This is a genomic window from Lysinibacillus fusiformis (assembly GCF_003049525.1).
GTDB classification, from domain to species: domain Bacteria; phylum Bacillota; class Bacilli; order Bacillales_A; family Planococcaceae; genus Lysinibacillus; species Lysinibacillus fusiformis.
The window spans coordinates 229806-287476 of the sequence record NZ_PYWL01000004.1 but is presented as its reverse complement, the minus strand read 5'-3'; the positions used below and the strand labels follow the sequence as shown (position 1 = coordinate 287476).

The 57671-nt window shown below is 36.6% G+C and carries 51 protein-coding genes (2 of these 51 cut by a window edge); 16 read left to right on the top strand and 35 right to left on the bottom strand.

Annotated features, from left to right (window positions below; genetic code table 11):
* Nucleotides 1-519, bottom strand: the 5' portion of a protein-coding gene (locus C9J29_RS12630) for a TetR/AcrR family transcriptional regulator (RefSeq protein WP_090001475.1). The gene continues 57 nt to the left of window position 1, outside the view; only the first 519 of its 576 coding nucleotides appear in the window; it begins with the start codon at nucleotides 517-519; its stop codon lies off the left edge, out of view.
* 94 nt (nucleotides 520-613) lie between these two features.
* Nucleotides 614-1624 (bottom strand): fumarylacetoacetate hydrolase family protein, encoded by a 1011-nt coding sequence (locus tag C9J29_RS12625; protein ID WP_107922265.1) that lies wholly within the window; start codon nucleotides 1622-1624, stop codon nucleotides 614-616.
* Between the two features lie 165 nt (nucleotides 1625-1789).
* On the opposite strand from C9J29_RS12625, the gene C9J29_RS12620 reads away from it, so the two are divergent.
* Nucleotides 1790-2812: an MBL fold metallo-hydrolase gene (locus C9J29_RS12620; RefSeq protein WP_090001479.1), complete on the top strand. Its 1023-nt coding sequence runs from the start codon at nucleotides 1790-1792 to the stop codon at nucleotides 2810-2812.
* A gap of 199 nt (nucleotides 2813-3011) precedes the next feature.
* Here the strand turns inward: C9J29_RS12620 and C9J29_RS12615 are convergent, their stop codons facing one another.
* Complete coding sequence (locus C9J29_RS12615; protein WP_008177533.1) at nucleotides 3012-3296, bottom strand: hypothetical protein; 285 nt, start codon at nucleotides 3294-3296, stop codon at nucleotides 3012-3014.
* Between the two features lie 1164 nt (nucleotides 3297-4460).
* On the opposite strand from C9J29_RS12615, the gene C9J29_RS12610 reads away from it, so the two are divergent.
* The gene (locus tag C9J29_RS12610) at nucleotides 4461-4607 is read left to right on the top strand and encodes a YrzI family small protein (RefSeq protein WP_008177535.1); all 147 of its coding nucleotides are present in this window, start codon (nucleotides 4461-4463) and stop codon (nucleotides 4605-4607) included.
* A gap of 701 nt (nucleotides 4608-5308) precedes the next feature.
* Here C9J29_RS12610 and C9J29_RS12605 read toward each other — a convergent pair.
* From C9J29_RS12605 to allC, 8 genes are all read right to left on the bottom strand, one after another.
* Nucleotides 5309-6085, bottom strand: coding sequence for a GNAT family N-acetyltransferase (locus C9J29_RS12605; RefSeq protein ID WP_008177538.1), 777 nt, complete (start codon nucleotides 6083-6085; stop codon nucleotides 5309-5311).
* A 479-nt stretch (nucleotides 6086-6564) separates the two neighbouring features.
* Complete coding sequence (gene arcC / locus C9J29_RS12600) at nucleotides 6565-7497, bottom strand: carbamate kinase (RefSeq protein WP_090001481.1); 933 nt, start codon at nucleotides 7495-7497, stop codon at nucleotides 6565-6567.
* Between the two features lie 5 nt (nucleotides 7498-7502).
* Nucleotides 7503-8273 carry an oxamate carbamoyltransferase subunit AllH family protein gene (locus tag C9J29_RS12595; protein WP_008177542.1) on the bottom strand — a complete coding sequence of 257 codons (771 nt, stop codon included), beginning with the start codon at nucleotides 8271-8273 and terminating at the stop codon, nucleotides 7503-7505.
* Nucleotides 8270-9535 carry a YlbE family protein gene (locus C9J29_RS12590; RefSeq protein ID WP_090001485.1) on the bottom strand — a complete coding sequence of 422 codons (1266 nt, stop codon included), beginning with the start codon at nucleotides 9533-9535 and terminating at the stop codon, nucleotides 8270-8272. Before C9J29_RS12590 ends, C9J29_RS12595 begins: the two co-directional genes overlap by 4 nt.
* Nucleotides 9535-11289 (bottom strand): acyl-CoA synthetase FdrA, encoded by a 1755-nt coding sequence (locus tag C9J29_RS12585; RefSeq protein ID WP_008177546.1) that lies wholly within the window; start codon nucleotides 11287-11289, stop codon nucleotides 9535-9537. The genes C9J29_RS12590 and C9J29_RS12585 overlap by 1 nt, the downstream gene beginning before the upstream one ends.
* Before the next feature lie 17 nt (nucleotides 11290-11306).
* Complete coding sequence (allD, locus tag C9J29_RS12580) at nucleotides 11307-12356, bottom strand: ureidoglycolate dehydrogenase (RefSeq protein ID WP_008177548.1); 1050 nt, start codon at nucleotides 12354-12356, stop codon at nucleotides 11307-11309.
* A gap of 132 nt (nucleotides 12357-12488) precedes the next feature.
* Nucleotides 12489-13277, bottom strand: coding sequence for a (S)-ureidoglycine aminohydrolase (gene allE / locus C9J29_RS12575; RefSeq protein WP_107922264.1), 789 nt, complete (start codon nucleotides 13275-13277; stop codon nucleotides 12489-12491).
* A gap of 43 nt (nucleotides 13278-13320) precedes the next feature.
* Nucleotides 13321-14550, bottom strand: a complete 1230-nt coding sequence (gene allC, locus C9J29_RS12570; RefSeq protein WP_090001487.1) for an allantoate deiminase — start codon at nucleotides 14548-14550, stop codon at nucleotides 13321-13323.
* A 799-nt stretch (nucleotides 14551-15349) separates the two neighbouring features.
* On the opposite strand from allC, the gene C9J29_RS12565 reads away from it, so the two are divergent.
* Nucleotides 15350-16963 carry a PucR family transcriptional regulator gene (locus C9J29_RS12565; protein ID WP_107922263.1) on the top strand — a complete coding sequence of 538 codons (1614 nt, stop codon included), beginning with the start codon at nucleotides 15350-15352 and terminating at the stop codon, nucleotides 16961-16963.
* Nucleotides 16964-17194: 231 nt separating this feature from the next.
* Here C9J29_RS12565 and C9J29_RS12560 read toward each other — a convergent pair whose 3' ends face one another.
* From C9J29_RS12560 to C9J29_RS24345, 4 genes are all read right to left on the bottom strand, one after another.
* Nucleotides 17195-18448, bottom strand: a complete 1254-nt coding sequence (locus C9J29_RS12560; RefSeq protein ID WP_107922262.1) for an MFS transporter — start codon at nucleotides 18446-18448, stop codon at nucleotides 17195-17197.
* 461 nt (nucleotides 18449-18909) lie between these two features.
* Nucleotides 18910-19293 carry a cupin domain-containing protein gene (locus tag C9J29_RS12555; RefSeq protein ID WP_107922261.1) on the bottom strand — a complete coding sequence of 128 codons (384 nt, stop codon included), beginning with the start codon at nucleotides 19291-19293 and terminating at the stop codon, nucleotides 18910-18912.
* A gap of 65 nt (nucleotides 19294-19358) precedes the next feature.
* Nucleotides 19359-20318 (bottom strand): 2-hydroxyacid dehydrogenase, encoded by a 960-nt coding sequence (locus tag C9J29_RS12550; RefSeq protein ID WP_107922260.1) that lies wholly within the window; start codon nucleotides 20316-20318, stop codon nucleotides 19359-19361.
* Between the two features lie 474 nt (nucleotides 20319-20792).
* A complete protein-coding gene (locus tag C9J29_RS24345; RefSeq protein WP_170110034.1) occupies nucleotides 20793-20939 on the bottom strand; it encodes a hypothetical protein in 147 nt (48 codons plus the stop codon).
* 331 nt (nucleotides 20940-21270) lie between these two features.
* Here C9J29_RS24345 and C9J29_RS12545 point away from each other — a divergent pair, with 331 nt between their 5' ends.
* Entirely contained in the window at nucleotides 21271-22179 is a 909-nt protein-coding gene (locus tag C9J29_RS12545; protein WP_090001490.1) for a C40 family peptidase, read from the top strand.
* Between the two features lie 87 nt (nucleotides 22180-22266).
* Here C9J29_RS12545 and C9J29_RS12540 read toward each other — a convergent pair whose 3' ends face one another.
* Nucleotides 22267-23697, bottom strand: coding sequence for a DHA2 family efflux MFS transporter permease subunit (locus C9J29_RS12540; protein WP_090001492.1), 1431 nt, complete (start codon nucleotides 23695-23697; stop codon nucleotides 22267-22269).
* A 168-nt stretch (nucleotides 23698-23865) separates the two neighbouring features.
* On the opposite strand from C9J29_RS12540, the gene C9J29_RS12535 reads away from it, so the two are divergent.
* Nucleotides 23866-24408 (top strand): TetR/AcrR family transcriptional regulator, encoded by a 543-nt coding sequence (locus C9J29_RS12535; RefSeq protein WP_089986525.1) that lies wholly within the window; start codon nucleotides 23866-23868, stop codon nucleotides 24406-24408.
* Between the two features lie 138 nt (nucleotides 24409-24546).
* Here the strand turns inward: C9J29_RS12535 and C9J29_RS12530 are convergent, their stop codons facing one another.
* From C9J29_RS12530 to pdxR, 8 genes are all read right to left on the bottom strand, one after another.
* A complete protein-coding gene (locus tag C9J29_RS12530) occupies nucleotides 24547-25086 on the bottom strand; it encodes a GNAT family N-acetyltransferase (protein WP_107922259.1) in 540 nt (179 codons plus the stop codon).
* Between the two features lie 347 nt (nucleotides 25087-25433).
* On the bottom strand, nucleotides 25434-26963 hold the full coding sequence (locus C9J29_RS12525) for a DHA2 family efflux MFS transporter permease subunit (RefSeq protein WP_089986527.1): 1530 nt from the start codon (nucleotides 26961-26963) through the stop codon (nucleotides 25434-25436).
* A gap of 351 nt (nucleotides 26964-27314) precedes the next feature.
* Nucleotides 27315-28811 (bottom strand): ATP-binding cassette domain-containing protein, encoded by a 1497-nt coding sequence (locus C9J29_RS12520; RefSeq protein WP_107922258.1) that lies wholly within the window; start codon nucleotides 28809-28811, stop codon nucleotides 27315-27317.
* A gap of 439 nt (nucleotides 28812-29250) precedes the next feature.
* Entirely contained in the window at nucleotides 29251-30030 is a 780-nt protein-coding gene (locus tag C9J29_RS12515) for an AraC family transcriptional regulator (RefSeq protein WP_107922257.1), read from the bottom strand.
* Between the two features lie 11 nt (nucleotides 30031-30041).
* Complete coding sequence (locus C9J29_RS12510) at nucleotides 30042-30620, bottom strand: LysE family translocator (protein ID WP_089986528.1); 579 nt, start codon at nucleotides 30618-30620, stop codon at nucleotides 30042-30044.
* Nucleotides 30621-30699: 79 nt separating this feature from the next.
* Nucleotides 30700-31668, bottom strand: a complete 969-nt coding sequence (locus C9J29_RS12505) for an MBL fold metallo-hydrolase (protein WP_089986529.1) — start codon at nucleotides 31666-31668, stop codon at nucleotides 30700-30702.
* A gap of 18 nt (nucleotides 31669-31686) precedes the next feature.
* Nucleotides 31687-32064 carry a hotdog family protein gene (locus C9J29_RS12500; RefSeq protein ID WP_043990349.1) on the bottom strand — a complete coding sequence of 126 codons (378 nt, stop codon included), beginning with the start codon at nucleotides 32062-32064 and terminating at the stop codon, nucleotides 31687-31689.
* Nucleotides 32065-32714: 650 nt separating this feature from the next.
* Nucleotides 32715-34160: a MocR-like pyridoxine biosynthesis transcription factor PdxR gene (gene pdxR / locus C9J29_RS12495; RefSeq protein WP_008177587.1), complete on the bottom strand. Its 1446-nt coding sequence runs from the start codon at nucleotides 34158-34160 to the stop codon at nucleotides 32715-32717.
* A gap of 350 nt (nucleotides 34161-34510) precedes the next feature.
* Between pdxR and qoxA the strand changes: the two genes are divergently transcribed.
* From qoxA to qoxD, 4 genes are all read left to right on the top strand, one after another.
* Nucleotides 34511-35389 carry a cytochrome aa3 quinol oxidase subunit II gene (qoxA, locus tag C9J29_RS12490; protein WP_008177588.1) on the top strand — a complete coding sequence of 293 codons (879 nt, stop codon included), beginning with the start codon at nucleotides 34511-34513 and terminating at the stop codon, nucleotides 35387-35389.
* 68 nt (nucleotides 35390-35457) lie between these two features.
* On the top strand, nucleotides 35458-37407 hold the full coding sequence (qoxB, locus tag C9J29_RS12485; protein WP_008177590.1) for a cytochrome aa3 quinol oxidase subunit I: 1950 nt from the start codon (nucleotides 35458-35460) through the stop codon (nucleotides 37405-37407).
* On the top strand, nucleotides 37404-38000 hold the full coding sequence (gene qoxC / locus C9J29_RS12480) for a cytochrome aa3 quinol oxidase subunit III (RefSeq protein WP_008177591.1): 597 nt from the start codon (nucleotides 37404-37406) through the stop codon (nucleotides 37998-38000). The genes qoxB and qoxC overlap by 4 nt, the downstream gene beginning before the upstream one ends.
* 1 nt (nucleotide 38001) lies before the next feature.
* Complete coding sequence (gene qoxD, locus C9J29_RS12475; protein WP_008177593.1) at nucleotides 38002-38286, top strand: cytochrome aa3 quinol oxidase subunit IV; 285 nt, start codon at nucleotides 38002-38004, stop codon at nucleotides 38284-38286.
* 88 nt (nucleotides 38287-38374) lie between these two features.
* Here qoxD and C9J29_RS12470 read toward each other — a convergent pair whose 3' ends face one another.
* Complete coding sequence (locus C9J29_RS12470) at nucleotides 38375-38914, bottom strand: helix-turn-helix domain-containing protein (protein WP_008177595.1); 540 nt, start codon at nucleotides 38912-38914, stop codon at nucleotides 38375-38377.
* Between the two features lie 194 nt (nucleotides 38915-39108).
* Here C9J29_RS12470 and C9J29_RS12465 point away from each other — a divergent pair, with 194 nt between their 5' ends.
* Complete coding sequence (locus tag C9J29_RS12465; protein ID WP_237068831.1) at nucleotides 39109-40272, top strand: MFS transporter; 1164 nt, start codon at nucleotides 39109-39111, stop codon at nucleotides 40270-40272.
* A 164-nt stretch (nucleotides 40273-40436) separates the two neighbouring features.
* A complete protein-coding gene (locus C9J29_RS12460; RefSeq protein ID WP_107922256.1) occupies nucleotides 40437-41291 on the top strand; it encodes a PhzF family phenazine biosynthesis protein in 855 nt (284 codons plus the stop codon).
* A 148-nt stretch (nucleotides 41292-41439) separates the two neighbouring features.
* Here C9J29_RS12460 and C9J29_RS12455 read toward each other — a convergent pair whose 3' ends face one another.
* From C9J29_RS12455 to C9J29_RS12440, 4 genes are all read right to left on the bottom strand, one after another.
* Nucleotides 41440-42774 carry a sensor histidine kinase gene (locus C9J29_RS12455; protein WP_089986531.1) on the bottom strand — a complete coding sequence of 445 codons (1335 nt, stop codon included), beginning with the start codon at nucleotides 42772-42774 and terminating at the stop codon, nucleotides 41440-41442.
* Nucleotides 42771-43409: a response regulator transcription factor gene (locus C9J29_RS12450; RefSeq protein WP_008177603.1), complete on the bottom strand. Its 639-nt coding sequence runs from the start codon at nucleotides 43407-43409 to the stop codon at nucleotides 42771-42773. Before C9J29_RS12450 ends, C9J29_RS12455 begins: the two co-directional genes overlap by 4 nt.
* Nucleotides 43410-43420: 11 nt before the next feature.
* Nucleotides 43421-43963 carry a glycoside hydrolase family 73 protein gene (locus C9J29_RS12445; RefSeq protein WP_107922255.1) on the bottom strand — a complete coding sequence of 181 codons (543 nt, stop codon included), beginning with the start codon at nucleotides 43961-43963 and terminating at the stop codon, nucleotides 43421-43423.
* 146 nt (nucleotides 43964-44109) lie between these two features.
* A complete protein-coding gene (locus C9J29_RS12440) occupies nucleotides 44110-44991 on the bottom strand; it encodes a GNAT family N-acetyltransferase (protein ID WP_107922254.1) in 882 nt (293 codons plus the stop codon).
* Between the two features lie 463 nt (nucleotides 44992-45454).
* Here C9J29_RS12440 and C9J29_RS12435 point away from each other — a divergent pair, with 463 nt between their 5' ends.
* From C9J29_RS12435 to C9J29_RS12425, 3 genes are read left to right on the top strand one after another with little or no spacing between them, the layout of a single operon-like run.
* Complete coding sequence (locus C9J29_RS12435; protein ID WP_107922253.1) at nucleotides 45455-46981, top strand: spore germination protein; 1527 nt, start codon at nucleotides 45455-45457, stop codon at nucleotides 46979-46981.
* A 16-nt stretch (nucleotides 46982-46997) separates the two neighbouring features.
* Nucleotides 46998-48119, top strand: a complete 1122-nt coding sequence (locus C9J29_RS12430) for a GerAB/ArcD/ProY family transporter (protein WP_008177611.1) — start codon at nucleotides 46998-47000, stop codon at nucleotides 48117-48119.
* Complete coding sequence (locus C9J29_RS12425; RefSeq protein WP_043990350.1) at nucleotides 48106-49230, top strand: Ger(x)C family spore germination protein; 1125 nt, start codon at nucleotides 48106-48108, stop codon at nucleotides 49228-49230. The genes C9J29_RS12430 and C9J29_RS12425 overlap by 14 nt, the downstream gene beginning before the upstream one ends.
* 1 nt (nucleotide 49231) lies before the next feature.
* Here C9J29_RS12425 and C9J29_RS12420 read toward each other — a convergent pair whose 3' ends face one another.
* From C9J29_RS12420 to C9J29_RS12400, 5 genes are all read right to left on the bottom strand, one after another.
* A complete protein-coding gene (locus C9J29_RS12420) occupies nucleotides 49232-50185 on the bottom strand; it encodes a nucleoside hydrolase (RefSeq protein ID WP_107922252.1) in 954 nt (317 codons plus the stop codon).
* Between the two features lie 146 nt (nucleotides 50186-50331).
* The gene (locus C9J29_RS12415; RefSeq protein WP_107922251.1) at nucleotides 50332-53502 is read right to left on the bottom strand and encodes an ATP-binding cassette domain-containing protein; all 3171 of its coding nucleotides are present in this window, start codon (nucleotides 53500-53502) and stop codon (nucleotides 50332-50334) included.
* Nucleotides 53503-53635: 133 nt separating this feature from the next.
* Nucleotides 53636-54046 carry an SRPBCC family protein gene (locus C9J29_RS12410; protein WP_008177618.1) on the bottom strand — a complete coding sequence of 137 codons (411 nt, stop codon included), beginning with the start codon at nucleotides 54044-54046 and terminating at the stop codon, nucleotides 53636-53638.
* The gene (locus C9J29_RS12405; protein WP_036125832.1) at nucleotides 54043-54369 is read right to left on the bottom strand and encodes an ArsR/SmtB family transcription factor; all 327 of its coding nucleotides are present in this window, start codon (nucleotides 54367-54369) and stop codon (nucleotides 54043-54045) included. The genes C9J29_RS12410 and C9J29_RS12405 overlap by 4 nt, the downstream gene beginning before the upstream one ends.
* 226 nt (nucleotides 54370-54595) lie before the next feature.
* The gene (locus C9J29_RS12400) at nucleotides 54596-55282 is read right to left on the bottom strand and encodes a Dph6-related ATP pyrophosphatase (RefSeq protein ID WP_089986537.1); all 687 of its coding nucleotides are present in this window, start codon (nucleotides 55280-55282) and stop codon (nucleotides 54596-54598) included.
* A gap of 213 nt (nucleotides 55283-55495) precedes the next feature.
* On the opposite strand from C9J29_RS12400, the gene C9J29_RS12395 reads away from it, so the two are divergent.
* Nucleotides 55496-55993, top strand: a complete 498-nt coding sequence (locus C9J29_RS12395; RefSeq protein ID WP_107922250.1) for an NUDIX hydrolase — start codon at nucleotides 55496-55498, stop codon at nucleotides 55991-55993.
* 4 nt (nucleotides 55994-55997) lie between these two features.
* A complete protein-coding gene (locus tag C9J29_RS12390; RefSeq protein WP_115648600.1) occupies nucleotides 55998-56654 on the top strand; it encodes an HAD family hydrolase in 657 nt (218 codons plus the stop codon).
* A gap of 47 nt (nucleotides 56655-56701) precedes the next feature.
* On the opposite strand, the gene proS is transcribed toward C9J29_RS12390, so the two are convergent.
* A protein-coding gene (proS, locus tag C9J29_RS12385; protein ID WP_043990353.1) for a proline--tRNA ligase crosses the window boundary here: on the bottom strand, nucleotides 56702-57671 show its 3' portion. The gene runs 467 nt beyond the window's last position; the window shows 970 of its 1437 coding nt (coding positions 468-1437); its start codon lies beyond the right edge, outside the window; it ends in the stop codon at nucleotides 56702-56704.

Below are 57671 nucleotides of genomic sequence, written 5' to 3'. Positions count from 1 at the left end.
GGTGACGAATTGAGACTGATATTGCTGGTGAATCAGCTCGCTCATCTGAAAGCCGTAGCACGTCGAGAGAAAAGACATGGCGGCAAGGCGCGCATCCTGACTCGGTATGACTTTTTTCCTCTGTAGTCGTTCGAAATATTCAACCAGCAAAGAGTGCAGCTTCACCGGCGGCTCAGCCAGCACTCTGTCTAATTCAGGAAATATTCCTTTTTCGCGTATGCCAATCAAAATAATATCCGTATTTTTATGGAAAAACAAGCGGTACTGCTGGCTTACATTCAGCAGATCAACTTCCGGATTATCGGTCGCTTCCTCCATTAGAAGCTTCTCAAATTGCGGGATATCCGAATGCCTTTCAATGATGGCTTCCAGTATGCCTTGCTTGCTTCCAAAATTTCGGAAAATTGTAGATTCATTGACTGTAGCTTCCGCTGCAATGGCTTTAGTGCTTACTCCCCGATAGCCATTCTTTTTTATGAGCCGTGTCGCGGCTTCGATAATTCTGTCTGAAGTATGCATTGTATTACTCCTTTTGCATATGTTAAATCTTATTATACAACAAGTTATTCATACACAATAGGTTCGGGGGTTCATCATCTTCGTAAACGTTTATTTAAGGTAAATCACTTCTTCTTTCCCAGCGACTTGCTTCCGTAATCTTGACATTATCAGGCACCAATTGCGTGAGCGTTCCTAATTTATCGAACGTAATCCGGATTCGGTCAGAGGGCAACAGCCATTGCTCGGTCTCGATTGCGCAGCAATCCGGTATCGTCCCCATTCCTATAATCGTGCCCGGGAGCGGCGTGAAAACTTTGAGAACCTCCTCCATCACCTTCGCAGGGTGCGCGGAATACTCGGATGTGCTTCCCTTCCAGTGCAGTCTCTCTCCGATTCGTACATCCACATCCAGTGCCAGCGGGTTATCGATTTCATCCGGTGTAACCAGAAATGGTCCTATTCCTTTGCTGTTATCAAAATCTTTGCACCGCGTTGGTCCGGTCAACGCCTGAAAATCTGGCCACTGCACATCGCGAGCAGTACTGTCGTTAAAAATTACATAACCAGCAATACAGTTCCCCTTCCCTGTAACAAAGGCCAGCTCCGGTTCGATATCCAGATAAGAAGAATACGAAGGCCAATGGATTGTAGCCCCATCTCCAATCAATGCATTATGGTTACATTTGTAATAACTGAAGGTTACTTTATTCGGTTCTTGCTGGAATTTTTCCGCAATTTTTTGTATAAACTCTTCTCTTTCCGCTCCTGTGTATTCTCTTTGCAGCAGATTTACGCCAGCGTTTTTCAGATGTCTTGGCGTCAGCCCGAAATCAATAAGCGCAGCCGGGTTCAAAATAGGTGGCAGCAATTTTACCGCTGCAATTGGACAGATTTCATTTTCATTGAATTGATGCGACTGTCTAACAGCGTATTGCATCAGCTCCTTAGCGGCAGTATGGCTTGCCGGCAAATGTTGTAGATAGCTGTCCATACTTTGTAGACTGTCAACGAATGTCCCCTGCTTTTTCATGATTGCGGCAAAAGACACGACAAATTCCTCGTTAATGACAAGCCCAAAAAAATATTCCTTCGAAGTTTCAGTGTGATAGGTTACCAGTTTCATCTTTGTAGCGCCTCCATCCATGTAGTGTGATGTTGTTCAGTTATTAGCATATTACATTGAGTAAATGCACGCAAGTGCTCGCTTGCTTTTTATTTTCCATTCTCTATAATAAAGATATAGTCAGTGTGACTACCAAAAAAAACATAGATGCAAAGGAGAATTGTTATGCAGTATAGAAGTATTATCCAAAAACCTCGGGTTAAATTTTTTGAAGTCGCAGATGGAGTCTTTGCCGGTATTTCGCCGTATCGTGGCATCAGTTGGGCCAATGCTGGGTTTATCAACAAAGGTGAAGGCTTGGTGTATGACACGTTCTTTGATCTGTTCCATGCGCAAGAAATGCGAGATGCTTTTAAGGAAGTAAGCAATGGCGGCTCTCCCGCCTATGTAGTGAACTCGCACTATAACAGCGACCATACCTGGGGGAACAAAGTGTTTGAAGAAGCCTGCATTATTATGCACAAGGAAGCGGCCAGGGAGCGTCTTACTGAAAATATTGGCTGGATGGATAACGTCATCAAAAGAGGGAAGAATTCTCCGGAATCGACTCAGGGAGAGCAGTTCTTTGCAGCGGAATTTGAAGGATTCGACTTAGAAGGCGTAGAATGGGTGCATCCGAATATTGAGATAAAGGACGATATCAACATACGGCTTGGCGATACGGAAGTTATGATTTACAATGTAGCTCCGGCCCACTCTGACAGTGATTTGCTGTTATGGATGCCAAAAGAAAAAGTGCTGTTCGCCGGCGATGTCGTGTTTAACGGTTGTACGGCATACAGTGAAGAAGGAACCCTCAACTGGATTAAAGTACTTGATCGCATTATTGATGACATTAAACCTGAAATTGTTGTTCCAGGGCATGGCGCCATATGCGGCCTAGACTTCGTGAAGGAACAGAGAGACTACCTCTTGAACTTGATAAGCGAATTCAACAAGCATTACAATGACGAGATTGATTCCTTGTCCCTGACTAAGGAAATCGACATTTCCCGCTTCCTTCATTGGATTCAGCCAGAACGTTTATATGTTACGGTGGATATTCTCTTAAAAAGTAAACGCGGGTTGCCATCTCTTCCCAATTGGAACGAGGTTCCTACAAAACTGGAAGACATGAAAGCTTTTTTATCCGAGAAATATGGCGATCGTATCAAGCCATGGGATCCTATGAGCGTGTGGCAAGAATAGAGTATGCATCCTCCTAAATACGTATGAATATCCATCAGAATAATTTGTGGCTTTAGTAGAAAACTTAATTAGAAAATCTCATAAATCCCATATTCCATGATAAATTAAAAGACTCTCTTCTGAAAATTAGTTCACCAAAAGAGAGTCTTATTAAGCAATATCTAAGTTGTTCAACAATTGCGCCCGTTGTTGAACAACTTTATCTACTAGATGTCCAAATTCTATACATATCTTTACCGTCTACCTCAATCTTATCTCTATGCATTGTAACATTTACATTTGTGTATCCCGCCCATTGTGGTATTAGTTTCGTTAAACAATCAATTACCTTTACATCAGGAGTTGCATAACCAATATTTTCTTTTCTCAAAAAACCGTTGGAGAAATCTTGATATAATGAGTCCGTCCATTCATAAACTTCAAACTGAGAGTCAAAAATCCGTTCATCTTCTTGATATTGTCCGTTAACCCAGTATACTTCCATAATAATGCTCCTCCTAATGAATGTAGCGTTCAATAACAGTAATAAAGACACTTACCTAGTATTCCGTTTTTATTGTATTTGCTAGAATATTTACAATAATTTTTTATATTGTTATATATGCTTCGTATAATAAAGAACAAAAGTATCACACAAAGAATAAGGACTATTGTGAGACTTGTTTGGTTAGGTTCACCATATATAAGCTCTGCAAGTGTGAAACGAATTTCTAACCATTATGAAGTTTGCGGTCCACATTTTTCGGCCAATTCTTCCTGAATAAATTTTTTCAATTTCCGAATTTCCTTAATGTTGCTACCAACTAACTGAAATATAAGGAAAAATACTCCTTGGCAATTTTTTAACCTTTGTCAAAATATAGTCATAACCACTTAAACTGTTCCCACTTTATGAATAAATTTAATAAATATTGGATAAATCTACATTAACGATAATGAGCATTATTTAAACGAATAACCGCCTTTTTTACGATAAATTATAGGAAGCATTCGATTATGTAGTGAATTTGTTTGATTGGCAAGATTTATATTGCATATACTGTTTAGGGTAACTCCAATTCCACTAGTATTGCCGCTTCTTCCATCATCTGATAAATTGAGCTGTGATTAAACGAACTTGTTCGTAGTCCATTGACATTAAAAATGTTGGTGCGTGTCCATACTTTTAGCTCCGACGATACATATCACTTAGTCTTCTTATTAATGTATGGGATACCCTATTCAATGTGAATTGCTAATGCTTTTTCATTTTGGAGCCATCCCCCAGTAGAATTTGATTTGGATTTCCCCTTATACCTGTCACATCAAAAACGGCTCTCGCTTCAATAATCAGGAAATCTTAGTAAAAGATGTTTACAAACACCTTAAATATAGCTATACTTACAAAGTAAACATAAAATTCTTAAGGAGGTCGAATGAAATGATCCGTATCGTTAAATTGATGTCATTATTAGCCACAACTAAAGTAAAAATGAAAATCACACATTCGACCAGTTCGGAATGGATCGCTTAAGTTTTTTGTAATTTAGCATACCCATACCGCAGGGAGAAGTGTGCCCCTGCGGTATTTTTGTGCCTTTTTTCACCGTAGGGGGAGTCTCTCTACGGTTTTTTCATTTTTCATGGTAATTTAAGGAGGTGATCATAAATGATATTAAACTTTTTTGCTCTCACGATAACTATTACAAAACGTGAGAACTCTCTTGAGAAAGCACTTCATAACGAAAATGCGAAAAAAATCTTTGAAGAGAACCGAAGAAAAGTAGAAAATTATATTCGTCTTCGTCAATATTAATTTTCTTCATTAAAAAACATGAAAGGTGGGAATTGAAATGATTTATATGATCAAAAGACGTCATGCAGTTTTATGGCTGGAGAAAGACACAACCACCAGATGAAGTAATATAAAAAGACAATATTATTTAATTTTATAATTTCCGTGAAACTAACCCGTTCTAATCTAGGACGGGTTGCTTCATGAGGTATTTTGCACTTTTTAAGCGATATGTTACACATAGAACTTGATGTAGTTTTAAAAAAATACTAAACTTAATTCCATTAGTCTGCCCTATCGGCTCCATGTTGTTTATTACTATTTCATTTGTAATAAACAAATTTTCCACATAGTAATTGCTATGCTATTAAAAGATTTATTCGAAAAAATCGAACACTTTTTATTCAATAACGAAGTCAATCGTCATAACTATCAGCTATCTTTATCTGAATAAAACGTCACTGCTGCTACCGTAGTCATATGGATTGACCAGAATTCTTCTGCAATGGTTTTATTGGATTAATTGTTAAACTTCCTTCAATAGGTTTTTTGCTAACACTTTGGATAAGGGTGTTCAGTGATTCTCTCCTTGAACACTGATAGCATTTATTCCCTTTCTGCGCACATAAACTCCATCGACTACAATTTCAACCAGGATTAGGATTACCTGACGAACTTATCCTACGAGCTTCTATTCGCTAGTTTTTTAATATGAGGCCCTACTACTTGGTAGAAGGTGACTGGCAGCCATAAGAGTATGCAAGACATAGAAAACCGCACTTTTCTAGGATAGGTCTACTCATCGGACTGGCGTCAACCGTAAGGATAGGATGCCCATTTTCATATGCCTTTTTTGCTCGAATTGCTAAAAGCGCTGTATAGTAACCTTTTCCTCGGGACAACGGTAGCGTTGAACCTCCCCATAAGCTAGCAAAGGAGGAGTTTTTCTCTAAGTACATCCAAGCAGCACTTACAAGCTGACCATCTTCATAAATTCCATAAAGGTATAGGGATTCAGGATCATTCTGTTTATCTCTCCAAAGTCTTTCTCCCAGCTCAGCATGCGGTACATTCCAGATGGCATCTTCTAGAACAATAATGTCTTGAATGCCTTGTTCATCCGTTATTTCCTTTAAGTCGAAGTGTTGATCATTGTTAAGCAAGGGGTGCTGATTATCTAACTTCATGACCATTAGTGCTTCAGGATCATCTATTGTGAATCCTTCTTGTTTAAGAATATCTTTCAAACTATCAGGCTTGTCGTAGCTATATACTTTCCACTCAAAATCCTGCTCAAAGTTACTAAAATAGTTTAACTCGTTCTTAATAATTTCTCTTACATTGCCTTCGTTTACATTAGATGAGACAATGAACCCATTTTCACCAAACTGTGAAATGTGGCGCACGACATGCCCCGTTTCCTCTCTTATGTAACCTTTTACTTGAGCTTCTTGTCGAAGTTCTTTGTGGAATAGTGATATTAATTCATTTTTATCCATGGGCAACCCTCCAGTATTTATTAATTTTTTTCTATTGAATCATCTTATTCCATTAATTAATCTATTGATTAGTACCAATTATTTCAGAAATAGACGTTCAACTTAATCTTTTTTATCCGTAAAAAAGACAACTTTTCCTTGTTCTACGCTCATCCCTTAAAATAGATTCACCCCGTTAAATATGTTAGCGATTTTCATAATATTCTGCCTCCTTCTTATGATAATTATATAAATTTTATCAGATTTTTCCCAAATATACACTAATAACTAATAAATCACTGTTTTCATACACTATAAAATCCCCCTCAAAAAAAGAAAAAGCGCAATTCTTGCTACAGAATCGAGCCCGTTTGCTTAATGAAGGTTTTGTAAAAAAATAGTAAGAAAGTCAAAAAGTTTGCAACGTCTATAGTCCGTGATTACTCACGTCATGACTTTGCAAACTTAATGGATGATGGTCCTTGAACCATACTTTAAACTTATTTTGTTATTCGTGTACCTGCTTTTCCATTTAATGCAGCTACTGCTTGATCGATTGAACAAATGATTGACTCTTTCCCTAATTTTGCAAACTCTATAGCTGCTTGCATTTTAGGTAACATACTACCTGCCGGGAATTGTCCTTCTGCAACATACCGTTCAGCTTCAGCTACGGTAATGTGGCTTAGCTTTTGCTCATTTTCTTTACCGAAATTAATATAGACATTTGGTACATCTGTTAGCATCATGAAAACTTCCGCATTCACTTGTTGTGCTAGCTTTAATCCTGACCGATCTTTGTCAATGACTGCTTCAATACCATGTAATTGACCACTGTCTTCACGATATACTGGTATACCACCACCACCAGAAGAAATAACAATCGTTTCATCAATTAAACGTTTAATTTCATCTATTCCGTGAATCACTTTTGGTTCTGGTGAAGGGACAACGCGTCTATATCCCCGCCCTGCATCCTCTGCCATAGTAAAGCCTTGTTCTTCTAAACGATGTGCTTCTTCTTCTGAGAAAAATACACCGATTGGTTTAGTCGGATTTTTAAAAGCTTGATCATCCCTGTCCACTTCAACCATCGTTAGCAATGTAACCACATTTGTAGTAATGCCACGTTCTTTCATATGGTTTTTTAAAGCTGTTTCCATCATATAACCTATGAAACCTTGTGATTCTGCGTTACAAACATAAATTGGTAGTGGTTCGACTACATTTTTTGCAGCTTCATTTTGGGCAATGATATTCCCCACTTGCGGACCATTACCATGTGTAATGACGATATTATGACCCGCTTCTCGAATTTCTACCATATGGCCTGTTGCCGACACTACATTTTTGAATTGATTATCATAAGTTGCTTCTTGTTTCGGCTGTAAAATGGCATTACCACCTAAAGCAATAACTACACTTTTTCCCATTTCTTTCACTCCTTAGTTAATGACAAGTAGATGCCATATAACGTATCCATTCCAGAAGATGATCCTACTTCTATAAGCCTGTTCATGCTTTCTAAAGATGGATCATGTTGCAATGCTGTAATCTTCGAACTAAATACACCGTCTATAGCACAGGTTAAGAAACGCTTACTGACAATGGTTGTTAAAGGTTCCTTGATAAGTGCTTTTAGTGTTTCTAGATGCTTATGTTCGATAAAATTTTTAATAAAATGTCCGTACAATATGCCGACTAGTATATCATCACCTGTTGGCGTTAAACCATGTCCACGCCCAATAAAATAACGGAATGTCTTGTCAAGATTTTGCGTTGGATCTTGTAAACGATTAATCAAGGATAATACACGTGCTCGTTCAAAATCTGATGATTCATAGGATGTAAAGGAAATGTATTGAAAATTTTCTTTCAATTTATTTATATTTGCATGTTCAAAATCCATATCTAACGGTATTATTTTTACATTAAACACCATTTGGAAGCGATTATGAAAAAGACGATTATTGCGAAACATTAATGTATCGCCTACCTTAATATTGGTCTTTACAGTTTGTCGCGTTTGAGGATCAAGTAAGATCCCAAACGGAAATGTCCCATTTTCATCTGTACCAACAAATATCAATTCGCCATCTTGATCAACCATATTTAAACCTTTTTCAAACATACTGTGCACGGTAAAGGTTTTTTCATCATTCAATAATTGAAGTGCGATTGAACCAACCGCACTTGCTTGTAAAATCATCCTTTAAATCCTAGCTTTTGAGCATATGCTGTGATAGCTTTCTCAAAACATTCGATTGGCGGATGTACTGTACCGGCACCAATTTGTCCGTACCCCGCAATTTTATGGGCAATACCAGTGTTGATAACTGGTGTGATCCCTGTTTCAACAACTTTCCGTGCATCGATACCTAAACATGCGCCTTTAAAGTCCCAAGTTGGGATGACAAAGTTCGGGTTTTCGCTAATACAGATTTCTGTCATTTGATTACTTGTTTCAAGTGCATCATTAAATCCACCCGAACCAACAAAGCGTGTTACTGCAGGTGCTGCAATCATCGCCATACCTCCGACACCGATTGTTTCTGTAATCGCTGAATCACCGATATCTGTGTTAGCATCTTCTGCTGAGTAACCAGTGAAATATAATCCTTGCGGGGTATTCACAGGACCAGTAAACCATTCGTCTCCCATACCAGCAATACGGATACCAAAGTTTTCACCGTTTCGGCACATTGCGGTAACGACTGTACCGTGTTCGATTGTACGTGCAGCATCCATCATCGCTTTGCCAGTTGCCATAGCAATATTTAAGAAAAATTGGTCTGTGTCAGCTAAGAATTGGATTACTTCTGTACGTTGATCTTTTTCAACGTCATCTAATGAAGAAATGATTGGAGATAGTTCTTTTAAAAATGCAAGTGAAGCTGCAATATTACGCTGGTGGAACTCATCACCCATTGCAATAGCTTTAGCAATCAATACGTTGACGTTCAAGCCTCCATCAAGTGTTTTTAGGGCTTTACTTAATACGGGACCTAATACATCTTTCATCCAGTGTAAACGATTGATGACTTGCTCATTATAAGCGCCGAAGCGTAATACGGCACCAATCCCTTCGTTCATTTGACAATACGCTTCGTTACCACTCTCCTTGTTAATAACAACAAGGACTGGCATGTTAGGTGAAGTAATACCACCCATTGGTCCAACTGCATTTACATGGTGACATGGAATGAATTTGATTTGATTGTTTTCAAGTAATTCTCGTGCATTCTTTTCGTCTTCTGCCCATCCTTCAAAAAGGATTGCGCCAACACAGGAACCTTGCATAGGATCTGTCATGTTTTCATATTTAATTGGAGGTCCAGCATGTAATAACACGTACTCTTCTAATTCAGGAATCACAGATTTAGCAGGTACAACATCCGTTAAAAATGGTGCCGCTGCTATGATCTTCTGGATAACGGCTTCGTTCGCTTCATTTATTGTTTTGTATCCCATTAGATTGTACCTCCTTCATAATAGTTTAAGAATTGAAGTACTTTCATTAACTTCTCATCGCCACCAGCAATTGGGCGCCAGTTAAATTGAACACACTCTGAGCCACTGTTTTGAACAGCTTCCGTAAAGCTTTTTAGTCCAATATTGATAACGCTTGGTTTCATATTGATAAAGGACATAATTTTCTCATCCACTACTAAGCTTTCTTCTGTATAGTTAAATTTTTGTACATCAGTAATTGGTTGTTCCACTTTACCGCCTACAAGTTGGATAGCTGTGCGGACCATTTGATCGTTTGTCTTACAAATAATTGCACCACTCTCTTTTAAAATGGCAATTTGTTTATCGTACCCTTGAATGTCCTGTGCTGTACCTACAACCGTTGCAAGCACTGCAAGTTGACGACCTTGTTGACGTGCACTATCCAAAATACGTTTGATTGTTGGTGCTAGTTCACTAGCCATATCTTCATGACCACCGTTACCGATCACGTTATCAATCATAATGACTGCAGTTTCAGGGTCGTTCATAGATTTTTCAAGCATTTCGATACGTTTTTCAGGGTCAATCATTGGATGTGGTTTACCTTTTGTATAAACATCATCACCTAAATCAATGATTTCATGAGTGTTTGTTTTTAAAACATAGCTTTCGCTTTTCTCTTCAGTCATTGTATCTTTAAAAGCATCTCTCACTAGCATAGCCGCCTCAGATGCCAAAGTACCGCCCGAATAATAACCTTTAATACCAACTTGTGATTCTTTTAATACAACGTTTACATCGGCTGTTGTTGGTTCAAAATTCGGTTTGTCACCATTTGATAATTGGACAGCTACAACTGCTGCTTCTTCAAGTGTGTAAGCATGATAGATATTCTCTTCTTGATACGAAGGTTTGTCACCTAAAAATAGCGTAACAACTGGTTTATCAATATTTCTTAATAAATTTAATACTTTGCGTTGTACTTCCTCTGCAGGTGGTTTGGAGATCACTGTAATTACTTTTACTTTCGGATCTTGATTTAACGCTTTGATGCTATCTAACATCGTGATGGCACCAACTTCCGTCGATAAATCACGTCCACCTGTACCAAGAGCGTTTGTAACACCTTTACCAAAACGGTCAATAATTGTTGTTACTTCTTGGATCCCTGTACCTGATGCCCCAACAATACCGATATCACCTTCGTTTACGTTATTGGTAAAAGCAAGAGGGACGCCGTGAATAAGTGCCGTACCGCAGTCTGGACCCATCACTAATAAACCTTTTTCATGCGCTTTTTGTTTCAGTTTCACTTCGTCTTCTTTTGAAACATTGTCACTAAACATGAATACATGTAAACCTTCGTTCAATGCGTTTTCCGCTTCCATTGCAGCATATTGACCAGGAATTGAAATTAATGCTAAATTTGGATTGTTCGCAAGCTCCATTGCACGTTTCCAGTTATGAGCTTCTTGACCTTTAGACGTATTTTGTGAATCTGAATCACCTTTTAAAGCGATCTCTACTTCTTCTTTCACTTCGTCTACTTTTTCTTCTTGATCTGTATCTACAACGATGACGATATCATTTGGCTTTGCTTTTTCTAATTCATCCGTGCCTAAGCCAGAAGATTTAAAAATGTCTTTGTTCGCTGGTGTTCCCATCATGATCGAAACTTTGTTTACACCATCAATTGCAGACAACTTGTTGGATAAAAGCATTAACACGATGGAGTCTTTATAAGTGTTTTCTTTTATAATTGTGTATAACATGATGATCCTCCAATTTATTATTCTGCAAATCTATTTTTTCCATGATAACGATCGTAATGAACGTCGTCTGACACAAGATAGTTGTAAATGTCGTCTACGATTTCAATACCTTCCTTATCATATTCTTTACTTCTTAATACACCGCGTTCACCTGGATAATAAATTTCTCCATAGCCCTCTGCCGCTGGCTGTGTTTTTAATTCATTGAGCATTGTTGTAATTTGTAGCTTGAAAGCATTCAAATCTGTGAAATAAGCAGGGTTAATGACGATATGAATTTGACCTAAATCGCGTCCTTTAGTTAAGTCTTGATACATAGAAGACACATGTATACCATGTGGGACTCCTAGAAGACTACCTGATAAAATATCTACCATCATCATCAAGCCGTATCCTTTTGGACCTGCAATTGGCACGAGTGCATGAACATCTCTTGCATTCGTCGTAGGTGCACCAGTAGCATCCACAGCCCATGTATCTGGGATCGATGCATTTTTACTTCTTGCATCTAAGATTTTGCCCCATGCTTGGACAGTAGTCGCCATATCAAATGTAATGATGCGGTCATCAGCAGACGGTGCACTATAAGCAATTGGGTTTGTCCCAAAATAAGGTTCAGTTCCGCCAAACGGTACGACCATTGGATCTGATTGACACATACTTAGAGCAACCATATCTTGCTCTGCTGCCATTTCAACAAAGTAACCTAATGCACCACTATGTGAGATATTTTTCATACCAACAACGGCAACACCTGATTTTTTAGCCATTTCAATCGCTTTTTCCATCGCTTGTTTTGCTATTTGGTGACCTGGACCATTATCCCCATTAAAGACCGCAGATGCTGGTCCTGTTTGTTCAAATGTATAGTTTGGATTGGTTGTAATACCGCCTTTTGCAATCCGTTCAGAATAGTATTCAACACGTACAGCCCCATGTGAGTGAATACCTCTATAATCAGCGTATGTTAATACGTCTGCAACATCATGTGCCGCTCCTTCATTTAATCCCGCTTTCATAAACTTTTGTTTCATTAGATTAAAAAGTTCTTCTTTAGATACACGCATCTTGTTTACTCCTCATTTAATTAATATTTTGTTTCAGATTCTAAATAATCTAGAATTTTTTTAAGAAATTCTTTTGTAACTAAGATGCCTAATTTATCTTTGGATAGCTATCGGAGATAATATACTCCCTTTTTATAAATCAATATCTCTGTTTGCATCTTTAGAATAAATGTATGAGAATGGTTCATCTAAACCAATTGCATAGGTTGCTTGCGGTACATAAGCGCCCATAAAAATATAATCACCTTTATCAACCGGCATCCATTCATTGTCTAAGTTGTACATGCCTCGCCCACTTAAAACATAAGCGCCGTGTTCTTGAACGTGTGTTTCAATGTAACCATGTGAAGCACCTGGTTTGAATGAAAGAATATGAATGTTCATGTCATATCCAATTTCTTTTGGTAATAAGTCTTGAATTAATACTTCTTTCATACCTTCATATGCCTCTTGTTCGATGTCGTTCACATTACCTGTAACGACTTCTGGTGTATATCCTTTAAGAGGTTGATAACGTTTTTTATATAAGAATAAGCGGCTATCCTCACCGTTATTATTATTTTCAAAAGTTAACTGTAAGTGTGGAGGCACATATAAATACCCACCTTCTGTTAATTCGTATCGCTTACCATCTGCAAACGCATTGATTTTGCCATAAACGACGTATACAAAAGATTGAATACCATCACCAGCGAAACCAGTTTTGTTTCCACCTTGGTTTTTTACAGTTACTAAGTAATCTACAAATCTTGCACCTAAACGCGGGGATCCTAAGATTGTTACGTCACAATCTTTGAAACCAGGTACAACATTATTAACTAGACCATCCGGTGTAATTACCGCATAATTGTCTTTTTTAATGACTGAACGTGTTTCTAATAAACTTTCTCTGTATCCTTGAACTTGATTTATGTAACCCATAAGTATCTGGCTCCTTTTTCATTATTTTTATTCTTTATAATTTTTATTCTTTATATGCTAGTTCATAAAGTACATCACTTAATACTTCAATACCTTTAACAAGGTCTTCTATCTTAGTCTCTTCACTAATGTTGTGACTAATTCCACCAATAGAAGGTACAAACAACATCGCCGTTGGTACATATTGAGCAAAGATTTGTGAGTCATGTCCTGCACCAGATGGCATCACTTTATATTGATTCCCTACATTGCTCTTTGCTGCTTGTTCTATGATTTGAACGATTTTTTTGTCCATCAATGTTGGTGCCTCATCCATCCATAAATGAATGTCGTAAGTCATGCTATTTGCTTCAGCGACTAATCTAATTTTGTCTTCGATTTCTGCTGCAAAATCATTTAATATTTGCTGATCAATATGACGACAGTCTACTGAGAATGTAATTTCACCAGGAACTACATTTACTGTGTTTGGTACAAGTGTGATATGACCGAACGTTAATACAAGTGGTTCCCCTATTTCTCTAGCACGTTTTGTTAAATCTGAGACAATTTCACTATAGGCAACAACTGTATCGCGACGTAATGACATTGGCGTAGTACCAGCGTGGTTTGCTTCCCCTTTTAAGTTGATCGTGAAGCGTTTTTGACCAACAATGCCATTAACAACACCGATTGTTTTGTTTTCTGTCTCTAACACTTTACCTTGTTCAATATGAATTTCAACAAATGCTTTGATGTCATTACGAACGTCAGTAGTTTTACGATAATCGAAGCCTGATTTACGCATCGCGTCTTCGAACTTAATGCCCTCAGCATCTGCAATTGTGTCAACATCCGATTTTTTAGCTAAGTTAAAGAAGTTTTTGCTACCCCAGAATGTGTAAGGGAACCGACTACCTTCTTCTTCTGCAAGGGATAATACTTCTAATGAGCGTAGTGGTTGGCCATGTTTAGCTTTTAAATATTTCACAGCCGCTAGTGCTGCTAAGATACCGAATTGGCCATCTAGATGACCACCTTCCACTACTGTGTCGATATGTGATCCTGTTAAAATGGTTTCTTCCGGATATTTACTGCCAACAAGACGCCCAGTTAAGTTCCCGATATCGTCAAAGCTTGCTTCTAACCCTTCTTCTTTGAATGCTTTTTCCAGTTCTCGAACTGCATCATTCCATTCTTGAGAATATAAAAGTCGTGTAATTCCACCTTGTTCTAAGCCACCAAAACCTGTGAATTTCTTATCTAACGATTCAAAAGTTGATTGAATATCCATACCTCTTTCACTCCTTCCTTCTTCACATTTATTATAGGTCCTACCCCATAACCATTCATTGACACAATAAACAATAATGGATGGTCTTTTTATGCACTTTAGACAAACAAATTTTGATAAGGAGCAACTAGCTCGATGTAAAAAAGAACGTAGCTATCGATTATGGAAAGGGTTTAAGGAGGCTTGTGAGTAAAGTAAATGATCAATTCTATCTTACTAAAAAACAAAAACCACATAGTAAATCTATGTAAACAATTAGATTTTCCATGTGGTATACCTTATTAAAATGATTAAAAGATAAACAATAGCCCGAGTGTCATGATACAAGTAGGTGAAAAATATTTGACTCATTCCCGATTTGATTAACGGCTGCTGCTGCATCAATCCCTTTTAATTTAAAGATTATTAAACTAAGTAGAAATAGGAGTACAGGAAGAAAGGCTATGATGCCACTCACTATTTTGGTTCCAAGTGGTTTGTATGGTTGATCTCACATTGTTGTCACTTCTTTCTAACATAGCTATTCCTAACAGAGTTTAGTTGTGCAAAGGTGAACTTCTTTGTTCAAGTTACTTTAGCATGCTATCCTTGCTGTAATCCGATTTTCAAAAACAAAGCATCACGGAGAATTCTGACCTAGTTCAAGCATAGGATTCTCTTTTACTATTTCGAAATAAAGAATTATACGTATAATAACATTCAAAAATAGTATACAATCAGAGTGATCGGTTATCCTTGTAGCATTTTACATAAATTCATATTTTGGATTTTTCTAACAAATATAAAGGAGATGATTCTTATGACAACATTAAAAGAAATCATGTCTGTCCAACAATTTTCTGATTTAACATTATTAAATGATGAGGGAAATTTAGAAAGAGAAGTAGAAATGGTCGATATTACAGAAACGCCTGATATTAAAAATTTCACAGCCCCTCATTCATTTATCGTCACTACGGGTATGTGTTATCAACACGACCAATCCGGATTAAAGGATCTCATTCGAGAATTAAATGATATACAAGTTGCTGGCATAGGCGTTAAATTATCGCGCTTTTTAGAAAAAATTGATGATGAAGTAATAGAATATGCAAACAAGTTAAAATTCCCCATTATTAGAATCCCGGATAGTTGGAATCTCGGATCCATTACGCATCATATATCATCCTATATCTTGGATGAAGAAACTGAAAAGTTATATTTTGCATTAGATATCCAACAAGAATTAAATAAAATGCTTATGAGAGGTTTGAGCTTGGATATGATGATTGAACGAATGAGCAGACTCCTTAGAGTCCCTGTGATGCTCTTAAATCCTTTTCATCAAATTAAATCGATGAGCCATCACTTCCAAGAACACTCAGAACAAATTCAGAAAAATCTTAGTTATTTTAAAAGATGTGTGAATTCCAAGCAAATTTCACCTAATAATAAAGCGTCTTTCCAAGAAGAACATATTATATTTGAAGTTCCAGCATTTAAATATTTTCCGTATTATTTGATGGTTTCAAATGTTAATACACTCACTTATCCATTTAGTTTGCTTGCCATAGAACAAGCTGTAAATACACTCAGTCTTGCCATTTATAAAAATAGTAAAATCAAAGAAGCGGAACAACAAGATGTAAACCGATTTTTCGAAACATTGATGTCTGAACATCCTGATAATCTTATTTCAGTCAAACAGCACCCTGAGTTTTTAAAAAAGCACCTTATTCAACCATCCAATTTCTATCAAGTGATCGTTTGTGCGATTGATCAAGAAAGGGATGTGGAAAATAATATCTATTTGAATGAGCGCTATCAAATGACTTTTGAATGGCTAACACATAAATTTACTGACATTGATCCTGCTATCAGTGTGTATAGGTCTCCAGGTAATCATCGATTTACGATTCTATTACAAACTAAACATCAATATTATTTAGATTACTGCAAATATATCCAAAAAGAGTATCAAAAAATTTTTAATAGCACAATGTCATTCGGTATTGGTAATGAAGTTACTGAATTCTCACAGTTACCACTCTCTTATTTTGAAGCGAATGAAGCTTTTGATCATAAGTCTGAAAATAGTAAAGTTGAATTTATAGAACTCTATAAATCTAAAAGTGTAGAAGAATTGTTACAACTCATTCCAGCCAATAAATTAAAACCGTTTATCACGTATACACTAGGTTCATTAGCCTATCCGAAAACGACCAAAGAAAAAGAATTAAAACATACATTGAAAATCTATTTGGCGAATCATTGTGATCTGACAAAGACGTCTGAAGATATATTTATTCATCGGAATACGGTAAAATATCGTATTAAAAAATGTGAAGAGATTTTAGGTCAGTCTATCGAATCGCCTGATATTTCATTGGATCTACGATTAGCATTATTTGCTTCAGAAAAAGTAAATTTTTAAAATCAATAATCCCGCCAAAAAGCTGTGATGGATGCTTTTTAGCGGGATTTCTTTTTGCCTATTTTACCGGAACACTTGCTTCCCCACCTCAATTATGAGTATGCAAATATAGTAGCTCCTACTCACAGAATTAGCTTCTTCACGGGAAGACCTCTCTGCCTTTGGGCAGTAAAAACAAAACTACCTATCAGCGGGAGATGTATTAATCCTCCACTGATAGGTAGTTTTACTTTATTCATTAGTTAGGGGTTTGATTGCTTTCTTCTCTTTCAACATCACGACAAGGAAGAATAAAATCGCTGCTGCTGCAAGTAGTATTGCTGCAATATAGAATGCTAATACTTTCGAACCTGTGAGATCACCAATATAACCTGTAAGAGTTGGCGCAATAACTGATGAAGTCATTCCAAAGAAGTTAAAGATACCTAGTGCTTTGGCCATGCTGTTGGAAGGTACTGAATCCGTTACATATGTGATTAAAACTGGATCAATGGCAAGTTTACCTAATAAACCGTATAAAACTAATGCTGCATAAAGGACAGAAGGGTTAGGTGCAAATACAGTTAAACTAATGGTTACGGCTGCACCAATTAACAAGAAGATAATTAATTTCTGACGCATATGTGCATTTTTGTCAATATACTTAGAAAATATCAATGCACCAGGTACTGCTGTGACTGCAACTAGAGCAGCTACATATCCTACTGAACCTTGTTCAAATCCTTTTTCTGCGACTAGGAATGATGGTAACCATGTCACAATCATGTAATAACCATAACATGTTGCAAAATAGACGAAATAAATAATTAATTTTTTTACAGAGAATAATTCTACGCCTTGAGATACAGTGTCTTGTGTTGTTTTCTCATCTTCAGATGTTTCATTTGTTGCTGTTTTTTTGTCTTGTTTAACAAATAACGCAAACACAATTGTTACAGCTACTATTAAGACTGCTATAATATAAAGCATGTAATTCCATTGGATTTCAAGGCCAGCTACTAATACAGATGAGCCTACTAGACCAATAACCATCCCTAATGCCGAACCACTGTTGATGATCGCATTGGAAAAGCTTTTCTTATCTTTTGGCATATATTTAGCTGATAAAGAGAAAGCCGCACCATAGTATGAACCAGTCGAAAGACCTGCCATTAAGGCACCTACATAAACTTGATTGATTGTCGTGCTTGATCCAATGACGAATGCTGCTAATGCAAAAACGATAAATGCAGGGATTAATACTCGTTTTTGTCCAAATTTATCAACGAGTATTCCTGATGGAATTTGCATACCAGTATAGGCAAAGAAATAAATAGAAGCAATAAGTCCTACTTGAGTATCGCTAATATTACCAAGCGATTCTTGAATTTGTGGATATATTGGTGTAAGTATTGTACGATATATCCAAATAGCTACCCAACCTAAACACAGTGCAAAAATGATTTTTTTGTAATAATTCGGGTCATTCTTAACTGTTTGTCCCATAATATGACACTCCCATTTTTCTTTTTTTGTACTTATGTAGTGCTTAATTTAATTTTAGGTTATGATTCCGTAAATAACATTGTTCACTTTCGACAAAAACAGAACTAGCATTGCACATATCAGACAAAAGCCTATGTTTGAACTGTTTATAAAAGCATGACTTATGACATTCTCATTTGCCGATCCATGCTCAGTGCTTTTGTACCTTTGCAAACTCTCCTCATAATAAGGAAGACTCGAATAAACAAAAATAAGCCCGACTACCCTATAGGTAATCGGACCAATCGCCATCTACGTGGAAACACCTTTGCTCAAATCCTATTTTGTAAAATAAAATTTTACTCAGGTGTGACAATCCTTTGTGATCGCACGAAAGATTCCTCCGTAGTAGATAATGCATCTACAAGGAGGAATCTTTTTTTACTATGAAAATTAGTTAATCAACAGACGTGATAGTTAACTTAATGATGTTTATGCGCTATAAAGCCGATCGGTGTCGGACCTGCAAACCCTAACATGACGAAATCTCTACTAGAATTATTAGTCATTCCGTGCTTTTCACCCGCACGTGAAACTACAACATCCCCAGCTTTAATTTGAACCATTTTACCGCATTCTGGATAATAATCTGCTGTCCCTTCAATAACAACCCAAATATCATCAGCTTTCTCGTGTGAGTGAAGTGGCAAAGTTTGTCCTGGTCGCATACACCATATAGCTCCAACAGTATTAGGTGTTTCATAAAAAATATGTTTTGTCGCTTCTTCTTCTCTAAACTTTTGAATATCAGGCCAATGGAAAATACGATTTTTTAAATCTTCTCTTGCTAATTGTTTTAATGTCATTGTATTTTCTCCTTGTTTCGAATTTCAAACTATACCCACGTTATTTAGCGTTTATCAGAAAATGATTATCTGCGAATAATATTTTGAGGTTTTCCTTCTAAGAATGCCATTGTGTTATCAAATGCAATTTTAGCCCGTAATTCCATTGCCTCATTCGTTAGGAAGCCTACATGAGGTGTTAAAATCGCATTTTTGGCTTGTAATAGTTTATAGTCCCCAGGAATAGGCGGTTCCATATCAAATACGTCTATACCCGCTCCTGCAATTCGCCCTTCATTTAATGCATCTGCTAATGCATCATTATCAACAATTGGGCCTCGTGCACAGTTGATTAAAATAGCTGATTCCTTCATTAATTCTAATTTTTCTTTAGAGATTAATCCTTTTGTGCTCGAAAGTAGTGGTATATGTAATGACACAATATCAGATTGTGCTAATAACTCATCTAATTCCATGTATTCGATACCCAAAACTTCAGCATCCGGATTTCTTCTAGATTGGTCTGAAGCTACTATTTTTGCGCCAAATGCTTTAAACAAACGCGCAGTCATCATACCAATTTTACCTGTACCAATCAGACCAACTGTTTTTCCTTTAATTTCACTACCTTGGAATGCTCCTGGGAAATTATCGGCATGGATATCTTTATTACCCTGAGTGATATGACGATACACATCTAACACTAAACCAATTGTTAATTCAGCAACTGCTTGATTCGCATATCCAGCTGCATTACATATCATAACATCTTGGTTTCTCGCTTGTCCGATACCTACATGATCTACACCTGTAAAGGCTACATTTATTAATTTTAAATTGGCATTTTGATCAATTACTTCTGTAGGATAAGGATTATTAGCAATCATAATTACATCTGCACCTTCACTACGTCTTGCTAATTCTGCACGATCCGTTGTTTTCTCGTTGTAATAAACAAATTCATGACCAGCCTGTTTGATCGGCTCCGCTAATTTTTCAATGATCGAATCTGAGACATTTAATGGTTCTAATAATTTGACTAACATTTCAATCAATTCCTTCCTATTGTTTTTGAATACGTCTGTTGATTAACTAGTTTCCATAGATTTATAGAAGAGAGATACATTTCTTCAAACTGTTATTTCACAGTAAGAAGAGGAAAATTTTTTTTGAACATTTTGCACAAAAAAAGCAGATACTTTCGTTTTCAATCACTTCCTTTTTTATTTTTTATTATGTTAATTGCTTAATTTCATTGTAGGATAGGAGCCTTTAAATAACATTGTTCACTTTAAACAAAAACAGAATCGACATTACATGTTTTTGACTAAAGCTACTATTTAAAATAACTAGAAATACGCTTTATCTAAATGAGGATTACTTTCCCTTTCTGCTCTCTGCACAAAAAAATCAGCCCTGGTAATCCTAAGATGATCGGACTGATTCGATCTATATATGGATGCTAAAGTTGCGATGAAATCAATATAACTCTCTTTAACTTTGCCTTTCAAATGAATAAGTTAATATGTAGCCTTGATCAAACCTATTAAGTTTGAATAGTTATTATCTATTGCAAATTCTTCACCTAAGATGGCACATTTGCCGCTGGGCAATAATCTTACTAAGAATACTTTTGTTGATAGCCTTAAGCAAGCTAAATTGACCATAATTCCATGCCCTCCTATTTTTATAACGATGATTCATTATTACATCTCAACTTTTTATATTATTCTAGCAAGAGATATTAATTATCGAATGCATCCACATTTAGCATAAATATAATTAATAGCTCTTATATCCCTTAATATCCAATTAATTCATATATTTTTAGTAAAATTGACCATAATTATTGCAGATACATTACACAATTAAAAATAACATGTCAGAATCATAGGAAAGTGTTAATCAGTAATATTATTGAAAAATAACTCCTAACCGTTTCGTGATATTCTTACTTTAGTTCAAAAGCGATGGCTTTTTGAAAGGGGTAAGGATTAATTGAAGAAAAAAATATTACTACCGATTTTTGCATCTTTTATGTTCTTTACAGGAATAGGTATTCACGATGCGCAAGCAGCTACATATACAGATATAACAAATACAGCAAAAGCATATATTGGGGCTCCTTATAAATATGGAGGTACAGATATTAAGACAGGTGTTGATTGTTCTGCCTATACACAATTAGTATTTTCTAAGTTAGGTATTTCATTAGAACGGACATCAAATGCTCAATATCAACAAGGTACTTCTATTGCTAAAGACAATTTAAAGACTGGCGATCTCGTATTTTTTAATACTTCGGGAAGCGGTGTTTCACACGTTGGCATTTACATAGGTGACAGCAATTTTATTTCGGCTACTACAAGTTCAGGGGTTAAAATTGATAAAATCAATGACCCCTATTATTGGGGATCTCGTTACGTGGGGGCAAAACGTGTTGCGAGCTTCTCTGATTATGGAGAGGTAAAAGATGCTGAAATAGACTTTACTATTTATTCATCACGTGGAGAAGTCGCTCTTAAATTAGCTAAGAAGCTACAATTAGATACTAGTCATACAAATTCAAGTTTTCCTGATGTAAAGCCAGGTTCTAAATATGCAGGTGCTGCTGAAGCCCTTAAAAAAATCGGTGTATTTACTGGTGATGAAAACGGGAAATTCAATCCAGGTTCACCTATTACACGCGGTCAATTATCAAAAGTGTTAGTAGAAGCATTCAACTTAAAACAACAGGGCGCAACAGAAAACTTTGTAGATGTTCCAGGATCACATTGGGCTAACAGCTATGTATCCATTCTTGCATCCAATAAAATTACGGTAGGTAAAGGTGATAATTTATTTGGTGTGAACGATAATGTGACAATCGAACATTTAGATGCATTTATCCAACGATTAACTCAATAACATGAAATGGCGTTTCACATAGATGAAACGCCATTTTTTTAAATTTCAAGCTCCCCTTCCCCCGCTCGACTCCATCGCAAAGCCTTCTTAACCGTTTTGTTGCATCATTTTTTTAGAGGGAACAAATAGCGTTAAAATAAATGCGATAATCGCTAAGATGGTCATGAAATAATAGGCATCACTGGAGCCTAAGATGGAAGCTAGTGTACGAACCATTTCAGCCGTAGCATTGGGTGTTTCTACAAGCAAGCTTTTCGCATGACTTGTCGTTTGTGCTGTAAAAATGGTAATGACCACAGCAGCTCCTATCGCACCCGAAATTTGACGCAACGTATTATTAACTGCGGTACCATGTGTGACAAGTGTTTTCGGCAAGGCATTTAAACCTGCTGTGTTCAAAGGCATCGTAATAAAACTCAAACCTATACGTAGGAAAATGGTACGGATCATTAAAAAAGTAAAAGATGTAGTTTCTGATAAATCTGTAACAATCCACATAGAAGGTATGATGAAAATTAAACCAATGATAAACAACGGCTTCGCTCCATAACGGTCATATATTTTTCCTGTAACAGGAGACATAAAGGCATTTACAAGTGCACCAGGTAATAATAATAAACCTGCGTCTAATGCCGTAAATCCTCTCCCATTTTGTAAATAGATTGGTAATAAAATCATATCCGCATACATCATCATTGTGACAATCATATTGATGATGGACGTTAACGTAAATACTTTATTTTGAAATACGGATAAATTTAGAAGCGGATCATTAGATTTTATTTGTCTTAAACAAAATGTCGCAATTGTTACGATCCCTACAGAGATCGTACTGATGACCACCTTATCATCCCAGCCATGGCTACCTGCATTACTAAATCCATATAAAATTAAACCAAAACCAATAGTTGATAATATAACACTCACTACGTCTAATTTTGTTTTGGCTGTTTCTGAGACATTTATCAAGTATTTTACGGCTAATAAAATGGTGATGATCACCAATGGAATAAGGCCGATAAATAACCAGCGCCATGAATAATAATCAATAATAAAGCCTGCTAATGTGGGGGCAATTGCTGGAGCAAAAATCATCGCAAGCCCTATTAACCCCATCATACTGCCTCTTTTTTCAGGTGGGAAAATAAACATGACGATACTCATTAGCAGTGGCATAATAATTCCTGCGCCAACTGCTTGAACCATACGCCCTATTAACAACATAGCGAAGTTCGGTGCCAATGCACAAAAAATCGAACCAATTAATAAAAATAGCATGGAGCTAATAAATAATTGGCGTGTAGAAAAACGTTTCATTAAGTATGCCGTAATGGGAACTAATACTCCGTTCACTAACATAAAGCCAGTAGATAACCACTGTACAGTTGTAGCTGAAACTGAAAATACTTCCATCAAATTACTCAACGCTACATTCAACAATGTTTGATTCAGTGTCGATAAAAAACAGCCTATAATTAAGACGGTTAACAACACTTTTTTATTGATGAATTCCGACATGCTAAAATTCCTCTTTCTACTTGTTTTATTAACACACTGTCAATAAAATAGATAATAACATTTTTATTTTTTGATGCCTATTTACAATTTTTCAAGAAGTGTTAATTAAACAACATATTTATAAAAACTATTAATAAAATAGAATTTAATAGATAAAGGAGAATAACATTGACGTCACAGAAGAAGCAAGATCCCCGAGCTATTCGGTCTAAACGAGTGTTTAAAGAAGCTGTAGTAGAAATTTTAATTGAAGATCCAGACATTACAAAACTAACCGTACAAAAAATAGCCCAGCGTGCTGAGCTAAATCGTGCTACCTTTTATTTGCATTTTATAGATATCAATGATTTATTAAAGCAAGTTGTGTACGATATTTTTGACGACCTGTCGTTGAAAATTTCTCCTACCTTACAAATCGACAATTTAAATAATCAAGAAAAATTAATGACCTTTTTAGATTATTTTTATAAGCATCGAAAAATTTTAGCTGTTCTTTTTGAACATCCTGGCTTCAAAAGAAAATTCCATAGAATGTTAAAAGACATGATTGTGATTAAGCGCGAAAGGGAATGTTTGGATCCGACAGAAGTAACACTATCTATGGATATACTCGCCTCGTCGGTACTAGGCATCATTATGTGGTGGCTCAAAGATGGCATTCATTTTAGTTCAGAGTATATCGCCAATCAAATGATTGCGTTATATCGATAATTTTTTTAAAACGATGTTTAAATTAAAAAAACGTTTGATCAATTAAATTGAACTCCAGTGATTACAAATAAAAGTCTTGTTACATCTGCTTAAGTAACAAGACTTTTAAAGTTGTTTTATTTTAGTAAGGGACTTAGCTTAATAAAGATAGCCTAATAAGTCTATTTTGCCATCTTCCCATTTTATATTACCTATTTCTTTAATCATAAGCTCATTAATTTTTTCATGCCCTATTCCATATGTTGATTGATTTTTATGGTCTATTTTTAACCATGTACACTCATTATTGACAGACTTGAATCCTGCATTTACGTATAATTTTTTGTTATCTGCAAACAAGAGTAAAAAATCAACTGACTTTCCTTTACAAAATTCATCTATCTTCGAGAGTAGCAATGAACCTATTCCCTGCGAACGCTGATTTTTTGATACACATAAGTCGATAATGCCAAGAACTCTAATAGGTTTCCCATTTAAATTCATTATTCTATAATCCAAGCCAACCTGACCAACAAGTTCATTTTTGTCATCCGTTGCTATGAATCTAAATTGAGGTAATTGCTTAAAGTAAATCCTTTCTTTTGGATAATCTTCAGTAAAGCATTCTGTTAATAAATATTGTAATTTGGCTCTTAATGAACCATTTATTTCGTAGTCATATATGGTTTCAATCTTCAAATTAATTTCTCCTTAGTTTATTGAGCTTTATGGCAAAAAACCTTCTATTCAATTACTTTTTAAAGTTTTAATTAGAAAACATCACTATCCATCCATGCTCCCCACTAACCTTGGTAGTTAGATTTTTTGTAATTAAGCTTAGAATTCTTTTTTCATCTATCGTAAACTTAGAAGCACCTGTCAAAAAATGAGTGACGAATCAATCAAATTGTATGGTAATCAATTTCCAATGTCAATTTAATTATTATAACTATCATTATATTCCATCAGTTCAGTCAATTAGATTTTTAATCGTCTTAAAACTAAAAAACAGGTGTTGCTAACATAAGCAACACCCGTTTCCCTACTTATTTCACTTCTACTTGTTTTTCAGCATCCTCATTAGGCATCATATGTTCTTGATTTGGTTTAACTCTTTTAATAAAGAATGCAAGAATGAGTGCGATCACCGCAATCAATGTTGAAATAAAGAAGGTGTAATTGATACCATGGAGCATGGCTTCATTCATGATTTGTTGTTTTAGTTCAGCGGCCCCCTGTGTAGATGTCTGTGCATTGGCACTCATATTATTCATGGCACTAGCCGCTATTTCTTCTGCTTTGGCAGTTGTTTTATTGTTCATAACTGTAATCAATACAGCTGATCCAATGGCACCTGAGACTTGCTGAAGAGTATTATTCATTGCTGTTCCGTGTGGATTATTATGCGCTGGTAGCTGATTCAGACCATTTGTCATAACGGGCATCATAACCATCGACATTCCAAACATACGTAATGTATATAGAAGAACAAGTGTCGAATAAGCCGTATCCATACTTATTTTACTAAAGTAATAAGAAGTGACAATCGTGATAATTAATCCAAATACGGCTAAGCTTCTTGCGCCATATTTATCAAAGAGCTTCCCGGTAATTGGCGACATGATCCCCATCACAATTGCACCTGGTAGCATTAATAAACCTGAATCCATTGGTGAAATACCACGAATCGTTTGTACATATATAGGCATTAAAATCATTGCGGAGAACATAGCCACAGCAATGACGATGGAAATTGCCGATGATAAGGCAAACATAGGATATTTGAAAATACGAAACTCAAGCATTGGTTCATCCATACGAAATTGACGAAGGACAAAGGTAATTAAAGCAATCGTTCCGATAATGATTGTTCCATAGACAAGTACATTGTCCCAACCCTTTTCCCCTGCCGAACTAAAGCCGTAAAGCAGTCCGCCGAATCCGATACTCGATAGAATGAGTGATATCACATCAAGCTTAATGGCACGTTGTGGTGTCACATCCTTCAATTTAAAGGCTGCAAAGATTAATGTCAAAATAGCAATTGGTAAAACAATATCAAATAACATTCTCCAGCTATAATGTTCAATGATCCAGCCGGAAAGCGTAGGTCCAATTGCTGGAGCAGTAATCATCACGAGACCAAACATCCCCATCGCTGCGCCTCGTTTTTCAACTGGGAATGCAGTAAGCATAACATTCATTAGTAAAGGCATCATTATGGCTGAGCCTGCAGCTTGAATCATACGTGCCGCTAATAATACACCGAATGCTGGTGCAATACTTGCTAGGAATGTACCTAGTGTAAATAAGGCCATTGCGGTAATAAATAGCTTTTTATCCGTAAAACGTTGAATAAAGAACGCGCTTGCCGGTATTAAAATACCGTTAATCAACATATAGCCTGTGGAAAGCCATTGTACGGCAGTAGCATTTACATCAAATTCCGTCATAATGGCTGGGAGAGCAATGTTTAATAATGTTTCATTTAAAATTGCGACAAATGCCCCAATAAATAAAATGGCAATCATGCCGTATGGCGCTTTTGTCTGGGCAGAAATGGTATTCTCCGACATGTAGTATCAATCCTACTTTCTTTTATCTTTTTCATTTTCTTGAGAATTTCGATTGTCTTTTTAGGTATGGACTTCTTCGTCAATGAGCTGAGTAGTTTTTTCCTCCCATCTGTTGTAGTGCCTTTGCTGATTTCATAGCAACCACCCCTTTAAAAACTAAGTAATAAAACTGTTGACGAAAGAATAGAGTATATTGTATAATTAGAATAGGGAAAGTACGTGGTAAGTTAATTATACAACGTCTATCTCTATAAATTTACCATAAGCTATTGTTGATTTCAATGTGTTCTACATATATTTTTTGAAAAAAAGTCGATTCTTTGCTTACAGAGAATCGACTTTTTTTATTGCTTATTTCTTGATTAAGCCAACGTTCGTTAATTCGTAAATGGTTGATACAACTTCCTTTAAGTATCGGCGGTCATGAGAAACACTAATAATGGCGCCACCATATTGGGCTAATGCATGACACAGTACTGGCGTTGTCAAAGGACTAAAGTTTCTCGTTGGTTCATCCAAAATTAATAGTTCACAACCGTCCATAATCATCTTTAACAAAAGCAGCTTAGCCTTCTGACCACCGCTTAACTGGCCAATCTTTTGCTGCATTTCATCGCTCGTAAATTTCATGCTCCCTAAATGAGTAAAAGCTTTCGTCATCGCTTCCTTATCACCTGTTTTTTCTAAAAAACGAATAGGTGTTTGATTTGGGTCCAATAAATCCTCGTAATTTTGCGGCATATATCCTATTGTTAATGAAGAACGGTCCTTCAACGTGTCCAATATCTTTTTTAGCAAGGTTGATTTCCCTACCCCATTTTCGCCAATAATCGCAACCTTTTCTGGTCCAATGATCGATAAGTTTATATTTTGGGAAAGCTGTTTGTTTGCTATTTCAAGCGTTTCCAATGATAGCTCTAGAATTTTTTTATGGCGATGTATATGGATAGAGGAATCGAATCGGAATTCGCTTGCCTCCTCTACAGTTGGAATCTCGAAAAAATTCTCTGTAGCTCTGTCCATTCGTTGCTTTTGATTTTTTAATGATTTTACTTTCTTCTGTAATCTCGGGTCCGAGCGAGCTACATTTTGATGCTGATGCTCTGCCTTATTCCAAACATCATGCCACCTTTCCATTTGTTTTTTATAATCGGCTGCTTGCTTCCTCGCTACCTGCTCTTGTTTGAGTAGCTCGTTTTCCCGATGTGCCAGGTATGTTTCATAGGGCTCTCTTGAAAATGTATATTTGGGTATTTGCTTGCGATTGGTAAGCTCCATATGAATAATAGCATTCGCCGTATTTTTAATAAATGTTTCATCATGCGATACAAATATGATAGGAATCGTAGTTTGCTGCATATACGCTTCTAACCAATCTATTGTGCCTATATCTAAATCGTTTGTCGGTTCATCCAGTAACAGAACATCAGGATTCATGGAGAGTAATTTTAAAAAACGATATTTAAATCGTTCCCCTCCTGAGAAATCACTAATCGATTGATCTGAAACTAAGGATTGGATATTAAAATCATCCATGGCCATTAACAGATCCTTATTCCAACTATTATCTAAAAATAATTCAGTGATCGTTAACATTTCTTCCTGTGCCGATAGCTCCTGTGAAAGATAACCTAATAAGTAGCCGTCATTTTGAATTTTCCCTTCAAACGTACAATAATCAGTCATTAATTTTTCGTTATAAATACATTTTAATAATGTACTTTTGCCATTCCCCTCCTCACCTATAATGACAATTTTGTCGCCTTTTTGAATACTTAGCTGGAATTGATCGATCAACGTCCGATTGTCTTTAATCGTTCTAATGGTTAGATTTTGAATTTCAATCATGTGAATGCTCCCTTCATTAATTCTTCCGTAATCATTCCATTTAGTTGTTCATATGCATCACCCCGACATTTGAATAAAAATAAAAAAGATGCCTCTGTTTATAAACAGAAGCATCTTGCTCAATGAAAATAGTTTCCCTATGTATCAACGTATATGGGTGTCCAGTTTTTTTATCTGTGACAACCGTTTGATCGTTTATGTTGATTCAACAAATGTTCAAAAACTCGTCCCCGTACATAACATTTTTTGAATGAGCATAAACAGTCATAGAGTAGCAATTTCTAAATATGATAGGTGGAGAATGGCTTCTTGTTTATTTATATTGAAATGATGTTTTCGAATAAATAAACAATGGCTCATCTTTTCACCCTCCGATCAATTTAAGGAACTATACTTTAACATAAAATTCTATTTATTATCAATTCCATTCATTTTACTCTCAGTTTTTAACAATAGATAAATATTCAAATGCTGTAATACCAAAAATACTTTTAAAATGTTTATTTAGATGGGGTAAATCAACAAATCCACATTGTGCAACTCCCGCATAAATATCACCTGTTTGTTCAATAATGGATTTAGCTCGTTCGACTTTACAGTTTAAGAAATATTGATAAGGCGTAATCCCAGTGTGCTTTTTAAAAAGACGAATGAATTGGAATGTTGTCAATTGTAGCTCCTGACAAATATCTTCGATTTTGAGTATATTTTCTACATGTGAATGGATGATCTCTTTCGCTTTTTTAATCATAATACTATCCATTTTCATGGTTAAACTAAAATCTTGCTCCACTAAGCCATCTGATAAATGTAAAAACAACTCATGACATAATGCTGAATTTTCTTCTGTTAAAATTGCTTGTGACAGTTTTAGTATATGGTTCTTTATACTATTGTTATAGATAATAGGTTTGTCAAAGCTAATGATTTCTCTTTTTTGAATAGCCTCTAAAAATAAAGATGGCTCTACGTAAAGCATTACATATTCGAGTCCTTCACGATTATAAGCCATTCCGTCATGTACTTGTTCAGGATTAAAAAGCATAACGCCATTTTGGTGTGAAAGCTGTAAACATCCATCTAGATGATAATGCTGGATACCTTTTAATGTTACCCCGAATGCATATTCCTGATGAGCATGCTTTTTATACTTAAAATCAGTAAAGCTTGCCTTCAATGCTGTAATTCCATCCATTTTTTTATAAGTAAATTGCTGCATTCCTTTCACCTCTATTCAATCCAAATCATGATGGCTGCGTATATTAAACAACAAGCCATGAAAGCATTGACGACTTTTTTATGTTGTTGTAAAAATTGTTTAAAGATAGCTCCAAACAATACCCATAATAAGAAAGCTATTAATACGATGAGGGTAATGGCGAATACACTTACGAATATCGCGAAAAATGATTCATAGTATGGTAGCACAAAGCTTGGAATAACTGTCATTGTAAATAATACGACTTTAGGGTTTAAAAATTGCATGAAAAACCCTGATTTGAAGTTTCCTACTTTATTAGTAGCATCACTCGAAATATCCATTTTAACTATTTGATAAGCTAGATAAAGCATATAAGCTGTTCCTAGTATTTGCATAATTAGCAATACTTTTGGGACCAAAGTTGAAAACAATGAATTTAGAAAAGCTGATAATGCTAATAAAATAAAAAACGCAATTGCAGAACCATAAGAAAAATGTAAGCCCTTTTTAATACCGTAATTTTGTGTCGTTGATAAAATAACCACATTTGTCGGTCCTGGTGTAGCCGTAATAATAAAACAGTACAATAAAAAAGATGTAATATCCATGAAGCAAACTTCCTTTCAAGTTTATCTCTTTGAATTATTACATCTATTATTAAAATCATTATAGTACAAAATTGCACATTTACTTTGTCCAATTCCTTGGTTTCCAATCCTCTTCTATCCATTTTTGATTGGGTGCTTCATATGGTGCTGTTGCGATTAATATGTCTTGATGCCATACTGCGGCTTTTGATCGAATCATTTCATCTAGCAATGGTTGTACAAATTCCTCAGGTTTTAAACGGAAAGAGTGAACAGCGAAATCGTAAAACCAACTGCAGCTTAGTAGATAAGGAGTAATTTCTCTACTCTTTAAACCGTTTTTTATCATCAGCGTAAATGAAAAAATTCGCTTACAGGCATGCCAAGCCATTTTTTCAGGAGACTCTATCCATTTTTCAAGTCTTTCTCTTGCTTTGTCTATCATTATGGATGGCTCATCGATAGCCGGGCCATGACCAGGATATGCTTTTTTGATAGAAAGTGTAGCGAGTCGATCTAAACTTTCTATGGAACGTCTTATACTGTTTGTCCCTTCTCTAAATATATTCAGCCATCCCACATCATTATAATGAAATAAATCTCCACAAATTAAAATTTCTTGTTTTGGTTCGTATAATGCAATATGACCCAATGTATGTCCTGGTGTATGTAAAACTTGGAAAGCACTTTGCCCCGTCATTATTTGCTGTTCATCTACTAGTAATTGCTGAACGGTATATTGTTCCACGGGTTGATCTAAAAAATGTGCACCACAGGACTCTAAATCACATTGATTCACCATTTCACCTTCCCAAAGATGTGCAGCAACGGGTATTTCATACTGTTGTTGAAAATAATGATTTCCTCCAACATGATCACTATGATAATGGGTATTAATAATGCCGTTTAATTGTGCTGGTAAAATCCCTGCAGATGTTAAAAGCTGCTCAGTTCGCACAATATCGCTGCCAAATCCAGTATCTACTAAAAAAGATTGATCATCTCTAATAATCATACTATTCGCACTTGGAAATGGACGTTCGAAAAAAAGAATCTCAGTACTTTTCATATACACCTCCACTTTGATTTATAAAATAATACCTGAAAAACTCCCCTTTAATACCTCTTTGTCCAATTGATTTATGCATGTAAATATTGCTGTAATGGCTGTTCGATTTTTTTCATCTCGTTCAAATTGCTCGATTATGACGTCACAACAAATCGTATCCTCGCTAAAAACGGGACGTAAAAATTCGAAATTCATGTTACGAGCTAGCACATTATAGTCTCCCCCGACTTTTGTAGGAAGTGTGGCTGTTAGTAGCCCTTGCACTACAATCCGCCCCTGTTCGTCGGGTGTAATATGATGAACCCCTTCATCTTTAGAAACCTTCGTAAATAATTCTACATCTTCCTTTGTAAATGTCCGTTCAAATGTTATTTTTTCACCTATTTGTAATACCATCATCATCCCCCTTAGCTAAGTAATCAAAAAACTATTATAATCAGAATATTAAAACTTATTAATAGATTACTCAACTATTTTCCCTAGCTTTTCTATAAAAGTAGCCACCTAGCGCGCTGATGGTAGTGCGGAGCTAGGTGGCTAATTAATGTTTTTAACTAGATTTGATTGGAGTATATAAGGAGTGCCTATATCCCTTATATATTCTCGTGGGCAATAAAATATAATAAGTAGTGACTGCCTTGATTTTTTTCATCGGCAGCTAAAGCTAAAAATGAGACTGTTCGAACAGGTAAAGCTTTAAAACAACATTAACGATAGGTGTTGTGAATGTTATAACCTCTTTATTAAAAGTGGGCTTCTAGCATTTTTTGGTAAAAACCTCTGTGAAGCATGGACCTTCTAGCATTAGTGACCTACCTCGTCCCTAATGTCCTCGGCATTACTATCAAGGTTTCCCTATCACCTTCCCTATTTACAGATTTCATTACTTGTGCGAATAATTGTGAATCGATCCACACGTCCATGATTGTCGATAGCTTTGATGGATGTTGGTTATCCATGTTTCTATCATAAATACTTTCCCTACTTTTTTAACCATCCACATTAGTGTTAATTTAACCATCCACTTGTCTATAATTGACAAAAACTCATCTTTTTCCATTTAGGCAATGCAGTGCTTGTGCAAACCTTTTGATTCCTTCATCTATGGACCGTGTATCTTCCCTGGCGTACGTAAAACGGACAAATCCCTTTTGAGAACCCATTGTAGAGCCAGGCACATAGATGACTCCACGTTTAATGGATTCTTCTAATAATTGTGTTTCATTATAATCTTCCATTAGTACTTGGCACCATATATGAATGCCGCCCAGTGGTGTGAAAAATGTCACCTGATCCTTTAAGTACGTATGGAGACTTTGGATAATTGTATCACGGCGTCTTTCCAATTCCTTCACTAAATGTTTTATATGCAAGTTAAAATTGGAGGACTCTAAAAAGTCATTCGCTATCCATTGCGTGAAGCTGGAGTGGCCAAAGTCAATTTGTTGCTTGGCGTCGGATAGTCTTTCAATAACCGATGTAGGACCAATAATCCAGCCAATTCGTAAACCCGAAGCTACAATTTTTGACAAGGAGCTAATGTATAATACATTTCCGTTTTTATCTAATGATTTTAATGTTGGTCTTTTCTCACCTGAAAAGGCTGTTAAGCTATAAGGATCATCTTCTACTACTGGAATGCCTAGCTTGGACGATATTTCTAGAATAGCCTCTCTTTTCTTTATAGCTAATGAAGAGCCTGTTGGATTATGAAAATCTGGGTTTAAAAATATCATTTTAATTCGATGCTTTTTATATAGTGCTTGCAAATCTTCTGGATTAATGCCATCCTTATGAACAGGAAGATAATGGATTTTTAAACCAGCCGATTTAAAAATAGGTAAATTGAAGTTATACGAAGGATCTTCAATCGCAACAGCATCTCCAGGCTTTAACAGACATTGGACAATCAAATGTAACGCCTGTTGAGCTCCAGAAGTAATGAGGATGGAAGATGGCTTTGTATCAATTCCTCTGCTAGTTTTAATATGATTTGTAAGAGTCGTTCGTAGAATCTCACTTCCTTGTGGGTGATCATATCCAAGACTACCAATGAAAGAACGTGTTGCTGTAATCTCTCTTAATGCGCTTTTAGGAAAAAGATCCTCCGATAATTCTCCGGTCGCTAAATTGATGAGTTTGTGTTCCACTGCCTCCTTTCTTATTTTTTGCGTAACTGGTAGATTCGGTAAAAAGGAGCCTGCCTCAATGTAACGATTCCAGCTCGGAATTCGCTTTCTTGTGATTCCCCAAATATCTTTGCTAATGGTTGTACCGCTTCCTCTATTGCGTTCTATGAGTCCCATTGCTTCTAATTCATCATAGGCACTAACAACTGTACTTCTATTGACCTGTAAAGTATTCGCTAAATATCGCTCTGATGGTAATGGTTTATCGGGTGGAAATGTTCCGTCTGCAATCCCTTTTTCAATATATTCTGCGAGTTGTTTATAGATAGCTTTTTTTGCATGTCGATCTGGTTTCCAATTCATCTAATCTCACCTCTATATGGCCTCTTTTATCTAGCTTTGTCTGAAAAGCTAAAAAGTCAATCGTAATATAATGTTAACGATAAATAACCATCCACTTCCTTATTACTTTCGCCATCCACTTTTAATTTTAGTCCATAGAAATCTATGAAAACCCTTACTTGACGCTTATCCCTCTCGATATTATTATACTAAAATTACTTTCTTAGTTTTAGAACGTTCTGTGTTATCTTGCAAAACGCCTTGTCTTTCAAAGTATGTACCACTATGATAAAAATCAATTGTGAATCAAAATCCATACAAACCTATAATAACCGATAGCCACTCAAAGAATCAGTTAAAGGGGTTTGTTTATGAAAAAAAGTTGGCTCAGATTAATTGGTCTTTTCACTATTGTCACTATGTTAACCGGTTGTGACCCGCTTTTAGTATTAGATCCAAAAGGTCCTCAAGCTCAAGTACAAGCCAAAGATATTATGCTATCGATAGGGATTATGTCCTTTATCGTACTAGTCGTTTTTGTGATTTTAGCTTATATGTTAATGAAATTTCGTGCTTCCAAGCAAAGTCCCGACTATAAGCCTCCCCATATTAAAGGGAGCACAATGGTTGAAGTAATTTGTGTAGGTATCCCTGTGTTAATTGTTGCGTACATGTCTATTATTTCAGTTCAAAGTAACTACAAGGTGGAATCGACACCTGAAAAATACAAAGATGAAAAGCCATTGGTCATTTATGCTTCAACATCTAACTGGAAATGGCATTTTAGTTATCCAGAAGAAGATATTGAAACCGTAAATTATGTGTATATTCCTGCAGAGCGCCCAATCGAATTCAAGCTTTATTCGTATGGACCGATTACTAGCTTCTGGATTCCTCAGCTTGGGGGTCAAAAATATGCGATGGCCGATATGGTGAATACCTTGCATTTGGCTGCGGATATGCCCGGAGAGTTTATGGGAAGAAATGCGAACTTTAATGGTAAAGGGTTCGCGGAAAATACGTTTAACGTTACAGCGGTGACTCATGATGAATTTGATGCATGGGTGAAGGAAGTAAAGGAAACAGCAGATTTATTAACAGAGGAAAAATTTAATACGTTATTAGAACCAGGTCATGTGGGACAGTCCACATTCAATGGAACGCATTTAACGTTTCTACCGGCACCCGAGGGTGAACATGGCGGACATCAGCATGGCTCTTCACACATAAAAGATCATGCCTCTCAATAAATCAATCATGAATTTCTCAAACGAAACTAGTTTACGATAAGGTTTATGTCGAAAGGAGACATAGTCAGATGGATTACTTTGAACGTTTTGCTATACCCCATCCAAGCCCAGCTATTTATGCATCTATGGTCGCTATTGGTCTAACGGTTATAGCGATTATTGTAGCATTAACTTATTTTAAAAAGTGGGGTTATCTTTGGCGGGAATGGTTAACAACAGTGGATCATAAACGCATTGGTATTATGTATTTAATTTCAGCCATTCTTATGCTATTCCGTGGTGGTGCGGATGCTATTATGATGCGAGCACAAATGGCAGTACCGGATAATAAATTACTAGATGCCCAGCATTATAATGAAATATTTACGACACATGGAACAGTCATGATTATTTTTATGGCGATGCCATTTATTATGGCCTTTATGAACTATATTGTGCCGCTTCAAATAGGCGCAAGAGACGTGGCCTTTCCACGTTTGAATGCGTTAAGCTTTTGGCTATTTTTCATGGGAGCTATGCTCTTAAATATTTCCTTTGTTATTGGCGGTTCACCTGATGCTGGCTGGACGAATTATTTCCCTCTTGCTAGTAATGAATTTAGTCAATCTGTAGGGGTCAACTATTACTTGTTTGCTCTACAAATTTCAGGGTTAGGTACATTAATTACTGGTATTAATATGATTGTTACCATTCTCAAAATGCGAGCTCCGGGAATGACATTAATGAAAATGCCTATGTTTACGTGGTCTTCATTAGTCGCAAACGTTATTATCGTTTTTGCCTTTCCGGTATTAACGGTTGCACTTGTTATGGGAACATTCGACCGCCTATTTGCTACGAACTTCTTCACAACATCTAATGGTGGTATGGATATGCTATGGGCCAATTTCTTCTGGGTTTGGGGACATCCTGAGGTTTATATCCTCATTTTACCTGCCTTTGGGCTGTACAGTGAGATCATTTCTACCTTCTCTGGACGCAATCTCTACGGCTATAAATCGATGGTCGGCTCCATGGTGATTATTTCCTTCCTATCGTTTTTAGTATGGACCCATCATTTCTTTACAATGGGGCAAGGCGCTTTAACAAATAGTATTTTTTCAATAACAACGATGGCTATTGCTGTGCCGACTGGGGTGAAGATATTTAACTGGTTATTCACCTTGTGGAAAGGAAAAATTGTCTTTACAACACCGATGCTTTATTCCATGTTGTTTATCCCTACTTTTACAATAGGTGGCGTAACAGGGGTAATGCTAGGTATGTCAGCAGCTGACTACCAATACCATAATACAATGTTTTTAGTAGCTCACTTCCATATGGTAATTATTCCTGGTGTTGTATTTGCCATGCTAGCAGGATTACATTACTATTGGCCAAAAATGTTTGGCTTTATGTTAAATGAAAAAATCGGCAAAGTGACGGCTTGGATTATTGCGATTAGCACCCTACTTGCCTTTATGCCGATGTTCTTCTCTGGCTTAGATGGACAAGCACGCCGTATGTATACTTACTCAGCATCCACAGGTTTTGGTATGTGGAATATGGTCTCCTTTGTCGGCGCTATTGGTCTTACGATTGGCTTTATGTTAATTGTCTACAACGTTTATTACAGCATTCGTTATGCACCAAGAAACATTGGCTCAGATCCATGGGACGCACGTACACTAGAATGGGCTACACCAAGTCCTGTGCCGTACTATAATTTTGCAAAAGTACCCCATGTCATTTCAACTGAAGCTTTATGGGATGCAAAATATCGTCAGCATGATTTGTTCCCAGAAAAATACGAAAACATTCATATGCCAAATAACAGCGGTATACCATTTATTTTAGGCTGTATATTCTTTGCTTGGGGCTTCTCATTTGTATTTGGTATGTGGATTCCAACGATTGTTACAACTATCGGCATTTTTATTTGTATGGCTCACCGTTCATTGGAAAAAGACCCTGGACATTATATACCTGTCGAAAAAGTGAAAGAAACGGAATCAAAATTGCGAGGTAGTCAATCATGAAAATCGATCAATCACTTCCTTTAGAATATAGTACACAGCAAAATCAATTGAATATACTAGGCTTTTGGGTATTTATCGGCGCTGAAATCATGCTTTTTGGAACGCTGTTCGCAGCTTATTTTGTGCTAGTGGATCGCACGGGTACAGGTCCTACTGGCGCAGACATTTTTGAAATAACACCTGTTTTATTTGAAACATTTATTCTTCTAACAAGTAGCTTTACCATTGGTCTGGGCATACATGCTATGCGCAAAGGCTATATGAAAGCGATGATTACATTCTATATTTTGACGCTACTACTAGGTGTAGCATTTATTGGGTTTGAAGTTTATGAGTTTATTCATTATGTGCATGTTGGTGCAGGCTTACAAACTAGCGCCTTTACAGCTACCCTATTGACAACATTAGGAACGCATGGTGCCCATGTCACATTTGGTGTGTTCTGGGGCATATTTATTGTCTACCAACTAATAACGCGTGGATTAACGCCTGAAACAGCCAATAAATCTTTCATCTTCTCCTTATACTGGCACTTTTTAGATGTGGTTTGGATTTTTATCTTCAGTTTCATTTACTTGAAAGGAATGGTGTGATATGAGTGATTTATTCCCACTAAAACAGGTGATGGGATTTGCCTTGTCGATTATCCTTACCATCATTGCAGCATGTGTCTACTTTTTTCAAATCTCAATGCCTATTACAATGACGATACTTTTAGTCACAGCATTTATTCAGGCAGGCTTGCAGTTAGTTGTCTTTATGCACGCTGGTGAAACCAATGATAAACCAGCCATCTATACAAATATTTATTATGGGCTAGTCATTGCGCTCGTTACCATTTTCGGAACATTATTATGTATGATTTGGGGGTATATTTAAATAGAGAAAAATCGTCCTTTACTTGTATAAAGTAAGGACGATTTTTTGTGGAAGTACACTTATAGAGTATGACTTTCTTTATCCATACTTATGGGGTTGTATACGTTAATGACAGCATTAAATGTACTTTTTCATCTGAGTGGTTGATATACGTGTGAAGTTCTTCACCCTTGAATTTAATGACATCCCATTGGTTTAACTGATGGGTCTTCTCTCCGACCTTTAGCTCCAATTGCCCATTCAACACCAGCACAATTTCCTCGGAGCCTTCTAAGTGACACTCACTGTATTCACTATTAGGTTCAAGTCGACCTCTATACAACTCAGTTCCATTTGTTTTGAATAAAGGTTCGACAAACCAGTCGTTATTATGGCCAGCAAATTGATATTCTGAGCCAAAACGATGGACCTCTACATTTTCTTCAAAGGATAATAAAGAAACTAATGGAATATGAAGCCCTCTACATATTTTCCAAAGGATATTAACCGTTGGATTGGTTTCCCCTCGTTCAATTTTCCCTAATGTTAGTTTACTGACATTACTAATACTTGCAAGCTCTTCGAGACTCATCCTTTTGTTTTTTCGAATCTCTCTTAAGTTCATACCTACCTGACTAGATAAATCCATATTCTCCTCCAGCAATAGTTTGCACCCCTTTCATTGACTTTGTATAAATAGTATATTATAGTATACAAGTCGATTAATTATAGTTTATTTTAAAAACTAAAAGTTAACTATAGTATATCAAATAATAACTAAAAGAGGTGTTTTCAGTGATGGCGAAATCAAAAAACTTTCCGATAATTTGGAGCGTTTTTTCTTTGTTTATACTGTCTATGAATCTACGAGCTTCAATAACATCTATCTCGCCAGTATTGAAAAATATACAAATGGATTTGCAGATGACGAGTGTTGTTGTCAGTTTATTAACGGCACTTCCCGTATTTTGTATGGGGATTTTTGCACCATTGGCAGGCAAGCTAAGTGAAAAATGGGGTATCGAATGGACGATTGGGTTATCCGTTTTATTAATTGGTGTATCAACAGCTTTACGGTTAGTGGCAACTTTTCCTTTATTTTTATTAGTAACCGCTATTCTTAGTGGGATAGGTATTGCCATAACAGGTCCACTGATTTCAGGCTATATCAAAAAGGAATTTCCTAAATATTCTTCTACAATGATCGGTGTATATTCCGCGGGTATGGGAATTGGAGCGTCTTTAAGTGCTGGTTTAGTTGTGCCTGCTATGCATGCTTTTCATCAATCCTGGAACGCAGCTTTAGCGATATGGTCGGTATTCGCTCTTATGGGGATCATAGTTTGGATTCCTATTATTAAAAAATCTAAGCAATCTCAAGAATCCTTAGAGAATTCTACAAGTCAAAAAAGTCGACTACCTTGGGGAAACCGATATGTTTGGCTTCTTATGATCATGTTCGGTTTACAATCTGGCGTTTATTACTCCCTGGCGACATGGCTCGCTCCTAAAGTACAGGATATGGGATATAGTGACGCTTACGCCGCAACAACGGTCACTATTTTTTCAATCATGCAAATGATTTGTAGCTTTATCATTCCCATCTTAATAAATAATAGTTTAAAGAGAAAGCCATGGATGCTACTTTGTGCTTCAAGCTCCTTTATTGGCATTATGATGTTAATTATGGGCGGAATCTCACCTATTTTCTGTGCGATGTTAACGGGCATCGGTGCTGGTGGCTTATTTCCATTAGCAATGATTTTACCTTTAGATGCAACGACTACACCAAAAGAGGCAAGTGAATGGACAGCGATGATTCAATTTGGTGGCTATATCATTAGCGGCATCATTCCAATGCTTGTTGGTGTCATCAAAGATATAACGAATACATTTGACGTTGCCCTTTTCACCTTATTATTTATAATCATCGTTATCATGGGGCTGACGTTAAAGGTTAAAACAAAAACGGAATCAGCTACGATCCGCGTTCTTCCTAGTAGGTGAAAACGGAATGTTCCAACCGTGTGTCAGACTGTAGACAAACTATTTTTGAGGATTTCAGATGCTAAAATAATTTGTCTCTTGCTTTACGGAAAATATATCCAAAAATATTTTTAATTAGTAATTTCTATGCTACTATTCACTATAAATGAGGAAGGAAGAGTCTTATGAAAATATCTGTTTACGTTGCAAGTGCATTTAGCAAGGATCATCAAGGCGGAAATAAAGCAGGAGTGGTATTGAATGAAAATACATTGACCATTACTCAAAAAATGGCCATAGCCAAACAACTGGGCTATGCGGAAACCGCATTTATATCAGCATCTGAAATGGCTGATTATAAATTTGAATATTTTACACCAAAAGAAGAGGTTGATTTATGTGGTCATGCCACAATTGGCTCTTTCACAATACTGATGCATTTTAATAAACTTTTCAAGGATCGCTATACGATTGAAACAAACAGCGGTGTTCTTACTATTACGATAAAAGATGACATCATATTCATGGAACAAAACAAACCGAAATTTTATGATGTTATATCTCCAAACGAGTTTATCGACTGTATTGACAGTAAAGCTATAGACAATCAATACCCGATTCAAATTGTCTCCACCGGCTTAAAAGATATTTTAATTCCTATAATAAGTGAAACACAATTACATGCACTGCAACCTAATTTTGAAAAGATTAAAGAAATCAGCCAGTATTATCATGTTGTCGGGATGCATGTATATACGTTTAATGACGATCGAATAATATGCAGAAATTTTGCTCCACTATACGATATCAATGAAGAAGCGGCGACTGGAACTTCAAACGGTGCATTAGCTTGCTACCTTTATGAACAGCACCATTTGCAAAAAGAAGTCTATGTATTTGAACAAGGTTATTCTTTACACTCGCCTTCCGAAATATTAGTGAAATTAGCAACTAATAGCAAGAATGAAATAGAAAAAGTTTATGTTGGCGGCAAAGGCTATTACTGTGAAACTAAGTCTTTAAATATAGAAAAAGGTTAAGAATATCATTTCTCAACCTTAGACTGTAGATTTTCTACGTTTTAATTCCAAACATAGTATTTAATTGAACAAGATGTTTGTCTTCTGTCTGAACACGGTTTAGGAATATACCTAAACCGTGTTTTCATGCATTCACCACCTATGGTTATTACTTGCTTGTAAAATCTATCGTAAACGTTATTTTTCCATTTGATAGTGTGGATTCCGTTACAAAGTCTAGCTGTTCGGCAATACTTTTCACTGTAGCGAGACCAAGCCCTGTTCCAGAGAAATGCTTATTTCGAGAGCTTTCACCTACATAGAACGGTTGCCATATTTTAGAAATATCTTGTAGCGTTGTATGATTACTTATTTCGAATATGCCCGAAGTAAAGGAAATCTGTATTTCCATGTCTGATGTATATTTTAGTGCATTGCTCACCAAATTTTCTACAATATAATAGACCTTTTCCTTCTCACTATTGAGCATAAATTCAGTTACGTCCGATTGAAGAAAAATCTGTTTTTCCCCCTGCAAAGGCTGATAGCTTTGGATGATTTCTTGTAGTAGCTGGTAAAAGTCAAAACGTGATAGGTTCAAAGCATTTTCTTCTGTTCGGGCATAATAAAGCATATCTGTAATGATTTTCTCCATACGATCCACTTGCTGATGTATAACTGTTAAATAGGTACCATCATCCAACCCATCTTCAATCCCACTTGAGTATACATTGATTAGAGCGAGAGGCGTTTTCAACTCATGTGTTAAGCCGATCATAAATTGTTTTAAATCTAGATTCCGTTGTGTTAATAATTGCTGCGCTGATTCAAGCGTTGTACTCATTTTATTAATGCTCTTTGCTAACTCTTCGATTTCATCACCTGTTTGAATGGTAGCTTGTTGAAAATTCAGTTCCCCAATCTCCTTTGCAACTTGTTGCAATTCATGCAATGGATTGGTTATTTTCCGAGATAGTAGCGCCGTGACCATTATAATAATTAAAATGCTTACAATTAGAAAGGCTAAATTAAAACGATTAATAAAATAGGCTATATCTGTAAAATGGGCCATAGAGGCTCCAATCATGACAAGCTGATCCCCTTCTTTCGCATAATGCACAATAAAGCTGGACTTTTGTTTCCCCTGATCATAGAGCTTACCTACAATTTTATCCTCCGAGATAGTTTGTAGTACTTCCTCGGAGACCCAAAATTTATTTAAGGCTATGTGCTCTCTCGCCAGTTGAAGTCTTAAATTATCATTCAGGTCATTGATGGAGTCCTCCAATGGGACTGCTACAATCGTGACATCAAATTGTCGCTTCACCAATTCTACATCCTCTAAAATTTGATAAGTTTCAAAGGCTTCTGATACTTTTTTATTCAGCTGATATAGATAATATTTAGGGAGGAAAAACTGGCTTACAACAAGGGATATCGAAAATGTAAGAATAACTACTAAAGTAATATAAATGGTTAGTTTTGTGCCGATTTTTTGTTTCATTCGCTTGTACTATATCCAATACCTCTGTGTGTTTGGATAATGTTCTCTCCTATTTTTTCTCGCAATCGTCGAATATGTGTGTCCACTGTTCGTGGATCTCCCATATAGTCCAATCCCCACACTAAATCTAGTAATTGATCTCTCGTCAAAATTTGTCTCCGATTTTGACTAAAAATTCGTAACAGCTCGAATTCCGTTTTCGTTAACTCTATTTCTGTCCCTGCTCGCCAAACACGTTTACTTGTAACATCGAAGGACACATCATGCAGTTGTTGAATAGCTTCAATTTGCAGTAATTTTTTTGCCCTCATTATTAGTACCTTAGGATAAAAGGGTTTATTGACATAATCGTCAGCCCCATCTGCTAACGCCTTAAATTCATCTTCACCTGTGTCCCTTGCTGTAAGCATTAAGACCTTAATCTTTTGTGTTCTTTTCATTTCACGACAAACCATCATCCCATCTACTTTAGGCATCATCCAATCTAAAATGGCCAAATCAATTCTTTCTTGATAAAAAACGGTAAGTGCTTCCTCTCCATTTGTTGCAGTAAAAACCGTGAACCCTTCTCTTTGAAAATAGTTTTGTAAAATCTTTAACATATCTACTTCATCATCTGCAATGAGAATATTCATGTATGAAACTCCTAATCATCATATTTTTCCAGATTATATTGCTCGATAATAGCAATTAATTTTTCGGGATATAAAGGATCTGTCGAGTAATTGCTTTTTTTCAAGGCATAGGCAGCCTCTTGATAGGTTGAAGCAGCCAGAACCTCTTGGTATTGTTGTGCATTCCAACTGGTACCCTCTAATAATAGCTGACGATGGTCCTTTAATGCACTTTTCCAATCAGGGTAAGCTCTAAATTCTGCTTCAGTTGTAAAGCTTTTATTTTGTTCATATTCAACTGTCGGCATTTTAATAGACTTTCCATGATACCTACCTTTAATCCCAAACAGGTTATTTGCATTAACCGCTAATTCACTTTTACCGTAATTCGACTCCAATATAGCCTGCGCAATAATTACACTAGGCAATATCTCTTGATCTTGCTTATTTAATGCAACGGCTATTGGTGCTATTTCATCAATAAATTCAACTTCGTCTTGATGGCCTTGTCCAAATAGCTTGACCATATAAAGGGCTAAAATAACGGTAAGTAATAGAATACTGATTTTTTTCATTGTGTTTTACCTCATTTCCATTTAACTGATGGTTGTATCGTAAAACAGCAATGTTACAGTTATTTGACAAAACATTAAAAGTTGTAAAAATAGCCCGTACTTTTTAAGGTACAGGCTTGCGCATTGTTTGTTTCAACCTCTTCCCATTAACAATGCGAAGTTAAAGGGAACATGAAATTCCCTTGCAGAATCGCCTTTTTTGAAAGAACAAATAAAGCGTCGTCATCATTAGGTTGGATGGTCGCGGTCATGCCATTCAAGGTAAACTCCGGCGTGAAATAAAACACCACTTTTTGGGTAGAATCTTTCACAATATTGGCCAACAACTCCTCTATATGAATGGGCTGTAAGGAGATGATATCAAAAATATTTAACACCCCCTCCTCTTCCTCCATGAACACTATTGTTTCTAATTCTTCTAAATAATAAATGGCATGCGGGAAAACTAACGTACAATAAAACATTAATAAACTTTCATTTTGCTCAACAGCAATCATACTTGAATGGTTATATCGATTTTTTGCATAATCCTCAAGGAGTGCTAAATCTTGCTCAACTGTCAGCTGTTGGACGCTGGTCTGCTGTCGTTGAATAGGACTTGCTGTAAGGTCTAAGCTGAATTCACTTTCATGTATACGAGTAAAGCCAAACTTCGGATAAAAATCTAGTACCGTTTCGTTGGCAAAGAGATACATGAAATCACAGGCTCCTTCGTACTCTTTCATGATATGCAGCATCAGCTGCTTTGCCAAGCCTTGATGACGATAATGTTCATCGGTCATCACCGTACCAATCTGAATCCCCTTTAATTGCTCGCCGTTTATGCGAATCGACATTTTATAAACAGAAGCATTCGCAATGACTTTTCCTTCTTGAACAAATGAATAAGGAATATATTGGTCGTTCCAATACCCTTTGTTATACCAATATCGAAAATCCAACCCAAACGTTTTTATCGCTAAATCATTAAAGCTTTCCTTTAATCGATCATCATGACGATAATCGCTAACTAATTTGTACTTTTCCATGTTTATTCCCTCCGATTTTATCTATTCATACATCATTATTATTGGAATGATCACCTCCTAAAAACAGAAAAAGACTCTATGAGGAAACCTCATAAAGTCTTTGCTTATATACAGAAAACAACGTTAACCACTTTAGTGGCTACGATAGTATCTGTTTATATGGATCAGACAAAATTATGCTTCTCTACGTTATCGCAAAAGGGCAATACTAAATAGACCTATCATGTTTCAAACATGATAGAATAGCCCTTTTATTAAATTCATGGGAATTTAATTTGCGATAATAAGTTTTAGCATAAATGTCTAATCTCCCTTCTGTTTTTAAGAATACACTAATCTTACCACTTTCTGTTAAATGTTGCTGACAATGTTTAGACTGAAAAAGCATGAAATAAGTATAGAATATCCTTCAAATGTTAAATCTATAATCGAAGTTAACTATGAAGGGAGCCTACAATTCAGCATGAAATTTAAACTACCTTTCAATAAAAATCAACCACACTCCTTCGAAGAGGCACCAAAAGAAAAAGAAAGTCTTGTAAGGATCGCCCCGACAACGGATCATTTTATTCAGTCGATTCGAAACGCGACGAATAACGCAGCAGATTTAATCATTAAGGCAATCCCACCGAATGTTACCCTTATTTATATAGATAATTTAGTCGATGATCAGACATTGAACAATGACATTATCGCAAATTTGCTAAATAATCCTCAAGAAACACTAGAAGCCATTGAGGTAACTCTTTCTATCCCCGAAATTGTAACATCCAATCTACTACAGGAAACAGTAGAATCGATGGTCAATGGATCTGTCGTTATTCATATAGACGGCTGCTCCCAAGTTCTTATTGGCAATATCGCTACTCGAGAATCCAGATCATTATCGGCACCAGAAAATGAATCACAAGTAATTGGGACACAGGTTGGGTTTAATGAAAGTTTAACTACCAATATTTCTTTGATCCGTCGCTACATAGTAAGTCCTGATCTTTGTAATGAAAAACTAAAAATCGGCACGCGTACCAATACCTCGGTCTCACTACTATATATGAATGGCATTGCTAATGAGCAAATGGTCAATACAATGCGCCAACGAATTACGAATCTGTATATTGATGAGCTACTTGATAGCGCCGTTTTAGCAGAAATGATTGATGATAATTCATTGTCAGTATTCCCCCATATTCTGCTGACGGAAAGGCCAGATAGATTTTGTGATGCGATATTAGATGGCAAAATGGGTGTTTTAGTGGATGGTAGCTCGATGGCCATCATTTGCCCGCAAGCATTTACTGAGTTTTTTCAAAGCCAGGAAGATCAAAACTTACGATGGCAAATTGCTACCTTTCTTCGTTTATTACGACTTACTGCCTTCTTTTTATCCGTCTATTTAACACCTTTTTACGTGGCGGCTTTAACTTTTCATTATGAAGTCATTCCGCAAGCCTTTTTAGTGCCATTAAGTGAGTCTAGAGCATTGGTTCCTTTCCCACCTATATTCGAGGCATTATTATTAGAGTTTATTATTGAATTACTCCGAGAAGCTGGAGCAAGGCTACCAACTAAAATTGGACAAACTATTGGTATCGTTGGCGGTATCGTAATCGGAACAGCAGCTGTGCAGGCAGGTATTACGAGTAATATTTTATTAATTATCATTGCTTTAAGTGCACTGGCATCCTTCACTTCACCGAGCTATATGATGGGCAATGTCATTCGTTTGATTCGTTTCCCAATCATTATCCTTGCAGGCTTTTGGGGTTTTTATGGCATCATGCTAGCTTTTTGCTTTATTCTTATTCATCTTTTACGTCAATCAAGCTTGGGTGCTCCGTATATGTCTCCTTTCTATCCACCAAGATTGAAAGAAATGAGGGATAGTATTATTAGAATGCCTATTCCATATACAGCGAAAAGACCTGCGTTAACAAGACCAAAGGATAAAAATAAATTCGAGCCTGAGCCAATAAAACCGGAAAAAGGTTGAACTGAAGGTGAAATAAATGAATAATCCTATACAACTTAACCCGAAAGAGATGATTAACGCTTATTTGCTCTTTTTTGTCGTGCACGGCGCTCAAATTGGGGTCGGCATACAGGGATTTCAACGTATTATCTATCAAGATGCAAGGCAGGATGCATGGATTTCAGTTCTTATAGCAGGTATTGCTACACATATCGTCACATTTTGTATGATTAAAACTTTAGAGATTTACGGCTCCAATGATCTATATGGTATTCAACAAGATATTTTCGGAAAATGGATTGGCAATTTTTTAAATGCTTTGTATGTCACTTATTGCACCGTCGCCTTTTTTTCTGTTTTGCGTAATTACATTGAAGTGATCCACGCATGGATTTTCCCTAGTATTGGAACATGGTTTCTGTCAGCTACTTTATTAATCATTATTATTTATGCCTTTACAGGTGGGCTTCGAGTCATAGTCGGTGTATCTTTTTTCAGCATCATACTATCCCTATGGATTTTACCGATGCTAGCCTTTCCAATGAAGTATGCCTCTGCGGAAAGTTTATTTCCAATTTTTGAAAACGATATTCGTTCCATTTTAAAGGGTGCCCATTCCATGACCTTTACCATTATCGGCTTCGAAATCTTAAATGTTATTTATCCCTTTGTAAAGGACAAAAAAAATATCCGCAAGCCTGTTCATTTAGGGCTGTTGTTTACAACATTGATTTATGTTGTAGTCATGATGGTGTCCATTGCTTATTACAGTGAGGGAAAATTACTAAAAACAATTTGGGCAACATTAACATTGTTTAGTTTTATTAGCTTCCCTTTTATAGAGCGGTTTGAATTTATAGCTGTTTGTTTTTGGATGCTCATTATTATACCGAATCTATGTCTATACTTATGGGCTGCTTATCGCGGGGTCATTCGATTAGTTAAAATACGGGCCACGACATTTGTTTGGATATTTTCCATCATCGTTTTCATTTTCACAATGATCATTCAAACCCGTACAGAAATCAATACGATTAACACCGTATTTGGCAATATAGCATTTTACGTTATTTTTATTTACCCTATTTTGTTATGGATCTTGGCTATATTAAAAAAGAAGTTTTCATCAAAGAAGGTGCCCAAAAATGAACAAGCTTAGATGCTCTTTTATTGTTTTTCTGTCATTGATTTTTTTATATGGGTGTGCTCAAACGAATGTATTGGATAAAGTAGGATTAACCACACTAGTTGGCTACGATGTAGGAACAGAAAGCAAAATAGCTGCGACAGCCGTTATTCGTGAAGTCAATCCAGAGTTCCAAAGCAAAGTGGAAGTTTTGACGACAGAAAATGAAACGAGTAAAGGAAATCGTATGGAAGCAAACAGGAAGCTTTCTAAAAAAATAATGGTCGGTCAAATGAGGGTTATTTTGTTTGGTGAAGAATTAGCAAAAGAAGATTTACGTTATTATATTGATACTAGTCTAGAAAATGCAAGCGTCAGCAACGGTATTTATATGGCCGTAGTGGAAGGTAAAGCAGCACCATTTCTGAATTACGAATACAAAAATATTGAGGATATTGGTCAGCATGTATTCAGGTTAATCGAGCAAAATGTGAAACAGGAATATATGATTTCAGCGACACTTCATCAGATTGCTCATGATTATTATTCCATTGGACGAGATTTAGCTATGCCTACCATCAAAAGAGATGGTGAGTTTGTGGAGCTAAGTGGCGTGGCTCTCTTTAAAGGTGGCAAAATGGTTAGTACGCTTCCAGCAAAAGATAGCTTTTATGTAAAAATTGTCAGAGATACGTTTAAAGTAGGTTTATATGAAACCATTTTGGAGAAAGAAGATATTCCACCTCAATTACTCCATAAACCTGCGGATAAAATAACTGTTGCTTTTGATGCCATCCACTCTAATAGAGAGATGAAATTAATTGATGCAAAAACTCCTGAGTTCGATTTAAACATTAAAATCAAATCAAGGGTATTAGAAGTATTTCCAGATATTAATCAAGGTGACCGAGAAAGCGTGGCAGCCCTTGAAAAAGCCATCGAAAAAAAATTGTCGAAGGAAATAGCAAGAGTCATTGCTCATAGTCAGGATGTGGAATCCGATATTTTTGGCTTTGGTGAGAAATATAGAAGCGTTGTGAGACATTCCAATTTAACAAAAGACAAATGGCATGAAATGTATAAAGATATGAAAGTAAATGTGAATGTTGATTTTGTGGTCTTAAGAGACGGTGTTTTTGAATAAGCTATTGCCCATCATGGCCTGTCATAATGGTTATAAAATGATGGAAGAACATGTCATAGTGTATATCAAATGCAATACGATGTTTTTTTTCTCCGTTATTTACATTTTCAAATGGTCGTGTTTCAGCAATGCTCTGCCCTCTAGCAGGTCCATCTAATTTCTCAATGACCGTTACAGGGTAATATTCATAAATGAACATCTCAGGATAAATCGTTGCCATTAGCGTTAACGCATCATGGACGGGGCTACCTAGTAGTGACGGGTCCCGTTCCTGATAAAATTTTGTATAGTATTCCATTAGAGGTTTGAGGATTTTTGTCTTGCCAAATGAGTCTATATAATCAACCATCCCAGGCGTAACAATAGCCTTCTGTGTAGCATTCAATGGAATAATTGTGACATTTTTTGCATAGGTGAGCACAATATTTGCCGCAAATGGGTCCCCATGAAAGTTTGCTTCTGCTACGGTCGTAACATTACCTGGCACCCAAAAAGCCCCACCCATAATATAAAATTCCTTCACATGTTGCATGAGCTGATTATAAAGAATAAACATGGTCGCTAGTGATGTAAGACGCCCAATATTAACAATGATTAGCTCATCATCCTTATATTTCTCGATAATTCGAACGATTTCCAAAAAGTTTTCAATTTTTATTTCATGATCTTCGTTCGGAATAATGGGACCAAGCCCATGCTCTCCATGTATTTCTGGATAAAATGTTGGCTGTTCGCCAGTTAGAGGAATCTCTGCTCCTAAAATAACGGGAATTCCCTCGGGAAAATCAAATAATTTCATGACATAATAAATATTAGATACAGCATCTTTTCTTGAGACATTTCCATAATCAGCAATTAACCCAACGATTTCGATTTCTTTGTGTAATCTTGCATAAATCAATGCTATCGTATCGTCGATGCCAATGTCTCCGAATAATAACACCTTTTTCTTCAAACAAAAGCCTCCCTGTTACTGCCAATTTACCTATTCTTATTGTACGGTTACTCGGTCAAAGACGACACTGATTGTTTACTTTTTTGGAAAAATTAGTACATAAAAAACCCATTTGCAATTGGCAAATGGGCTTCGAAACGAATACTTTAACGATTATGTTCAAGGAACTGATAAACCGCCATCATTTCTTGCTTATTTAACTCTCTAATACGATTGAAAATAGGAATTTGCGCCACTGCTTCCAAGTGGTTTCCTTCCGTTACAACATCACTGACGATACCCGTTAGCCATGTATGTACGTCAATGTCTTCGATAATTGCCTTTTGGCCCTCATCATTAATACCAGTTGCACCACAGCTAACACATGGAACCGTTAATTTATAGACACCGTCATGTAGTCCATCCTCCGTTAGAACCTTTTTCCCCTTACAGAATGGACATGGATGACTCCCTTTCACTTTATTGATTTGCGTCACTATTTTTTTATAGCCGAAAGCTTCATAAACATACGTCAGTTTTTTATATTTACCATTCGTAAAATATTGATCAATGATGGTGTCTCTCGTTTCATAAATATTCGGGAAATCACAAATTGTTACTTGGTTTTTACGGCTGATGGCAGCAATATTATCTTTGATTTTATCCCAGAATGGTAATGTGTTTTGCAGAACAATCTCGTAGCCAACAAAGCTGGCAAGCTCTAATTCCAGCATTTTCAGCGATACTTGCGCTTCTCTTGGCAGTAATGAAACATCCTGTATCAATGACATATCACTGCCTACAATGGCTTTGATTTTGTCAAGCTGTGGTAAATCGCCTACTAGTTTGATGACCTCATCAATCGGTTGACGGATTATTTCTCGAATATCCGTGTCACCAAAGCGTAATTTCTTTTGGTGATTAAGGACAGAGCCATGACAAATTGGGCAAGGGACCATCTCTCTTGTTTCCTTCATTTGCTCTTTAATGATGGATTTAGAGATGACCATATAACGGCCAATAATAAAATTAAAGCCTTCCCATTTTTTCGAGGATTTTGTTGCTTTATCATAAAATGATTTGTCCCAATAACCATATAAAAATGTATGCTTTTCATCTTCAGTCATATCATTATAGCTCTTACTGATGTCTTGACCCAGTTCATTTTTGATCTCTTCAAAAAGGAATGCTAATTTTGAATGTTGGTAGTATTTAAGAACATCCATCACCTCTGGATACAATAAACCGTCCCAGAATGGCACATTTTTATGTTGAATGACTAAATCAAAATCGAACTCTTCAATCTGTAATCGACCCGAACAGCTAGGACAATGATTTTCTTGGCTAAAGAAATCAAAGCTTCTCGTATCCTTATTCGTCGGATGAGCAGCCACAATATGATTGATGAGACCACCTATTTCATATAGAAAACTATATTGGCTGTATAAATGTCTTTCAAGATCAATCGCAATGACAGGCGCAATCTTATTCGATTCATATTCACCGTAAATTAGACGGGCCATTGATGAGAGGCTTTTTAAGATGCCACCTTTGTATATATTTTCGGCATGTTTAAAATAGCGAATAGGATTGTCTTGTAAGTAATGAATACCCTTTTTCGATGCTAATGTAGATGTGATTTTTAGGTCAGTGGTGCTTTTCGTATGGTGCGATTGTTTAAAATATGCTTCATGATCCACTACATCAAGATGTGTCACTGGCCCCTGCTGTCTTTTACCAAAGTCTACAATATAATCAGAGCTTTCAAGCATGTAGGCATTATGCTCAATCATGACAATGGTGATTGAATCATCTTTCAGAATATCCCTAATACTATCAATAAATTGGTTTAAAATATTTTGTGATAATCCTTTAGAAGGCTCATCAAAAATAAACAGTGTATGAGGATTTCTCGTATTGGCGAACAGCTCTGACACTAAATGCACACATTGGAATTCACCGGTTGATAGAGTTTGTGTTTTTCTTTCCAGCGTTAAATAGCCTAGACCAAGTTTGATGAGCAAGCTTAAACGTTTATGAGCAATATCTTCCTTTGGGAGTTCCTCGATAATATCTTCAATCGAGCGTTGAAAAATATCATCGATTTCCTCACTATATTTGGTCAATTTCTTTTTAATATCAAGAAATGTCGCAACAGTGGATCGGCTTGTAATCGATTGATTTCGATCTTGCCCAACCATCACTAATTTATCTTTTGGATAGCGCTTTACAAAATCCATTGCAATACACTCATTAACTAGTGTTGATTTTCCACAGCCAGACTCTCCTGTGAAGGTGACAAGTTGATTTTGTGGAATTTCTATCTCGTCTATCTGGATATTGCGGCAATGTAGGTCACGGAATTGATAGAAGGTCTTTGGTTTTAGCTGACTACGTTCCCAATAGATAGCCTGTGGTCGAGGAGATTCCTCTACGATTTTTCCTCCGTATTTTCCACTCCCTGGTCCAAAGAATTGATGCTTATCTGCTGTATCTAAAACCGTATCCGAATGATCAATGAGCCAAATTTGATTTTTAGAGCCAAGTCGTTGAATTTGCTCTAAAATTTTCAAGAGTGTATCATGGTCAAGACCTACGGAGATTTCATCAACAATAATTACCGTATTTTCGCTTGTTGCCATAAACTCAGCTAAATACAGCCTTGTTAATTCTCCACCTGATAATGTGCCCATAATACGATTTAATGTTAAATAGCCAATATTCATCTGGATAATATTTTGAAGAATATGTTGTTTCTCTTCACTAATCTTTAATTCCGCTGATAAGGAATAGATCGTTTCGACACTTAATTGATGGATATCCGAAATACTATATTGTCCACCTCTTACTGTTAGATGGTGCTGTTCTACTTCCTCGCTATAGCGCTTCCCCTGACATTTTTTACATTCAACATTTTTCGTCGTCCCACGCCCTTTACACGTCGGACACCAGCCTAGTGCATTATTGAAGGAGAAAACTTCTGGAGATAAAAGAAACTCTTCGGCTAATCGATCACGTATTTCCTTAAATACACCTGTATGCGTACCGATTGTTGAACGTGGATTCGTAGAAATGGATGATTTCCCTAGAAAAAGAACTAATGGCATATCCTCCATTTTAATGGCACTAAAATTCGTTTCCATAATCGCTGGAAACAAATATTGATATTCAGCTTTAGGTAATAAAGAAACAAGACGTTTTTTGGATTCTTCCCCTATTGTTTGACAAAAAGTAGTTTTCCCTGACCCAGACAAGCCTGCAATGCCAAGGGATAGATCTTCGGGTAAGACGACATTTAAACGGTTAATATTGTTGGCAATAAGTTGATTAATCTTCATTCTGTTTTCCTTCCGTGTTTACTATTTTTCAAAAGGACACTATATTTACCTATGAAGAGCAACCTTCAGAAAATGAAAGAACACAATTCATTTGAAGGAATTGCGCTCTTTTTCATAAAGGTTGATTCAATTACTAGGCTAATACTTTTTCAAGCTGACTACCCATGTTAGTCCAAGCGTATTTAGCTCCTTCAATTGCTCCTTGACGAGCTTTTGTTTCTTCACTAAATCCACCTTGATCGAGATGTAACTGAGTTGTCCCATCAGATGCTTGTGTTAATGTCCATGTTACGGTTGTTGTTTCACCCGCACTTGTCCAAGTGTAAGATAGTTTGTGTGGCTCTTCAATTTCAAGTACCTCACAATCGACAATACCATCCCACCATTCATTTGGCTCAGCTCGGAACTGGAATTTATGGCCAACAATCGGCTGAAAATCATTGCTCCAAATCCATTTTGCAAGTGTGTCCGAATCAGTTAAGGCATGCCATACTTGCTCGATGGAACTTGTAAATTTAAAATCTAATGCTACATCTGGTTTCATTTGTCTTCCCCCAATAATAAATGTAATTTTGAAATTCTTGCTTTCCAAAAATCTTCGTATATCGATATCCAATCTTGTATTTCTTTCAATGGAGCCGCATTTAGCCTATATCTTGTTTCCCTACCCTCTTTTCGAGCGATCACAAGACCTGCGTCTTTCAGGATAGTTAAATGTTTTGACACGGCAGTACGTCCCATATCAAAGTGAGCCGTTAATTCGTGAAGCGGTAACTCATCTGCCTTAGCTAATAAATTAATCAATTGGCGTCTTGTAGGGTCAGCAATGGCTACATACACGTCACGCTCTTGATGATTGTTATTCAAAACCACCACCCTTTCTATTAGGACACTAAATGGTGTCCTAATTATAAGACACCGTTTAGTGTCTAGTCAATTATTATTTTGGACATTTTGCTTTGGATTTTATACTTATAAATACAAAAAACACAAAGGTGAGCTCCTTTGTGCTTGTATTTATGATGATTGTCTATGGATATTCTGCTTTAGACAAGCCATAGAACAGGCATCCATCGATGTTTTTAGGTTATTTTTAAGCAAGTTCTAATGGTAAAAATGCATATTCCCCATCTCGAATAATAGAACATGTACGAACCTTGATGGGATATTGGAAAAGAGGTCCATCAATCACTGTTGTATGGAATTCTCCCCCTTCTCCACAAGGGTCGATATTACGTTCTTCCAGTTCTTTAATATAATCAGGGGTAAGTACTCGTCCTAAATCCTCTTCTGTCATGCCTAATAACAGATTAACTGTCACCACCATCGTAACAAACCCTAAGCGAATAAACTCATCAACAGCATCCCGATGATTCATCTCCCATAACGGCATGCCAAGCTTTAATCCAGCTTTTTTCGTCACCTCATCATGCCAGCAGCCGTGTGCAGGCATATCTAAATCGCCCGTAACTAACACCTCTGCCCCTAGATTTTTCGCATTTTTTAAAAGTTCGATAAATACATGTTCATAATCCGTCCAACTTGCCCCAGCCGTATAGACTGGCAATCCAATAGAATCGGCTTGAGCCTGTATAAGCTCAGGTGGCATACCGTGTGATCGAGAACGTTTCCCTTCCTCCTCCAGCATGACAATCAGACCTATCGCTCGTCCCACCTGTGATGCTTTATATAAAGCTAATACACTATCCTTTCCCCCACTAAATGAAGCGATGAATGGATGATTTTTCGCATTATTTTTCCAGCCAGTTGTTTCTGTCATTTCTATATCTCCTTTTACTGTCCATGAAGATCAATCCTTCTTGCACTCTTATTAGATAGTCGCTAATAAATTGGCTTCTTTCACCTAGGTTATTGATTATTTTACATGATAGAGATGTAGGATATCACCCCTTTATTTTATCACAAGCATGCTAAGAATCTGGATATTTATGTTAAGGTATAGGTAACGGTTGATGGAAAAAGGAGGAATGTTATGAGTGATTATGTAAAAGCACTAAGACAACAGGTTGGGACAATGCCTCTTATTTTGGTAGGTTCAACGGTCATTGTCTTGAATGACAAGAAACAAATTCTTCTCCAGCTACGCTCAGATATAAAAATGTGGGGTTTACCTGGAGGAGCGATGGAGCCTGGTGAAAGTTTAGAGGATACCGCTAGACGTGAACTGTTTGAGGAAACTGGCCTACATACTTCCCAACTTCGTTTGATAACGATGCTATCTGGTCAGCAGGATTATTTTCACTATCCAAATGGAGATGAAGTTTATGGGGTAACGGCCGTCTTTATGGCAGATCAAATAGATGGACAGCTTGCAATGGTTGATGGTGAGAGTTTACAGCTAGCCTATTTTTCTTTAGATGCGTTGCCATCTAATACCGTCAAGAAAGCAATAGATATTATCGATACCTATTTATTAAAGGAAAGCTTCATTAATAAGATGATAGGTCGTGACTTCGTTGAACGGTTTTAAAGCAATGTTATTTGATTTAGATAACACCTTACTTAATAGAGATGAGGCAGTTGATAGATTGTTTTTCAAGCTAGTAAAAATGTGTTACAGGGATGTCGATCATACGTTAGAAAATGAAATGCGACAACAATTTAAAGTATATGATGGAAAATACTTTGGTCAGCATGATAAAACCGATGTTATCGCATCATTTTTTGATGAATTTCCGCCGCAAAACGGCATGCCGAACCATGCTATTCAAGACTTTTGGAATCTTCACTTCCCTCAATGTTTTGCTGTTCATCCGGATACGATAACGTTCATTCATCGTATAAAGCAGCAAGTGAAAGTGGGCATAATTACAAATGGCTCTGTAGAAAGACAAAAAGCTAAAATAGCCTACACAAATTTAGATCGCTGTTTTGATACGGTCATTATTTCTGAGGAAGTGGGATTTAGTAAACCAGATAAGCGTATCTTTGAAGTGGCCTTAAAAAGACTTGATGTCAATCCAGAGGAAACTCTTTTTGTTGGGGATGACTTAGAAAAGGATATTGATGGGTGCCAACAGGCCCATATAAAGGGCGTCTGGCTTAATCCAGACATGCGCAAAAATGACACTGCTATCCAGCCATATGCTGAGATTCATACGTTGGAGCGTTTGGGAAGCTATTTCAAATAAAAGAACAAAACCCCTGAGTTTTCGCTCAGGGGTTCGTGTACGTATTATTAATATGCTTGGGCAAACCAAACGGTATGTTTTGCTTCATTTCCACAGCAAATACAAGTCGTTTTTGTTGTTGGTGGATTGAATGGAATATTGCGAGTCGTGTATTTCGTTTCTTCCTTCACTTTTTCCTCGCACACATCTTCCCCACACCACCCAGCAAGTATCCAACCTGGAATAGTGCCGTTTTCCTTAGCTATTTCAATGTGCTGCTGTAACTGTGGCAGTGTATCAATTGTTGAATGAGTATGTGCCTCTCTGAATCGACGAGCCTTCTCAAGTAAACGTGTTTGCATCGTCGTTAATTCTTCCTCAATGGCTGCCACAATAGTTGATAATTCAATCGTCTGTTTGTCATCCTCATCACGTGCTTTCAGTAAAGCTTGATTATTTTCAAGATCACGTGGGCCTAATTCAATACGAACAGGCACTCCTTTTAGCTCCCATTCATTAAACTTAAATCCTGGCGATTGGTCTGAATCATCCAGTCGTACGCGAATCCCCTTCGCTTTTAATGCCGCAAAAATCGCATCCAGCTGCTCCATAATTTGGGGATTCTTTTTCCAAGGTCCTACTGGAATTAAGACCACTTGAGTTGGAGCAATTCGTGGAGGTAAAACTAATCCTTGCTCATCCCCGTGCACCATAATGACAGAACCAATTAAACGTGTGGATGTCCCCCAAGATGTTGTGTGTACATATTCGTGTTGATTGGCTTTATTTAAATATTTTATGTTAAAGGCTTCTGCAAATTTTGTTCCTAAATAATGAGACGTACCTGCTTGCACAGCCTTCCCATTTTTCATCATTGCCTCAATCGAATACGTATCGACTGCTCCTGCAAAACGTTCTGATGGCGTTTTTTGTCCATCATAAACTGGAATTGCTAGAACTTGTTCCACCACTTCTTTATAAATCTCAAGCATTTGCATCGTTTCTTTACGTGCATCTTCCTCATCCACATGAGCCGTA

Bases quoted from the DNA above. Each gene is read 5' to 3' on its own strand.
- C9J29_RS12625 (WP_107922265.1), bottom strand. From the start codon at position 1,624: ATGAAACTGGTAACCTATCACACTGAAACTTCGAAGGAATATTTTTTT.
- C9J29_RS12620 (WP_090001479.1), top strand. From the start codon at position 1,790: ATGCAGTATAGAAGTATTATCCAAAAACCTCGGGTTAAATTTTTTGAA.
- C9J29_RS12615 (WP_008177533.1), bottom strand. From the start codon at position 3,296: ATGGAAGTATACTGGGTTAACGGACAATATCAAGAAGATGAACGGATT.
- C9J29_RS12610 (WP_008177535.1), top strand. From the start codon at position 4,461: ATGATATTAAACTTTTTTGCTCTCACGATAACTATTACAAAACGTGAG.
- C9J29_RS12605 (WP_008177538.1), bottom strand. From the start codon at position 6,085: ATGGATAAAAATGAATTAATATCACTATTCCACAAAGAACTTCGACAA.
- arcC (WP_090001481.1), bottom strand. From the start codon at position 7,497: ATGGGAAAAAGTGTAGTTATTGCTTTAGGTGGTAATGCCATTTTACAG.
- C9J29_RS12595 (WP_008177542.1), bottom strand. From the start codon at position 8,273: ATGATTTTACAAGCAAGTGCGGTTGGTTCAATCGCACTTCAATTATTG.
- C9J29_RS12590 (WP_090001485.1), bottom strand. From the start codon at position 9,535: ATGGGATACAAAACAATAAATGAAGCGAACGAAGCCGTTATCCAGAAG.
- C9J29_RS12585 (WP_008177546.1), bottom strand. From the start codon at position 11,289: ATGTTATACACAATTATAAAAGAAAACACTTATAAAGACTCCATCGTG.
- allD (WP_008177548.1), bottom strand. From the start codon at position 12,356: ATGCGTGTATCTAAAGAAGAACTTTTTAATCTAATGAAACAAAAGTTT.
- allE (WP_107922264.1), bottom strand. From the start codon at position 13,277: ATGGGTTACATAAATCAAGTTCAAGGATACAGAGAAAGTTTATTAGAA.
- allC (WP_090001487.1), bottom strand. From the start codon at position 14,550: ATGGATATTCAATCAACTTTTGAATCGTTAGATAAGAAATTCACAGGT.
- C9J29_RS12565 (WP_107922263.1), top strand. From the start codon at position 15,350: ATGACAACATTAAAAGAAATCATGTCTGTCCAACAATTTTCTGATTTA.
- C9J29_RS12560 (WP_107922262.1), bottom strand. From the start codon at position 18,448: ATGGGACAAACAGTTAAGAATGACCCGAATTATTACAAAAAAATCATT.
- C9J29_RS12555 (WP_107922261.1), bottom strand. From the start codon at position 19,293: ATGACATTAAAACAATTAGCAAGAGAAGATTTAAAAAATCGTATTTTC.
- C9J29_RS12550 (WP_107922260.1), bottom strand. From the start codon at position 20,318: ATGTTAGTCAAATTATTAGAACCATTAAATGTCTCAGATTCGATCATT.
- C9J29_RS24345 (WP_170110034.1), bottom strand. From the start codon at position 20,939: ATGGTCAATTTAGCTTGCTTAAGGCTATCAACAAAAGTATTCTTAGTA.
- C9J29_RS12540 (WP_090001492.1), bottom strand. From the start codon at position 23,697: ATGTCGGAATTCATCAATAAAAAAGTGTTGTTAACCGTCTTAATTATA.
- C9J29_RS12525 (WP_089986527.1), bottom strand. From the start codon at position 26,963: ATGTCGGAGAATACCATTTCTGCCCAGACAAAAGCGCCATACGGCATG.
- C9J29_RS12520 (WP_107922258.1), bottom strand. From the start codon at position 28,811: ATGATTGAAATTCAAAATCTAACCATTAGAACGATTAAAGACAATCGG.
- C9J29_RS12515 (WP_107922257.1), bottom strand. From the start codon at position 30,030: ATGCAGCAATTTACTTATAAAAAAATGGATGGAATTACAGCATTGAAG.
- C9J29_RS12510 (WP_089986528.1), bottom strand. From the start codon at position 30,620: ATGGATATTACATCTTTTTTATTGTACTGTTTTATTATTACGGCTACA.
- C9J29_RS12505 (WP_089986529.1), bottom strand. From the start codon at position 31,668: ATGAAAAGTACTGAGATTCTTTTTTTCGAACGTCCATTTCCAAGTGCG.
- C9J29_RS12500 (WP_043990349.1), bottom strand. From the start codon at position 32,064: ATGGTATTACAAATAGGTGAAAAAATAACATTTGAACGGACATTTACA.
- pdxR (WP_008177587.1), bottom strand. From the start codon at position 34,160: ATGAATTGGAAACCAGATCGACATGCAAAAAAAGCTATCTATAAACAA.
- qoxA (WP_008177588.1), top strand. From the start codon at position 34,511: ATGAAAAAAAGTTGGCTCAGATTAATTGGTCTTTTCACTATTGTCACT.
- qoxB (WP_008177590.1), top strand. From the start codon at position 35,458: ATGGATTACTTTGAACGTTTTGCTATACCCCATCCAAGCCCAGCTATT.
- qoxC (WP_008177591.1), top strand. From the start codon at position 37,404: ATGAAAATCGATCAATCACTTCCTTTAGAATATAGTACACAGCAAAAT.
- qoxD (WP_008177593.1), top strand. From the start codon at position 38,002: ATGAGTGATTTATTCCCACTAAAACAGGTGATGGGATTTGCCTTGTCG.
- C9J29_RS12470 (WP_008177595.1), bottom strand. From the start codon at position 38,914: ATGGATTTATCTAGTCAGGTAGGTATGAACTTAAGAGAGATTCGAAAA.
- C9J29_RS12460 (WP_107922256.1), top strand. From the start codon at position 40,437: ATGAAAATATCTGTTTACGTTGCAAGTGCATTTAGCAAGGATCATCAA.
- C9J29_RS12455 (WP_089986531.1), bottom strand. From the start codon at position 42,774: ATGAAACAAAAAATCGGCACAAAACTAACCATTTATATTACTTTAGTA.
- C9J29_RS12450 (WP_008177603.1), bottom strand. From the start codon at position 43,409: ATGAATATTCTCATTGCAGATGATGAAGTAGATATGTTAAAGATTTTA.
- C9J29_RS12445 (WP_107922255.1), bottom strand. From the start codon at position 43,963: ATGAAAAAAATCAGTATTCTATTACTTACCGTTATTTTAGCCCTTTAT.
- C9J29_RS12440 (WP_107922254.1), bottom strand. From the start codon at position 44,991: ATGGAAAAGTACAAATTAGTTAGCGATTATCGTCATGATGATCGATTA.
- C9J29_RS12435 (WP_107922253.1), top strand. From the start codon at position 45,455: ATGAAATTTAAACTACCTTTCAATAAAAATCAACCACACTCCTTCGAA.
- C9J29_RS12430 (WP_008177611.1), top strand. From the start codon at position 46,998: ATGAATAATCCTATACAACTTAACCCGAAAGAGATGATTAACGCTTAT.
- C9J29_RS12425 (WP_043990350.1), top strand. From the start codon at position 48,106: ATGAACAAGCTTAGATGCTCTTTTATTGTTTTTCTGTCATTGATTTTT.
- C9J29_RS12415 (WP_107922251.1), bottom strand. From the start codon at position 53,502: ATGAAGATTAATCAACTTATTGCCAACAATATTAACCGTTTAAATGTC.
- C9J29_RS12410 (WP_008177618.1), bottom strand. From the start codon at position 54,046: ATGAAACCAGATGTAGCATTAGATTTTAAATTTACAAGTTCCATCGAG.
- C9J29_RS12400 (WP_089986537.1), bottom strand. From the start codon at position 55,282: ATGACAGAAACAACTGGCTGGAAAAATAATGCGAAAAATCATCCATTC.
- C9J29_RS12395 (WP_107922250.1), top strand. From the start codon at position 55,496: ATGAGTGATTATGTAAAAGCACTAAGACAACAGGTTGGGACAATGCCT.
- C9J29_RS12390 (WP_115648600.1), top strand. From the start codon at position 55,998: ATGTTATTTGATTTAGATAACACCTTACTTAATAGAGATGAGGCAGTT.